Source organism: Mycobacterium sp. SMC-16 (assembly GCF_046250085.1).
Classification (GTDB): Bacteria; Actinomycetota; Actinomycetes; order Mycobacteriales; family Mycobacteriaceae; genus Mycobacterium; species Mycobacterium phocaicum.
In genome coordinates, this window is the sequence record NZ_CP176427.1 from 6,010,411 (window position 1) to 6,068,081 (window position 57,671).

Genomic DNA, 57,671 nt, shown 5'->3' on the forward strand with positions numbered 1-57,671 from the left:
GCCTGGTCGGGCGGAGCTTTCCGTATAACCCGTCTGGACGGTCGGCGATGTCGCGGTTGCGTTTCGTACTCAACCGGAAGGTCGGGTACCGCCTTTCTAGCTCGGCAAGAACACGAAATGCTGTTGCACGCGAAGGGACTTCAACGACCCCTTCGCCAAAACGAGCGACAATCCGCGCGTTGGTTCGCTTGATGACCATCGTTTGCGACGGCCGGGATTGGTCTGCGTGCTCGACCATCACCTCAACTGCCGTCTCAGTCCACCGAGAGTCGACGTTCGCACCCGGGCCAGCACCCGCGCGATCGTGCGTCGGCGCAAGTCCCGCCTCACCGCTCTTCTGGAATTGCTGCACCCAACGCTCGATCGAGCGCACCCCAGCACCAAGCTCACGCGCTTTGCTCGCGTAACGTCTCGACAGCGGGACATCGCCTCGGTACTCCGACCGCGGCTCCCCGGGGAGCGCCAATTCCTTACTACCCGAACGGAACCCAGTCAGCACCTCACGGACGTGCGCCGCTCGGTCGATCACCTCGTTACGCTCATCGCCGCTCAGCTGAGCAAGAACAACCCCGGCCGGCTCGAAGTCGTCATCACCTGTCGGCCCGTCCCGTTCGGGGATAACTCGCGTGGCCCCAGACGTGAGGAGTTCGTTGAAGCTCGCACGGATGAGGGCTTGCTTCGACGTACATTTCAACACGACGTCCATGCCCGTCCGGCCAGCGTGGATCTCAACGATCTCGACCAGCTCCCCGTCGTGCACAAGTCGTGTGCCTACACCGATCCGAACCGCAGCTGAACTCATGCTGGTCTCCTCAGTTCCGTTCGTCCGCTAAGCGGCGCGCTCAGATCGATCAGCAGCTCTTGGCGCCAAACAAGGTGCAGCAGGCTCGATTTGACGTGTTGGACCGGTTCATCCGGCAGACACTTGAGCGCGTCTGCGAGTGTCAGGCCGTCCAGATCCTTCCCCCGCACTCGTGTCAGGAGCTCAGACCGGAATAGCCAGTTGCGCCGGTATCCCGATAAGAAGCGGACATTCTGCAGTTCCGCAGCGATGGGCTCGGTCGCCACCTCGTAACGCCAGCCTTTCGCCTCAACCAGCTCGCGGGTCCACTCGAACGTGAAGGCCACCTCGGGATCGGCCAGACGACGGGCTGGCTTCACGTCCACGACAACAGGGCCGGTATTCGTGACCAATAGAAAGTCTGGGACGTGCTTGCGTAGCTTGCGGTCGACCGACGCTCGTAGCAGAAATGGTTGGGCGACGATGTTCTGCACACTCGTATCAAAGTCGGCAAATAGCAAGCGCGCCAACTCAAGTCGCGATTCGTAGATGACGTGGTTACCGATGGTGCTCGACCAGTAGGTACCCGAGTAGTGCTTCTGTCCGCGGTGCCACCGAAAGGTCCGCCACGGCGCCGCATTGGCAAGTTCGTCGATCCCTGCCGCAGTCCACTCTCGTGCCACTTCACTCAGGTCGTCTGCACGTCGGTATGAGACAGAGACACTCGACGCCTTGTCTCCACTGCGGCCCATGGCGATCACCTCGGCCCTGCAATCGGATCAGACTGCTTTGGTGACCTGATCGTGACATGGCTGTCGGCGCAGACATCGGATTGAACAACCCGCGTGTCTCACCAATTTGGCGGATCCGCCATCACTCCGCCATCATCCGTGAGATCCCGCCACGTTCCGTGAGAACCTACAGTGCGTGACCCTTACCGCGCCATATTCGTAAACCGCGAGAAGTGAAGCTGGTGTGCCACAGTGATATTCGCGGTCGGGCCGTTACGGTGCTTACCCAGGATGATGTCGGCTTCACCGCCGCGCGGGTCATCGCGGTCGATGGAGTCCGGGCGGTGCAGGAGCATGACCATGTCGGCGTCCTGCTCGAGACTATTATGCATAGTTATGCAGTTAGCTACAAAATTATGCGTCCCTGTCACGGTGCCGTCGTAGACATCATGCTTGCCAATGCTCGTGATCTCGACGATCTCGTCCCAGAACACATCGTTCGTGGCGAGGTCGTGCAGCTCACGATCATCCAAAGCTGCTGCGATGCGGTGAACTTTGTCCCGACCAGGCGAAGTCTTCCAACGATCTTCGCACGCAACGACATTCGTCGCGAGCTTGAGATCGCGATTCGTCCAGCCCTTCGCAGCCATCTTTGATCGCACGACATCCCACACCGCGGGCGGAAGGGTGTCACTTCCCGGCCGCCCAGTCCGCTTCTTCAACTCGAGAAAAACTTCACGAGCCTTATCCCCACGGGCGCCGTGCACCCCGATCTTCGTCACGAATGCGATCTGGTTGTCGGCGCGGTCGACGTAGACGTGCCAGCAGTCGCGATAGCCAGCTTTCTTGACCCGTGCGATCCGCCCAAGTACCCCCACGCGCAACAGCAACTGCACGACATCATCCGCCAGCTGCCTGCTTGTCGTCGCGTAGTAAATGCGACCAATTCCGACCTTCGCGTCCCAGCGCACCGAGCCATCCGTCGCCCACAGGTGCCGCAGGAACAGCGCGACCTGATCGTTGGGCAGCGCGAAAACCTCTTTGGGAACGAACTTTTCGTAACTGCGCTTCCCGAAGAGCCCCAGCTTGTCCAGCCACGCCGCAATTGGGTTCCGCTTGCCGTGCGTAAGCCGGTATGGCGCGGGCAGTCGAAGCGTTGTCACGCGAGCCACAGCGTATTCGTCGCGAATCGGCGTCACACCGAAGTGCCACGCAGCGACGGACACCGCGGCCAGGTTTTCCTCATCGATCGACGCGTAGCGGACCGGCTGGCGCTTCACGCACGAGCCGTCACCGATCATGTGCGCGAGCATGATGACCTCGGACTCGTCCATGCGCTCGGTGTGCACGGGCTCGGGCACCCGCCGCGGCACGGCAAGACGATCGCCGACAGCCAAGTCGCCCAAGGAAACCCAGCCGTCGAGCGTCATGAACGGGTGGTTGGCGGTGGCCTCGACCTGACGCCCGGAAGCCAGGCGCAGCACGAAGACTTCCTTGTGCCCGCTGTAGAACACATTGGTCATGGGCCGGGCGACCATGCGCTTGCGGTCATCGAGCGACCACACCAGCGGCCGCTCCCCGGTCGCCATCAGCTCACCGAAGGTGACCTCGGCGCCGGTGTCGGCGCGCAGGATGCGCGTCGAGGCCGTCAGGCAGCCGGACTCACGAAGGTCCGACACCTGCGGGCGCTTGTCGGTGCGCTGTTCGGGACCACGGTTGAGCTGAGAAATAGCGACCACGGGGACCTCGAGTTCCTTGGCCATCAGCTTCAGCGACCGCGAGAACTCCGAGACTTCCTGCTGCCGGGACTCGAACTTCTTGCCCGAGGTCATCAGCTGCATGTAGTCCACGACGATGAGCCGCAGGTTGGCCTTCTGGTGCAGACGGCGGGCCTTGGCCCGGATCTCCATCATGGTCAGGTTCGGTGAGTCGTCGATGTAGAGCGGCGCCTCGGAGATCTCGCTCATGCGGCGGGCCAGCTTGGTCCAGTCGTCGTCGCTCATGCGGCCCGAGCGCATGTCACCGAGCTTGATCTTCGCTTCGGCCGAGAGCAGTCGCATGACGATCTCGGTCTTGCTCATTTCCAGCGAGAAGATGACGCTGGCCTGCTGGTGCTTGATGGAGCAGGACCGCATGAAGTCCAGCCCGATCGTCGAGTTGTGCGTGGGCACCATCGAGCGGCCGGCCAGGTACAGGTGGGCCGGGTTGTCGACCTCGACACAGCGCACCGGCACCGAATCCACCCGGCGCACATCGGTGATCGTCACGGGGCGGGTGAGCACGGCCAACCCGCCGGCGGTCAGTGCCGGCTCGAGCCGGTCCGCTCCCGGCCGCAGAGTCGCGGTGGTGACGATGCCGCGGCCCGTCGGCCACTGGTGCGACGCATCGGCCACGATCGTGGTGCCGTCCGACAGGTCGATCTCGTAGCAGGGCCGCTCCTCCAGCACCGGAGTCGCGGCGATGACACGGGTGGCCCGGCCGTTGGCGTCGATCAGCTCGTCGCCGACCGAGACGTCACCCATCGTGGTCCAGCCGCCCGGCGTGGGCAGTGGGGTGTCGAGCGCCAGCGCCTTACCGACACCGGGGCGCGCGGCCACGATGATCATCTGGCCGGGGTGCAGACCGTTGGTGATCTCGTCGAGTTCGGTGAAGCCGGTCGGGATGCCACGCGAGATACCGCCCTGCGACGCGATGGCGTCGATCTCGTCCATGGTGGGCTGCAGCAGCTCCTCCAGGACGGTGAAATCCTCGCTGCTGCGGGTCTGGGTGACGTCGTAGATCTCGGCCTGGGCGCGATCCACGAGATCGGCCACATCGGCGCCCTCGGTGCCCGCGTAGCCGTACTGCACGACGCGCGTGCCGGCCTCGACGAGGCGGCGCAGCGTGGCCTTCTCGGCGACGATGCCGGCGTAGAAGCCGGCGTTGGCGGCGGTGGGCACGGTGGAGATCAGAGTGTGCAGATACGGCGCGCCGCCGATGCGCTTGAGCAGACCCCGGCGGTCGAGTTCCGCGGCCACGGTGACGGCGTCAGCGGGCTCCCCACGGCCGTACAGGTCGAGGATCGCGTCGTAGATGTTCTGGTGCGCCGGGCGGTAGAAGTCTCCGGGACGCAGGCGCTCCAGGACGTCGGCGACGGCGTCCTTGGACAGCAACATGCCACCCAGCACCGACTGCTCGGCAGCCATGTCCTGCGGCGGTTGACGGCCGAAATCCTCGCTGGGCGGCTCATCCATGTCGGAACGACCCAGGTCGTCAGCGACAGCCACGAAGCGCTCCCCCTCCCGAAAATCGATATGAAACGAATGTTCGAACGAGCTACTTGTGACCGTACTTCACCCCGCCGACAGACCGGGCTCGCAAGCCCGCTCACCTGCCGCGCGACGCATCACGTTAGGCGTTGCTGGAGCGTCCCGAAACCACCCCTGTTGATAACCCTGGGGATGAAATGTGGAAAGACGTGGACAACGATGTTGACGGGTTGGGGAGAACTTGTGGAATACCCGCGGGTAAATTCCCAACCTTGCTGGTCAAGGGCCTATATATCCCCTATGAGCCTGTGTATGGGAATTGGTGCGGCGTGTCGTGCCGGGTAGCCATCTCGGGCGTGTTGTGTTGCGTGCGCGTGGCAGAAAGGGGCCGCGCAGGTTAACAGCCGGCGTAGATCACTGTTTGCAGATTGGCCTAAAAAATTCGCCGGTTGTCAACAGAAAACGCCCGGGCGAAGTCAAAGATTGACTCCACCCGGGCGTTCTGCTGTTTGAGCTACCGCGTGCCTATCCGGCGACGACAGCCAGCGACACCGGCACGTTGACCGACGGGTGCAGACGCACCGCGATCTTGTGGGTGCCGACCGACTTGATGTGCGCCTTGGGCAGCTCGACGGTGCGCTTGTCGAGGTTCGGGCCACCGGCCTTCTTGATCGCGGCGACGACGTCGCCCGCGGTCACCGAACCGAACAGCTTGCCGCTGTCGGCACCGGCCTTGACGGCCAGCGACACGGGGCCGAGGGCCTCGATCGCCTGCTTCAGCTCGTTGGCGTGGTCCAGGTCGCGAACCGTCTTGGCGTCACGCGCGCGACGGATCTCGTTGGCCTGACGCTCGGCACCACGGCTGGCCACGATGGCCAGGCCGCGGGGCAGCAGGTAGTTACGGCCGTAGCCGTCGCGAACCTCGACGGTGTCGCCGGCCGAACCCAGGTGGTCGACCTCAGTGGTCAGAATGAGCTTCATGTTTCTCAGTCCTCCCTATCGAGTCGACGAGCTGAACGGGAGCAACGCAACCTCGCGGGCGTTCTTCACGGCGATGGCGATGTCGCGCTGGTGCTGCACGCAGTTACCGGTGACGCGACGGGCACGGATCTTGCCGCGCTCGCTGATGTAGGTCCGGAGCAGTCCGGTGTCCTTGTAATCGATGGTCTGCGCCTTCTTGGAGCAGAACACGCACTTGCGGGTCTTGACCGGCTTTTCCGGCGCCGGACGCCGCTTGGTGGCCTTGGCCATGTCTTTCTCTTTCTGGGTCTAGCTGGTTGCCCAGCCAATTACGTGGATCAGAAGGGCGGCTCGTCGTCGGCGCCGCCGAACGAACCCGAAGCCGGGGCGCTGCCCCACGGGTCGTCGGCCGGAGCGCCGCCACCAGCGGACTGACGGGAACCCCCGCCGCCTCCGCCGAAGCCGCCACCGCCTCCGCCACTGCGGTTGGCCTTGTTCACCTTCGCCGTCGCGTACCGCAGGGACGGGCCGATCTCGTCGACCTCGACCTCCATCACGGTGCGCTTCTCACCCTCGCGGGTCTCGAACGAGCGCTGCTTCAGCCGGCCGGTCACGATGACACGCGACCCCCGGGTCAGGCTCTCGGCGACGTTCTCGGCCGCCTCGCGCCAGATGTTGCAGCGGAGGAACAGCGCCTCCCCGTCCTTCCACTCATTGCTCTGCCGGTCGAACATCCGCGGCGTCGAGGCCACGGTGAAGTTCGCAACAGCAGCACCGGACGGCGTGAAACGCAGCTCCGGGTCAGCGGTCAGGTTTCCGATAACGGTGATGGTGGTGTCACCAGCCACGAGATCCTCCTGGGACGGATTGGGTGAATTAGGCGCGAGCCTACGCAAGGCCCGCGACAAATCCGCAGAGCTTCGGTGCTTCTAGTGCTTGTCGGTCCGCAGGACCTTGGTACGCAACACCGACTCGTTCAGGTTCAGCTGACGGTCGAGCTCGTTGACCGTGGCCGGTTCGGCCTTCAGGTCGACAACCGCGTAGATGCCTTCACCGTGCTTGGCGATCTCGTAAGCCAGCCGGCGACGGCCCCAGATGTCCACCTTTTCGACGCTGCCCCCGTCTTTGCGGACGACGTTCAGGAACGTCTCCAGCGACGGAGCTACGGTGCGCTCGTCAAGTGTGGGGTCGAGAATGACCATGATTTCGTATGGACGCATGTGGAACCCATCACCTCCTATGGTCGTATCGGCCACGGCGTGTTCCGTGGCAGGAGGGTCGCCTGCGTCGGCAACCGGGTTAGGCTACCCGAAGAGCCCCTGAGCTGCGAAATCGGCGCCCAGAAGAGCCGACCTGACGGGGCCGTCAAGATCGCTAGGCTGGGTCCAAGATCATTGTCGGCGAGGGGGACGCATGACGTATCCGCAGGGGCCTTACGGCCAGGGTTTCCCGGGGCAGCCCGGTTACCCGCAGCAGCCGGGGTATCCACAGGGCTACCCGTCCCAGCCCGGCTACCAGCAGGGATACCCGCAGGCGGGCGGTTTTCCGGGTGCCTCTCCGAGCGGTTTTCCGCCCGCACCCGTGCCGCCCGCGTCGACCGGCGGGGTCGGTGGGGTCATCGCGGGCGTGCTGGCGATCATGGGCGGACTGCTGCATGGCTGCCTCGGTGCCATGGCTTTGGTGGAGTCCCTCACGAAAGAACCGGGCCCCTTCGCAACCCGCTCTCCGGCACACGTCGGCCACCTGTTCCTTGGGATCTCGGTCATCGGCGGTCTGCTCATCCTGGTCGGCGGCTTCATGCTGCTGTCGCGCAAGCCGGCCAGTCGCTGGCTCATCGGCGTCGGATGCGTGCCGATCTTCGCGTTCGGGCTGGGAGCCTTCTTGGGCGCAAATGCGGACGGGGATAGCACTGTAGGGGCGGTGATCACCGTCCCGATCGTGATCTTCTCAGTGGCGACCGTCGTGTTGACCTTCCTGCCCTCGACCACCCGATGGATTCAGGCGAAGCGCGCTCCCGTTGCGCCGCAATACTTTCCGCAATACCCGCCGCCATATCAGCGCTGAGGTGGGCGGCCGGTGTGGACTGCGAATCCACGCGCACGGCTACTCGAACTTTCGCGGCGTCAGTTCACAGTCGATGCAAAAGCCTTCTGCGACCCCGGTATACGCGACCCGCCGATAGGCTGGCTTCACCGTTTGTCAGCGAGGGGGACGCATGACGTATCCGCAGGGGCCGTACGGCCAAGGGATTCCGGGGCAGCCCGGGTACCCCCAGCATCCGGGGTATCCGCAGGGGTATCCGGCCCAGCCGGTCTACCCACAGCCGGGCGGCTATCCGGGTGGGTTTCCGCCCATGCCAGCCGCGGCGCCCGGCGGCGGCACGGCAATCACCGCGGGTGTGCTGGCACTGCTCGGCGGGTTGACGCACTTCTTCGGCGGGGTCGCCCAGGCGCTCGGACTGTCCGCCATGATGCACGACTCGGCTGCCGACGTCGGCTGGGGAAGCCTGATAACCATCGTGACGCTCAACATCATCGCTGGGGCGCTGATGTTGCCGGGAGCGCTGACGCTGCTGCTGCGCAAGCAGGTCGGCCGCTGGCTGATCGCCGCAGGTAGCGGCATTTCCATTCTCAGCGCCCTGATCAACATCACGTCGACGCCCGATTCGTTCGGCGAGTATTCCTATAGCCGCGGTATCGGCGGCGACGTCGTGGGCATTTTCTTCGCTATCGCGACCATCGCGCTGGCCCTGGTGCCGTCGACCACGACGTGGCTGGCTGCCAAGAAGAACCCCATTGCACCCCAGTACTTTCCGCCGTACCCGCCGTACCAGGGCTGAGTGGACGGGCCCGGCGCCAGAGGGAAAACATGACGTATCCGCAGTACCCGCAGCCAGGCGCCTACCCCGTCCCGCCGGCGGCACCAGCCCAGCCGAGGGGCGGCACCGCGATCACCGCCGGCGTGCTGGCGGCGCTGGGCGGATTGCTCAGCCTCGGCATCACCGCGGTCTCGCTGTTCTTCCTGATCGTCATCGCATCGATCGGCAGCAACTTCGACCGCTCTGATGTCGAATTCCTCGACAGCATCTTCGGCGTTCTGGCCATCGGACTGGTCGCCGTGGTGATCATCGCGCTCGTGCTGGGCACGCTGCTGAGCGTGTTGCTCATCGCCGGCGCAGTGCTGCTCTTCCGGCGCAAGATGCTCGGCCGGTGGCTCGTGGTCAGTGGCTGCGCGGTGGCCATCGTGAGCAACCTGATGACCTCCGTCTTCACCACCGCCGTGACGTCGGACGACTGGTACTCGCCCGAAGGTGTCGTCAGCGCCCTTCTGGGCCTGGCATTCCCGATCATCACGATGGTCCTGGCATTGCTGCCGTCGACCACCGCGTGGATCAGGGCGGAGCAGGGTCGGGCTGTGCCGCAGCACTTTCCGCAGTACCCGCCGTCGTACCAGGGCTGAGTTCGAGAGAGCTCTCCTCTGGACATGTTCGATCCCGAGCCGTCAACTTTCATTGACCGTCAAGGCAAGTTGACGGCTCCAGATCGAAGTTGCCAAGGGAGAGAGCGACGTACGCCGCGAAACCTAGGCCTCGGCCGTCTTCTTGATCGCCGCCAGCGTCAGCGGGATGCCTTCTTTCGCGTACTTCGTCCGGAGCGCGATCTGCGCGTCGGCGTCGTCGGACCAGCGCTCGTGGAAGCCCGCGATGCCGGCCGGCAGGAACTCCCACGACTGCGTCAGTCGCGTGCCACCGTCGGCGGGATCCAGCGTGAAGCCCCAGCGCACCCAACCGCCGTTGACCTCCCAGAAGAACTCGCGGCCGGGCTCGGCGACGACCACCTGGCTGCGGGTCTCCCAGGTTCGGTCACCGGTTTCGTTGCGGCCCTTGAACCAGGCGCCGGCCACCGGGCCGCCGTCCTCGTCCTCCCACCAGCACTCTTTGCACTGCGGGCTCCACTGCCCCATCTTGGTCACATCGGACACCAGGGCGTAGAGGGTCTCGGGGTCGGTATCGATGACAACGGAATCGGAGAACGTCAGGTCGGTCACGCCCTCGACCCTGCCACCACGCGCGACGGAACGCAGCCCATTTATGCCGTGGGCGCAAGCTCCGGTTCCGGGTCGGGATCGGGTTCGGCGACGGCGATCGGGCGGGGCCGGAGCCGGGCGGGCAACCAGCGCGGCGGATCGTCGTCGGCCTCGTCGAACACGCCGCCGGACGGATCGTCCACGCGGCCACCCCAGCGGACCAGATCCAGCTCTGGCCGGTAGATGGCACGAATCACCAACGCGCACAGGCCGATCACCGCGATGTCGCGCAGCAGCACCGTGGTGGTGAAGAACTGCTCGGGCAGCCCGAGCTTGGGATCGCCGTACAGGTACAGCATTCGGGGAATCCAGATCAGCGCATCGATGGTCATCCACGCCAACAGGATTCGGCGATGCGGCAGCGCCAGCGCGGCCAGCGGCACCAGCCACAGCGAGTACTGCGGGCTCCACACCTTGTTGGTCAGCAGGAACGCCGCGACGACCAGGAATGCCAGCTGCGCCAGCCGCGGCCGCTGCGGCGCCGTCCACGCGACGTAAGCGATTGCCGCACAACACAAGACGAACAGCAACGCGGTGACGGTGTTGAGGACCGTCGGCGGTTCCCAGAACCCGAGATTGGTGTCGAACCCGCCCCAGCCGGTGAACGACTTCACGACGTTGTAGAGCGAGTCCATGTCGTCGCCGCGGCGGGTGTTGAGCCGGAAGAACTCCGACCACCCGCGCGGGAACATCACCATGATCGGCAGGTTCACCGCGATCCACGTGACCAGCGCGGTGATCGCCGTCTTGGCCACCGGCCGCCACTTGCCGGTCCGCACCGCGAGCATCGCCAGCGGGATCAGCAACAGCAGCGGATACAGCTTCAGGGCCACCCCGACCCCGATGAGCACACCGGCCACCACCGGTTTCCGGCGCGACCAGGCGAGCATGGCGCCGGCCGCACATGCCGTCGCGAGCGCGTCGAAGTTGGTGAACGCCTGGAAGATCAGGATCGGCGACCCGGCCACCACGGCGGCGTCCCACGGCCGCCGGCCGGACATTCGCATGGTTGCCCAGACGGTGGCCATCCAGGCCAGCGCGAGCCCGAACGCCGAGATGTTGAAGAACATGATCACCTCGGCGACCACCGGCATCCGGACCAGCTTGGACAGTGCCGTGTAGGTCTTGGCCACCGACATCGCCGCGTACTGGTACATGCCGGTCAGCACCGGATACTCCATGTAGCGGATCGCGCGGGTGCCGTCGTACTGGACGCGCGGCTTCTGGGTGCTGTCGGTCTCGATCCAGCTGGACTTGTACGGGAACTTGCCAAGGTTCAGCAGCTCCGCCGTGTACAGCGGCACGGTGTCCGAGTAGCAGAACTCGTAATAGGCGCGTTGGTTCTGCCAGTTGGCAACCCGCTGATCGGCGGTCCCGGTGCCGGTCGTCACCAGGCACGGCGCCTTGGTGGTGTAGCCCAGCCCGAGGAAGACCAGCGCGATGATCAGCATCACCCGGAACGGCGTGAGGAACGGCGCCCGGCCGATCATGGCGTGCCGGCCCACCGGTCCGCCGACGACCCCGGACAGCGCCGCACCCATGACGTCGGTCCGGCTGGGCAGGTCGCGATCGTCGGCGCTGCGCAGGTCCCGGGCCAAGCGGGCCGGCGAGACCGTCGGGACGCCGGACTCGTCTGGTTCGTCGACCGTCACGGCGGCGGCGGGGGGCCAGGCTGGTTCGGGTCACCACCGGCCGGAGGCGGGGGCGCATCCTGGTGCGGGGCAACCTGCATCGTGGTCGGCGGCCCGAACGGGATCGTGATGCCCGGCGCGATGACGAGCGTCGGCTGGACCACGGTCTCCGATGGCGCGCCCGGCATGGGCGCCTGCGGGTCATCGGGCGCCGGCGGCTTGATCACCGGTGCCTGCGGCACACCCGCGTAGCCGCCGATGGCCGTCGGCTTCGGGAACGACTCGTTGTCGGTGCCCTTCAGCGCACCGTCCATCGTGGATTTCCAGATGTCCGACGGCAGGCCCGAGCCGTACACCGGCCCGCCGCCCTTGTTGACCAGCGGCTGCGTCCCGGCCGTCGTACCGACCCACACCGCGGTGGACAGCGACGGCGTGTAGCCGACCATCCACGCGTCGCGGTTGGCGCCCGTGTCACCGAGCTGCACGGTGCCCGTCTTCGACGCGGACGGACGCCCACCGGCCAGGTTATGCCCGCGCGAGTAGCCGGCGATGGGCTGCATCGCCGAGGTCACGTTGTCGGCGACGGCCTTCGGGATCCGCTGCTCGCCCGAGTTGTCCTGGGATGTCGCGTCGAACAGCACCTGCCCGTCGCCGTTGACGACCTTCTGCACGAAGTGCGGCTTGTGGTACTCGCCGGACGCCGCCAGCGTCGCGTACGCGGACGCCATGTCCAGCGCACGGCTCTGGTACTGACCCAGCACGACGCCGTTGTTGGGCGGGCCGCCCTTGCCGTCCTCGGACAGCGTGTGCTCGACGCCCGGGAAGCTGTCGGCGACACCGGCCTTGTGCGCGGCGTCGGCGACATCCTGCGCGCCGTGCTTGAGCTTGAGCATCAACCGGTAATAGCTGGTGTTGAGCGACCGCTTGAGCGCCTCGGCGATGCTGCAGGTGCCGCAGCCCTCGCCCTCGACGTTGGTGATGTTGATGCCGTTGACCGTCACCGGCGAGCTGTCGATCTGGTAACCCAGCCCGATGCCCTGCTCGAGGGCCGCCACCAACGCGAAGACCTTGAACGACGAACCTGTCGGCAGACCGGCCTGCGCGAAGTCGAAGCCGTTGGCGTCGGAGCCGCCGTAGTAGGCCTTGATGCCACCGGTGTGCGGGTCGACCGACACCACCGCCGCGCGCATGTCATCGGCCTGGCCGTCCAGGTACTTCGATACCGCGTCCTCGGCCGCCGATTGCGCCTTCGGGTCGATGGTCGTGGTGACCTGCAGCCCCTCGGTGTTCAGCGCCTGCTCGTTGATGTTGAAGATGCTCTGCAGCTCCTTCATCACCTGCCGCTGGATGAGACCGTTGGGTCCCTCGGTCTGGTTCGCCTGCCGCGCCTGCTCCGGCGGCACCGTGGCCGGGAACTTCTGCTGGGCGCGGTCCTCCTTCGACAACGCGCCCATGGTCACCATGCCGTCGAGCACCCAGTTCCAGCGCTCGGCGGCGCCCTCCGGGTCGACGGCCGGGTCCAGGGTCGACGGCCGCTGGATCAGTGCCGCGAGCAGTGCGCCCTCGGCCACGTCGAGTTGCTCGACCGGTTTGCCGAAGTACGCCTTCGACGCCGCGCCGATGCCATAGGTGCCGCGGCCGAAATAGATGATGTTCAGGTACGACTGCAGCACTTCGTCTTTCGACCACTGCCGCGACATCTTGGTGGCGATCACCAGCTCCTTGGCCTTACGGACCAAGCCGCCCACGCCGGAGCGGGCGTCACCGACCAACGCGTTCTTCACGTACTGCTGCGTGATGGTCGACCCGCCCTGCAGGTCACCACCGAAGATGTTGTTCTTGAACGCCCGCGCGAAGCCGGAGAACGAGAAGCCCGGGTTGGTGTAGAAGTCCCGGTCCTCGGCGGCCATCACCGCGTTGCGGACGTGCACCGGGATCTGGTCGATGTTGACATCGACGCGGTTGCCTTCCGGCGGCACGAACTTCGCGAGCTCGCTACCGTCGCTGGCCAGGATGGTCGACACCTGGTTGGTCCGGATGTCGCCCGGCTTGGGGATGTCGACGATGAGGTACGCCATCGCGAACGTGACGATCGGCAGCACCAACAACACCACGGCGCCCGCGTAACAGAGCCGGCGGAACACCTTCCAGTTCCACTTGAACTGCGGCAACTTCGGACCGCCGGAGTTACCACCACTTCCGCCGCCGGTCCGCGGGGGCGGCGGAGGCGGCGACTTCGGTGGCGGGTTCATGCCCGCGCCCATGCCGACCGGAGCCTGGCCCGGCCGCTTGGTGCCGTCGAGCGCTGCCTTCACGGCGTCGATCGGATCCCGCAGCCGCGCATCGTCGGCCTTGCCGACGGGCGGCAGGATCATGGTGCGCCGGTCGTCCGGCGGCACGGGTCCGGGGCGTCCTTGCGGAGCGCCGGCGCCCGGTCCTCTGGTCGCGTCGTTGTCCGATCGGCTGTGGCGCCCAGCCCCACTCATTCCGTCACTCACTGGCGGTGCGCGCTTTCGAGCGCGCCGCGCGGGTGCCACGAGGCTTCGCCGCCTTCGGGGGACTCGGCGTCCCTAATACATATGACTTGACCAAATGATTCCAACTGCAAGTGCGGCATACCTCCACCACGTGAACCGCGAATTCGTCGAATTTGGCCGCCAGCAGGACGAGCTCTTCGGTGCTGCGGGCCGAACCCGACACCGCTCCGAGATGATCACCGAAGACCCACGACACCAATGTCAGCGGTTCTTTCCGGCAGATCGGGCACATCACCGAACTGGTACGACCATGAAATTTTGCTGCGCGCAGCAGGTAGGGGTTGGCGTCACACACCTCGGTGACGCCGGTACGGCCCGAGTAGACCTCGGCCAGCAGCGACCTGCGCCGGAGCGCATAGTCGACCACCTGCCGCTGCAATCGCACGTTGACCAGAGTACGTCGGGCACCTGAGCGCCGACGCGTGATGGCGCGCATGTAGCCGGGTTGTAGCCGGCTCGATAGGTGCAGCGGTAAACGGCTTGTGGCCGGGCTCACGCGCGCGCACCACCTGACCTTTACGCTTTCCCGGTGGCCACCGCAGCGACCCGGGCGAAAGACAGCGACCGCAACGACACCTGCCAGATCCTGGACACGGCACTGGCCGACGGCCAGCTGTCCGCCGAGGAGCACCGGCAGCGCGTCGCGGCGGCGACCCGGGCCGTCACGCTCGGCGAACTGCGCTCGCTGGTAACCGATCTGCAGACCGCGAACTCGTCGGTCAAACTGCCGCCGTTGAAGACCGGCGCGGGCCGCGCGGTGCGGTCGACCGGCTGGGGCATCCTGGCCGCCGGCGCCGCGGTGATGCTCGTGGTCGGTATCGCCATCGGCTGGGGCTTCTACGCCGCGCCCGGCCAGTCCCCGCTGACTGCCGCCGAAGACCCGGGTGCCAAGCCCGACGGCGTCGCTCCCGTGGTGCTCACCCCGCCGCGCCAGCTGCAGTCGCTCGGCGGGCTGACCGGACTGTTCACCCAGATGAAGAAGAAGTTCGGCGATACCACCGGCTACGAGCTGACCATCTACCCGGACTACGCGATCCTCGAGCGCCCCGACCCGGGCGAACCCCGCCGGGTGCTGCGGTACGACTACCGCGGCGGCTGGGACGACCCCGACACCACGACGGTGAGCAGTGACGAACGCGTCGTCGACCTCGGGAAGTTCAACTTCGAGAAGATCACCGGAATCCTGCACGGCGCGCCCGAGACGCTGGGCATCAAGCGTAACGAGATCAACACCGTCTACCTGATCTTCAAGGCCAGCAAGGACACCACCGCCCCGCCGGACACCGTCGCGATCTCGATCTATGTATCCGGGAAGTTCAACAACAGCGGCTACATCGAGATGGATCCCGAAGGCAATACCAAGCGCATCAACTACCCCGGCTGATTCGCCCCCTGTTCGGCCGGTGTTGACGGCCGCATCCAGCGCCGTTCATCTCCGTATGCGGCGTCGATTGGCCGCGTATATATCGGCGCGATACTATGGCGCGAGGTGTTGAAGCGTCCTAGCGCTCAATATGCGAGTCCGTCAATTCATGTCGGGAGGTGACACTGTGCTGGAGCTGGCCATCCTGGGGCTTCTGCTGGAGTCCCCCATGCACGGCTATGAGCTGCGCAAACGGCTGACCGGACTGCTCGGCGCGTTCCGGGCGTTCTCGTACGGCTCGCTGTACCCGGCGCTGCGTCGCATGCAGGCCGACGGCCTGATCGTCGAAGACGCGGCACCGCTCGGTGCGACGAAGGTGCGTCGCGCCCGTCGCGTCTACCAACTCACCGACGCCGGCAAGCAACGGTTCACCGAACTCGTCGCCGACACCGGCCCCCAGAACTACACCGATGACGGATTCGGTGTGCACTTGGCGTTCTTCAACCGGACTCCCGCCGAGGCCAGGATGCGAATCCTGGAAGGTCGGCGGCGTCAGGTCGAGGAACGTCGCGAAGGTCTGCGCGAGGCGATCGCACGGGCCAGCAGTTCACTCGACCGCTACACCCGGCAGCTGCATCAGCTCGGGCTCGAGTCCAGTGAGCGCGAAGTGAAATGGCTCAACGAGCTGATTGCTGCCGAACGCGTGGCAACTGCCGGACCGACGGTGCCGCCGTCACAAGGCCACGCCGACCAAACCTGAGCGCACGCGCCCCCGGGTGAATGCACTGAAAGAGTAGGAAAAGGAGACCGTCACATGTCTGAGTCGAACGAGGTTCGCGTCGCAATCGTCGGCGTAGGCAACTGCGCGGCGTCGCTCGTCCAGGGCGTGCAGTACTACCAGGACGCCGACGAGAGTTCGACCGTCCCGGGCCTGATGCACGTCAAGTTCGGGCAGTACCACGTGCGCGACGTGAAGTTCGTCGCCGCGTTCGACGTGGACGCCAAGAAGGTCGGCTTCGACCTCTCCGAGGCCATCGGCGCCTCCGAGAACAACACCATCAAGATCGCCGACGTGCCGCCGACCGACGTCATCGTGCAGCGCGGCCCGACCCTGGACGGCATCGGCAAGTACTACGCCGACACCATCGAGGTCTCCGACGCCGAGCCCGTCGACGTGGTCAAGGCCCTCAAGGACGCGAAGGTCGACGTCCTGGTCTCCTACCTGCCCGTCGGTTCCGAAGAGGCCGACAAGTTCTACGCCCAGTGCGCCATCGACGCCAAGGTCGCGTTCGTCAACGCCCTGCCCGTGTTCATCGCTTCGGACCCGGTGTGGGCCAAGAAGTTCGAGGACGCCGGCGTGCCGATCGTCGGTGACGACATCAAGAGCCAGGTCGGCGCCACCATCACCCACCGCGTGATGGCCAAGCTGTTCGAGGACCGCGGCGTCACGCTGGACCGCACCTACCAGCTGAACGTCGGCGGCAACATGGACTTCAAGAACATGCTCGAGCGCGAGCGCCTGGAGTCCAAGAAGGTCTCGAAGACGCAGGCCGTCACCTCGAACCTGACCGGCTCGCTGGCCGACAAGGTCTACGACAAGAACGTGCACATCGGCCCGTCGGACTACGTCGCGTGGCTCGACGACCGCAAGTGGGCGTACGTGCGCCTCGAGGGCCGCGCCTTCGGTGACGTGCCGCTGAACCTGGAGTACAAGCTCGAGGTGTGGGACTCCCCCAACTCGGCCGGCATCATCATCGACGCCGTGCGCGCCGCCAAGATCGCCAAGGACCGCGGCCTCGGTGGCCCGATCCTGCCGGCCTCGGCCTACCTGATGAAGAGCCCGCCGGTGCAGGTCGCCGACGACCTCGCCCGCCAGCAGCTGGAAACCTTCATCGAGGGGTAAATATCGACGTCAGAGTGGGCGGCCAGGTGAAACCTGGTCGCCCACTTGGCGTTTGGGGCATCGGAACCGCCGGCCCGGGTTTGTGAGACTGACCACAACTCGCCTTCAAACTGGATCGAGTCCAGAAAAAGCGACTAGTGTGGGGACTCGTAACAGACATCCGATAAACCCGAAGAGAGGTTCTCGTGGCCCTGATCAACAAGCAGATCAAGCCGTTCACCGCGACCGCATACAAGAACGGCACCTTCATCCCCGTGTCGGACGCCGACATCAAGGGCAAGTGGGCCATCTTCTTCTTCTACCCGGCCGACTTCACCTTCGTGTGCCCGACCGAGCTCGGCGACCTCGCCGACCACTACGAGGAGCTGCAGCGCCTCGGTGTCGAGGTGTTCTCGGTGTCCACCGACACCCACTTCACCCACAAGGCGTGGCACGACTCGTCCGACACCATCGGCAAGATCCAGTACGCCATGATCGGCGACCCGACCCTGCAGATCAGCACCAACTTCGAGGTGCTGCGTGAGGACCAGGGCCTGGCCGACCGCGGCACGTTCCTGGTCGACCCCGACGGCGTCGTCCAGTTCACCGAGGTCACCGCCGAGGGCATCGGCCGCAACGCCGCCGAACTGGTCCGCAAGGTCAAGGCCGCCCAGTACGTGCGCAACCACCCGGGCGAGGTCTGCCCGGCCAAGTGGGAAGAGGGCGAAGAGACCCTGGCCCCGTCGCTGGAACTCGTCGGCAAGATCTAGTTCCGCACTGCTGATGACGGTACGGGCCTGGTCCACCCGGGCCCGTACCGCTCACCAGAACTGCTTCACCCCAACATCTTTCGGGCCGCAACGGCCCAGCCATTCCTATCCTCGATGGAGTTGATCCGCATGCTCGACACCTCACTCGCCGGCCAATTGAAGTCCCTGCTGGAGCGGCTGACCGTGCCGATCGAGCTGGTGTCCTCCCTCGATGACGGTCCCAAGTCCGCCGAGCTCGCCGAACTGCTCACCGAGATCGCGGCGATGTCGGACAAGATCACCTACACGCGCACCGACGACGACGCCCGCCGGCCGTCGTTCGCCATCCGCCGCACCGGCACCGACGTCGAGGTGCGGTTCGCCGGCATCCCCCTCGGCCACGAGTTCTCCTCGCTGGCCCTGGCGCTGCTGCAGGTCGGTGGCTACCCCTCGAAGGAAGCCCCCGAGCTGCTCGAGCAGGTGCGCAACCTCGATGCCGACCTGCACTTCGAGACCTACTTCTCGCTGTCCTGCCAGAACTGCCCCGACGTGGTGCAGGCCCTGAACCTGATGGCGATCCTCAACCCGCGCATCAGCCACGTCGCCATCGACGGTGCGCTGTTCAAGGACGAGGTCGAACAGCGCAAGGTGCTCGCCGTTCCCACCGTCTTCCTGGGCGGTGAGGTGTTCGACTCGGGCCGCATGACGCTCGAGCAGATCATCGGCAAGGTCGACACCGGCGCAGCGCAGCGCACCGCCGAGGCCATCGCCGAGAAGGACCCCTTCGACGTGCTGGTGGTCGGCGGCGGTCCTGCCGGCGCCGCGGCCGCGATCTACGCCGCCCGCAAGGGAATTCGCACCGGTGTGGTCGCCGAGCGCTTCGGCGGTCAGGTGCTCGACACCATGGCCATCGAGAACTACATCTCCGTCCCGCACACCGAGGGACCGAAGTACGCCGCGGCGCTGGAAGCCCATGTCGGTGAGTACGACGTCGACGTCATGAAGACGCAGCGCGGCGCCAAGCTGCTGCCCGCGCTCGACGAGGGCGGCCTCGTCGAGATCGCGCTGGAGAGCGGCGCCTCGCTGACCGCGCGCACCGTCATCCTCGCGACCGGCGCCCGCTGGCGCGCGATGGACGTGCCGGGTGAGGCCGAGTACCGCAACAAGGGCGTCACCTACTGCCCGCACTGCGACGGACCGCTGTTCAAGGGCAAGCGTGTCGCAGTCGTCGGCGGCGGCAACTCCGGCGTGGAGGCCGCGATCGACCTCGCCGGCGTCGTCTCCCACGTGACGCTCATCGAGTTCGACTCGGTGCTGCGCGCCGACGAGGTGCTGCAGCGCAAGCTGCGCAGCCTGCCGAACGTCGACATCCTGCTGAGCACGCTGACCACCGAGGTCCTCGGCGACGGGGACCAGGTCACCGGCCTGACCTACCAGGACCGCACCACCGGCGAGGCGCACACCCTCGAGCTGCAGGGCGTCTTCGTCCAGATCGGCCTGCTGCCCAACACCGAGTGGCTCGAAGGCAGCGTCGAACTGTCCAAGCGCGGCGAGATCGTCATCGACGAACGCGGCCAGACGTCGGTCCCCGGCGTGTTCGCCGCCGGCGACTGCACGACGGTGCCGTTCAAGCAGATCGTCATCGCGGCGGGAGCCGGTGCGACAGCGGCACTGTCGGCGTTCGATCACCTGATCCGGACCTCCGCCCCGGTCGGCAGCTGAGCGCTCCCCGGCGCCGGGGGTAGTGTCCGAAACGTGGCCCTCGAGATTTCCGACGACGACCTGCTGGTGCTCGACGAGTTCGCGCTGCTGCCCGAGAACGCCGAGCAGATCGGCGCGACCGGTCCGCTGCCGGCGGTGTCCCGGATCGACGACGGGCCGATCAGCCTGCTGAAGTGGGGCACCTCGGAACCAGAGGTGGTGTTCCTGCACGGCGGCGGGCAGAACGCGCACACCTGGGACTCCGTGATCCTCGGTCTCGGGGTGCCGGCGCTGGCGATCGACCTGCCCGGGCACGGGCGGTCGGCCTGGCGTGAGGACGGCGACTACGGGCCCAAGCTCAACGCGGAAACCCTGCGGCCGGTGCTGCGCGCGCACGCGCCGTCGGCCCGGCTGGTGGTCGGGATGTCGTTGGGTGGGCTGACCGCGCTGCGCATCGCCGCGACCGACGCTGTCCTGGTGCCCTCGCTGGTCCTGGTGGACGTCACCCCGTCGGCACCGGAGCGGCACGAACAGATGACCCAGGCCCAGCTGGGCGCGGTCGCACTGGTGAAGGGCGACCGCAGCTTCCCCAGTTTCGCCGCGATGCTCGACGTCACAGTGGCGGCGTCGCCGCATCGCAGCCGGGACTCGTTGCGCCGCGGCGTCTTTCACAACGCCAAGCAACTCGATGACGGCACCTGGACCTGGCGGTACGACGCGCTCCGCGTCGGCGACGGCTTTGTCGGGCTGTGGGACGACGTCCCGTCGATCACCATGCCGACGACGCTGGTGCGCGGTGCCAAGTCGTACTTCGTCCACGACGACGATGCCGCCGCCTTCGCCGCCGGTGCGCCAGGTTTCCAGCGGACCCACGTGGTCCCGGATTCCGGGCATTCCGTGCAGGGCGACCAGCCCGCCGCGCTCGTCGATATCCTGCGGGGCGTGCTCGGCGGTTAGCGTGGGGGCATGACCCTTCCCATTCGCATCGGGGTTCAGCTGCAGCCCCAACACTCCCCCACCTACGGCCTGATGCGCGACGCCGTCCGCCGCGCCGAGGACCTCGGCGTCGACGTCGCCTTCAACTGGGACCACTTCTTCCCGCTGTACGGCGACCCCGACGGCGCGCACTACGAATGCTGGACCATGCTGGGCGCCTGGGCCGAGCAGACGTCGCGCATCGAGATCGGCGCGCTGGTCACCTGTAACTCGTACCGCAACCCGGAACTGCTGGCCGACATGGCGCGGACCGTCGACAACATCTCCGACGGACGGCTGATCCTGGGCATCGGATCGGGCTGGAAAGAGAAGGACTACGACGAGTACGGCTACGAATTCGGCACGGCCGGAAGCCGACTCGACGACCTGGCGGCGGCCATGCCGCGCATCATCGCGCGGCTGGGCAAGCTGAACCCTCAGCCCGTGCGCGACATCCCGATCCTGATCGGCGGGCAGGGCGAGCGCAAGACGCTCAAGCTCGTCGCGCAGTACGCGCAGATGTGGCACAGCTTCACCACGGCGTCGACCTACCCGGAGAAGGCCGCCGTCCTGGACCGGCATTGCGCCGACGTCGGCCGCGACCCGAGCACCATCGTCCGGTCGGCCGGCGTCGACAACAGCGGCGACGGCCTCATCGCCAACGCCGAAGCGCTTACCGCGCTGGGTGTTTCGTTGCTGACGGTGGGCGTCAACGGGCCCGACTACGACCTGGGCGACGCCGAGAAGCTGTGCCGGTGGCGCGACAGCCAGTAGCGGTGACTGTCCGGCCGGATGAATTCCCGGCGAGCTGAAGCCGGGGCATTCGGCCGGGTACCGGCTAGGTTGACCTGCGTGACCTCTTTCCTGCGTGCGACGGTAGCGATACTGGTGGCACTCCTGGTCGGCTCGCTGAGCGTGGGCGTACCGGCCCGCGCCACCACGGATCAGTGCGCGCCACCCGGCGAGCAGAGCGCCAGCGCCCTGCCCACCAACCTGTCCACCGCCGCCAAAGGCGACGGCACCGACAAGTACACGACACCTGGTACCCAACCACTTTCGACGGTGCGCCCGGAGTCCTTGGGGCTGGGCACGCCGGGTGTGCTGACTGTCGGCACGCTGTCGGACGCCCCGCCGAGCATCTGTATCAACTCCAGCGGCCAGTTCACCGGGTTCGACAACGAGCTGCTGCGGGCGATCGCCGCGAAGATCGGCCTACGCGTCAACTTCGTCGGCACCGATTTCGCGGGCCTGCTGGCCCAGGTCGCCTCCCGGCGCTTCGACGTCGGGTCGTCATCGATCACCACCACCGACGCCCGGCGGCGCACCGTCGGGTTCACCAACGGCTATGACTTCGGCTACTTTTCGCTCGTCGTGCCGACCGGATCGGCCATCAACGGATTCGGTGCACTGAAGGCGGGGCAGCGCATCGGCGTCGTGCAGGGCACCGTGCAGGAGGCCTACGTCGTCGACACCCTGCACCTGGAACCGGTGAAGTTCCCGGACTACGCCACGGTGTACGCCAACATCAAGACCCGGCAGATCGACGCCTGGGTGGCGCCGTCGCAGCAGGCCTCCGGCACCGTGCAACCGGGCGATCCGGCACGCATCGTCGAAAACACCTTCAGTCTGGACAACTTCGTGGCCTACGCGGTCGCCAAGGAGAACAAGCCGCTGATCGACGCGCTCAACGCCGGGCTGGACGCGGTGATCGCCGACGGCACCTGGGCGCGGCTCTATGCCGACTGGGTCCCCCGGGCGCTGCCGCCGGGCTGGAAGCCCGGATCCAAGGCCGCACCCGTGCCGCAGCTGCCCGACTTCAACGCCATCGCCGCGTCGCACGCGTCGGCGGCCCCGTCGGCCGGTCCCGCACCCAAATCGACGCTGTCCCAACTGAAAGACGCGTTCCTGGACTGGCATCTGTACCGGCAGGCCATCCCCGACCTGTTCAAGACCGGCCTGCCGAACACGCTGATCCTGACCGTAAGCGCCAGCGTCATCGGTCTGATCATCGGCATGGCGCTGGCCATCGCCGGTATCTCCCGGTCACGCTGGCTGCGCTGGCCGGCCCGGGTGTACACCGACATCTTCCGCGGCCTGCCCGAAGTGGTGATCATCCTGGTCATCGGGTTGGGTATCGGGCCGGTCGTCGGCTCGCTGACGGGAAACAACCCGTACCCCTTGGGAATTGCCGCGCTGGGCCTGATGGCGGGCGCCTACATCGGTGAGATTCTGCGCTCCGGTATCCAGAGTGTCGACGCCGGCCAACTCGAGGCCTCACGCGCGCTGGGCTTCGGCTATCCGGCGTCGATGCGCCTGGTGGTGGTGCCGCAGGGCGTACGACGGGTGCTGCCGGCGCTGATGAACCAGTTCATCTCGCTGCTGAAGGCGTCGTCGCTGGTGTACTTCCTCGGGTTGATCGCCAGCCAACGCGAGCTGTTCCAGGTCGGCCGCGACCTCAACGCGCAGACGGGGAACCTGTCGCCCCTGGTCGCCGCCGGGCTGTTCTATCTGGCCCTGACCGTTCCGCTGACCCATCTGGTCAACTACATCGACCGGCGACTCAGCAAGGGCAAGCCCGTCGCAGCCGAGATCGCGACCCAGGAGATCATATGACCACGCCGCAGGCAGTTTCCTTGGCCGCCAACGATATTCACCTGTCGTTCGATGCCAACACGGTGTTGCGCGGCGTCGACCTGGACGTCCCGGCCGGCACCACGACAGCGGTCATCGGGCCGTCGGGCTCGGGCAAGTCGACGCTGCTGCGCACCCTGAACCGGTTGTACGAGCCGGATCGTGGCGACATCCTGCTCGACGGGCGGTCGGTGCTGAAGGACAACCCCGATCAGCTGCGTCAGCGGATCGGGATGGTCTTCCAGCATTTCAATCTGTTCCCGCACCGGACGGTGCTGGAGAACGTCACGCTGGGGCCCCGGAAACTGAAGGGCCTGGACGGCGCTGCGGCCCGCGAACTCGGGCTGCAACTGCTGGACCGCGTGGGGCTCAAACACAAGGCCGACGTGCGCCCGGCAACCCTTTCCGGCGGGCAACAGCAACGTGTCGCGATCGCCCGCGCCCTGGCCATGAGCCCCCAGGTGATGTTCTTCGACGAGGCCACCTCGGCGCTGGATCCCGAACTGGTCAAGGGCATCCTGGCGCTCATCAGCGAACTCGGAGCGGACGGCATGACCATGGTGGTGGTGACCCACGAGATGGGTTTCGCCCGGTCAGCGGCAGATTCCGTGGTGTTCATGGATGGCGGCCGGGTGATCGAGACCGGAACGCCCGAACACATCTTCGAATCCGCCGAAACTCAACGTTTACGTCAATTTCTGGCGCAGGTTGTCTAATACCGACCAGTATCCGGCATACACGTTAGACTATCGAACTATGTCGTCGACGGAGCCGCAGGTGGCGGACCTTGCAGGAGACCTGCAACAGGTCCTCTCCAAGCTGTTCAACGTGATGCGCCGACGCGTCGAGATCCCCAAGGACGCCGAAGCCGGTGCCGATCTGACGTTGGCGCAGCTGTCCATCCTGCTGACCCTGCTGGACCGCGGCCCCATCCGGATGACGGAGTTGGCCGCGCACGAACGGGTCCGCACGCCCACCACCACGGTGGCGATCCGCCGGTTGGAGAAGCTGGGACTGGTCAAGCGGTCGCGTGACCCTTCCGATCTGCGCGCCGTCCTGGTGAACGTCACGCCGCGCGGACTGGTGCAGCACCGTGAGGCCCTCGAGGCCCGTCGTCAGGTGCTCATCGCGATGATGGCCAAGCTGACCCCCGAGGACATCGACAACATCTCCAAGGCCCTTGCGCCGCTGGAGAAGCTGGCCACCAGCAACGACGACTAGGTCTGTCGGGTCAGCCCAGCCAGTCGAGTACGGCAGCGGCGGTCCACGACTGCTGCATGCTGCCGAGCGGTTCCCCGGTGAAGGGTTCGTAGTATTCGGCGAATGTGCCGTCGCTGGCCTGCCGCAAGCCTTCCCGGCGCAGAATCGACGCGCGCTCGGACCAGCCGCGGCGGGCGAAACACCACGAGAACAACCACGTCATCACCGGCCACACCGGGCCGCGCCAGTATTCGCGCGGCCGGAAGTCACGGGACACCGGTGACGTCGACGGGATCAGCGGGTACTTGAGGTCCGGGTGGGCGCAGAACCGCGGTCCCTCCAGCAGGCGCAGCAGCGCCCGTTCGCGGTCGTGCGGCAGACCGCCGCAGAGCAGCGGCGCGAACTGCGCCACGGTCTCACTCGGAATCCACTTGCCGGCCCGCAGATCGAAGTCCCGCGCCGCGCCGGTGCGCTCGTCGGTGGTCGCCACCACGCCTTGCCGGAACCGCTCGGCCCACGAATAGAGTTCGCGCACATCTGAATTGGGCCGCTTGTAGTCTTCGCCGATCTCGGCCAGGACCGTGCACGCCACCGACAGGATGGCCGAGACGAACACGTCCTCGACCTGGAAGCTCAGCACCTTCGGCAGCAGCGCATCGTCGTACCGGACGGACTTCATCTCCTCCAGCAGCCACAGGTAGCGGTCGTACTCGACATCGGACGGCCGCTGGCTGGTGTCGGTGATGATCGCGTTGTCCTCGCGCTGGTACTCGGGCACCGCACCCGGAACCACGTTGGCGTACGCGCTGTCCCACCGCGGTGAGTTGTCCATGCCGGACTCCCAGCCGTGGTACAGCGTCACCCGGCCGTGCTCCTGGGGGTCGCGGGCCTCGGCCAGCCAGCGGTGCCAGCGCACCAGGTCGTCCCACCGGCGGTCCAGGAAGGCCTCGGCGACCACCCGGGTCGAGCGCCCGCGGGTGCGGGCGTGGTCCAGAATCCGTTGCACCGCAATGGCATGCACTGGCGGCTGGGTGATACCGGAGGTGTCCCGGTTGCGCGGCGCGTTGACGGCCAGGCTCGAGGTCTCCCACCGGGCCGGCCCCGGGAAATAGCCGTCGACGCCGTTGGCGAACACGATGTGCGGGATCATGCCGTTGGCCCACTGCGCCGACAGGAGCGTATCCAGCTCGACCACGGCACGCTCGACCGTCAGCGACGCCAGGCCGATCGATACGAACGCGGCATCCCAGCTCCACATGTGCGGATACAGCAACGGCGCGGCCGTCGTCATGACGCCCAGGTCATTACCGCGCAGCAGGTAGGCGGCGCGGGCCGAGAGCTGGGTGGGCGCGAAGCTGTGGTCGGGTGGCATCGCTGTCTATTGTGCGTCGCCGCCCGGGGATTCGCTGATCGGTAGGCTCACGCCATGCCGACCGCAATGATCACCGGCGCGTCCCGGGGCCTCGGAATGGCCATCGCCGAAGCCCTCGCGCCGACCCACACGCTGTTCCTGGCCGGCCGGCCGACGGCCGAACTCGACGCCGTGGCCGAGCGACTGGGCGCGACGACGTGGCCCATGGACCTCACCGACTACGAGGGCGTCGAGGCGACGGTCGAGCCGATCGTGGAACTCGACGTACTGATCCACAATGCCGGCGTGGCATACCCGGGCCGGGTGGGCGAATCCTCCATCGAGGAGTGGCGGGCCACCATGGAAGTCAATGTGCTTGGCGCCGTGGGGCTTACCCTGCCGCTGCTGCCGGCCCTGCGGGCGGCCCGGGGTCAGGTGATCTTCGTCAACTCCGGTGCCGGCCGCAGCCCGTCCCCCGGGCTGGCGTCGTACACGGCCAGCAAGTTCGCGCTGCGGGGCTTCGCCGATGCCCTTCGCGCCGACGAACCGGCACTGCGGGTGACGACGGTCTACCCCGGCCGGATCGACACCGACATGCAGTGGAACCTGGTGGCCTATGAAGGCGGCGAATACAAGCCGGAGCGCTTCCTCAAGCCCTCGACCGTCGCCCAGGTGATCGCCCAGGTCGTGGCGACCCCCGACGACGCCCACCAGCACGAGGTGATCATCCGCCCCCGCTGATTCCCGAGGGATTTGTGCACGATTTTCCGCGGTCGGCGCGGAAAATCGTGCACAAATCCCAGGTCAGGCGACGATGTTGACCAGTCGGCCGGGCACCACGATGACCTTCTTGGGTGTGGCCCCGGCCAGGAAGGCCTGCACCTTCTCGTCGGCGAGGGCCGCGGCTTCCAGCGTGGCCTTGTCGGCATCGGCGGCGACGACGATCTTGCCGCGCACCTTGCCGTTGACCTGGACGGGGTACTCGACGGTGTCGTCGACCAGGTAGCGCTCGTCGGCGACCGGGAACGGGCCGTGGGCGAGCGACTTCTCGCTGCCCAGACGGCGCCACAACTCCTCGGCCAGGTGCGGCGCCAGCGGCGCGACCATCAGCACCAGCGGCTCGACCGCGGCGCGCGCGGTCACGCCCTCCTTGGTGAGGTGGTTGGTGTACTCGATGAGCTTGGCGGCCGCGGTGTTGTTGCGCAGCGCCGCGTAGTCCTCGTTCACGCCGGCGATGGTCTTGTGCAGCTGCTTGAGCGTCTCCTCGGACACCGCATCGTCGGAAACCCTTGGCTCACCCGTGGTTTCGTCGACGACGACGCGCCACACGCGCTGCAGGAACCGGTGCGCGCCGACGACGTCCTTGGTCGCCCACGGCCGCGACGCCTCCAGCGGGCCCATCGACATCTCGTAGACGCGCAGGGTGTCGGCGCCGTATTCCTCGCAGATCTCGTCGGGCGAGACGGAGTTCTTCAGGCTCTTGCCGATCTTGCCGAACTCCTGGTTGACCTCGATCTCGCCGTCCGGGCCGGTCCAGAAGAACTTGCCTTCGCGTTCAACGACTTCCGCCGCCGGCACGTAGCTACCGCGGGCGTCGGTGTAGGCGAACGCCTGGATGTAGCCCTGGTTCACCAGGCGGCGGTACGGCTCGCGCGACGACACGTGGCCGAGGTCGAACAGCACCTTGTGCCAGAACCGCGAGTACAGCAGGTGCAGCACCGCATGCTCGACGCCGCCGACGTAGAGGTCGACGCCACCCGGATCGCCGGCGCCGTGGATCTCGGGCCGCGGGCCCATCCAGTAGGCCTCGTTCTCCTTGGCGCAGAACGCTTCCGAGTTGTGCGGGTCGGCGTAGCGCAGCTCGTACCAGGAGCTGCCGGCCCACTGCGGCATGACGTTGGTGTCGCGGGTGTAGGACTTGAGCCCGTCACCGAGATCGAGGTCGACGTGCACCCACTCGGTGGCCTTGTTCAGCGGCGGCGACGGCTCGCTGTCGGCGTTGTCCGGGTCGAACAGCACCGGCGAGTAGTCGGGCACGTCCGGAAGTTCCACGGGCAGCGCTGAATCCGGCAGCGGGTGGGCCTGGCCGTCGGCGTCGTAGACGATCGGGAACGGCTCGCCCCAGTACCGCTGGCGCGCGAAAAGCCAGTCCCGCAGCTTGAATTCGACGCGGGCCTGGCCGCGGCCGTCCGCGACCAGTTTCTCGGTCACGGCGGCCTTGGCGTCGACGACGTTCAGCCCGTCGAGGTAGCCGGAGTTCACCAGCGCGCCGTCGCCCGTGTACGCCGACTCCGAAAGATCGCCACCGGCAATGACTTCCACGATGGGCAGACCGAACGCCGTCGCGAACTCCCAGTCACGCTGGTCGTGGCCGGGCACCGCCATGATGGCGCCGGTGCCGTAGCCGGCCAGCACGTAGTCGGCAATGAAGATCGGAACCTGCTGTCCGTTCACCGGATTGGTGGCGTAGGCGCCGGTGAAGACACCGGTCTTGGTCTTGTTCTCCTGGCGCTCCAGGTCGGACTTCGCGGCGATGGCGGCGCGGTAGGCGGCGACCGCCTCGGCCGGCGTGGCCGCACCGTAGGTCCACCGCTCGTCGACGCCGGCGGGCCACGAACCGGTCAGCAGCGAATCCACCAGGTCATGCTCGGGGGCCAGCACCAGATAGGTGGCTCCGAACAGAGTGTCGGGGCGGGTGGTGAAGACCTCGATGTCGGCGTCCCCGGCGGAGAACAGCACCTCGGCACCGACGGACCGGCCGATCCAGTTGCGCTGCATGGCCTTGACCTTGTCGGGCCAGTCCAGCACGTCCAGGTCCTCGAGCAGCCGGTCGGAGTACGCGGTGATGCGCATCATCCACTGCCGCAACCGCTTCCGGAACACCGGGAAGTTGCCGCGTTCGCTGCGGCCGTCGGAGGTGACCTCCTCGTTGGCCAGCACGGTGCCCAGACCCGGGCACCAGTTGACCATCGAGTCTGAGCGGTAGACCAGGCGATGCGCGTCGACGACCTCGGCCCGTTCGGCGGCCGTCAGCGCGGACCAGTCCCGTCCGTCGTCGAGAGTCCGTGCCCCGGAATCGAATTCGGCGATCAGTTCGGCGATGGGCCGGGCCTTCTGCTGCGCTACGTCGAACCAGGCGTTGTAGATCTGCAGGAAGATCCACTGCGTCCACTTGTAGAAGTCGGTGTCGGTGGTGGCGAAACTGCGGCGCGAGTCGTGGCCCAGTCCCAGCCGGCCCAGCTGCCGCCGGAAGTTGACGATGTTGGCCTCGGTCCGGGTGCGCGGGTGCGTGCCCGTCTGGACCGCGTACTGCTCGGCGGGCAGACCGAAGGCGTCGAAGCCCAGGGCGTGCAGGACGTTGCGGCCCGTCATGCGGAAGTAGCGGGCGTATACATCGGTCGCGATGTAGCCGAGCGGGTGCCCGACGTGCAGGCCGTCGCCCGAGGGGTACGGGAACATGTCCTGCACGAACATCTTGTCGGCCGGCACCGGCGAGCCGTCGGTGGGCGCGAGCGAGCCGACGGGGTTCGGCACGTTGAAGGTGCCGCGGTCCGTCCACGCCTGCTGCCAGTCGGCCTCGATGCGGCCGGCCAGTTCGGCCGTGTAACGGTGCTGCGGGCTGTCGGCGTCAACGGCCACGGCCGCCTCGGGACGCACGCCTGCCTGCGCATTCGGGGAATCGCTCACGTGCACAGGGTAGTCAACACCCCCGGCGCGACCTGCATCACGCCAGCCGATAGGCGTTGGTCTCGGTTCCGTTGCAGTGCGGTCAGAGCACGGTTGCAGGTGCGCGCCGGATCTGGTGGGCACTGCGCCCACCTACCTACAGTCGGCTCCAGTGCAACGCGTGAGACAGAAGTGAAGCGGAAGGACCGGCGCCACATGTTCGAGAACGCCCGCCACTGGCGGCTTCTGGCAGGAGGTGTCGCCGCGGGCCTGGCGGGCGTCGTCGGCTTCGCAGGCAACATCGCCTCCGCCGATCCCCTGCCGCCCCAGCCCGTGGTCCCGGCTCCCGCCACGGTGACCCAGACGGTCACCGTGCAGGCCGCGCCGGCGCCGGTGGCTGCCGCCCAGCCGGCCGGGCCCGCGTTCATCCCCGCCGGTCAGCCCGCCGGCGTGCCCCAGCCGGCCACCCTTCCCCAGCCCGCGGTGGCGCAGCCGGTCATCGCCCCGGCGCCGGCCCCGGTACCCGCCATCGCCCCGGCAGCTTCGGGCACCATCGCCGAGTTCTTCCGCGCCCACAACGTCGCCATGCAGCGGCAGACGGCCGCCGGCTTCACCGCGCTGAACATCGTCCTGCCGGTGCCCCCGGGCTGGGCCGCGGTGCCCGATCCGAACGTGCCCGACGCCTTCGCCGTCATCGCGGACCGCGTCGGTGGCGACGGCCTCTACACCTCGAACGCCGCGCTGCAGGTCTACAAGCTGGTCGGCGACTTCGACCCGCGCGAAGCCATCAGCCACGGCTTCATCGACAGCCAGCAGCAGGTCGCGTGGCGCTCGACCGACGGTTCGATGGCCGACTTCTACGGCATGCCGTCGTCGATCATCGAAGGCACCTACCGCGAGAACAACATGACGCTGAACACCTCGCGGCGGCACGTCATCGCGACGTCGGGCACAGACCGCTACTTGGTCACCCTGTCGGTGACCACAAGTGCCCAGGTGACCGTCGCGTCCGGCAACGCCACCGATGCCATCGTCAACGGGTTCAAGGTCAGCGCGCCGGGTGCACCGGCCGCCGTTCCCGCACCAGCCGCAGTGCCGGCGCCGGCCGCACCTGCTCCCGCCCCGGCTCCGGCCGCGCCGATGGTCCCGGCACCGGCCGCCGTCCTGCCGCACACCGCCGGCGCCGTGCCGCTAACCGCGTCGATCCCAGGCCTGGGCCGCTGACCGGTCGCCGGTTTGGAGCGGCCGCCCGGCCGCCCCTATCCTGAGACGCATGCTGATCGCCGCGGTGCTGTGCCTGTGCGCGGCCGTGGTGACCGCGGGCGTCGGCGCCTGGTCGCTGCGCCGCCCCCATTCGACCGACACCGTGCCGCGCGTGCTGCGCTCGGTGGCACCGATCCAGCTCGCGACGGCCGTCATGCTCGCCGCCGGTGGTGCCGCCGCGCTCGTCGCACCGCGCGGCACCGGGATGATGGTGCTGATGGTCTGCGTCATCGGGGCCGTCGGCACCTTCGCGGCCGGCTGCTACCAGGGCGCCAAGGCCGGGGTCGCCATGATGGCCCTCGACAATGCCCCCGCCGGGGACGGCTGTGCCGGCAGCTGCGCCAGTTGCACGCTGTCCTGCAGCTGATTTCGCCGGGTTAGTTCCGGCTCACATCTATCGGATGCGTCGCCAGCATCGCCATGGGCATCGGCTGACGCCGTAGCACCCGCGACCACAGATCCACCCGCGGTTCCACGAGGACGTCCGACGGCAGCGCCGACAGCACGATCCAGTCGTCGCGCTCGATCTCACCGTCGAGCTGACCCACCGACCACCCGGAGTAGCCGGCGTAGATCCGCACGCCCTCGACGGCGCCTTCGATGTCCTCGGGGTCGGCGTCCAGATCCACCATCGCGATGCGGCCCTGCACATGCCGCAGTCCGGGGACCGACGCGGCATCGACGCCGACCTTCATGGTCGCCAGGCACAGCGCGGAATCGCGTTTCACCGGACCGCCGATGAACATCGACTTGGGTTTCTTCGCGAGCTTCGCCCACTGCGGCAACACGTTGTAGACGGCCGTCTCGCTGGGCCGGTTCAGGACGACGCCAAGGGTGCCACCGGAGTTGTGCTCGACGATGTAGATGACGCTGCGCCGGAACGTCGGCTCCAGCAAATCGGTGTTGGCGAGCAGAAGCGTCCCCGCCCGAATCCGGTGCGTGGCAGGGGCAATGAAATCCTCCGGTTCCTCTGACTGCGCCACGCCCTCCATCATGGCACTTGAGGGCCGTCGCCGTGACCAACGAACACGGCCCGCCGGGATATTTGTACTGTGGAGCGGGTCGCTTCAATCACGCCCGGCACTCTCAAATCAGGACACGAATATCCCAGTGACCGACCGCCGTCCCCACCACGTCGTCCTGCATGCGGTGCAGGCCCTGCCGGACTTCCGCCGGCTGCTGGAACTGCGTGCGGTCAGCCAGTTCGCCGACGGACTTTTCCAGGCCGGTCTGGTGGGCGGACTGCTGTTCAGCCCGGAACGGCAGGCCACCCCCCTGGCCATCGCCGGGGCCTTCGCCGCGCTCTACCTGCCGTACTCACTGCTGGGTCCGTTCGCCGGCGCGTTGCTCGACCGCTGGGACCGCCGGCAGGTGCTCATCGTCGCCAACCTCGGCCGGCTGCTGGTGATGATCTGCGTCGGCGCGCTGCTGGCCACCGCCGCGACCGACCAGCGGATCCTGTTCGGCGCGTTGATCGTCAACGGCTTCACCCGCTTCGTCTCCTCCGGGCTCTCGGCGGCACTGCCGCATGTCGTGCCCACCGAACAAGTCGTGTCGATGAACTCGGTGGCCACCGCGTGCGGAGCCGTCTCGGCCTTCGCCGGCGCCAATGTGATGCTGCTGCCGCGCTGGCTTCTGGGTGCGGGCGACACCAGCTCGGCCGTGGTGATCTGGTTGGCGGCGGTCGCCGTCGCCGTGGCGCTGTGGCTGTCGGTGCGCTTCCACCGCCACCTCCTGGGTCCCGACGACAGCGCCCGCGCGGTCCACGGTTCCGTCACCTACGCCGTCATCACCGGCTGGGTCTACGGACTCCGGTCGGTCGCGAACGTGCCGACCGTGATGGCCACCCTGACCGGGCTGGCGGCCCACCGCATGGTGTTCGGCATCAACACCCTCATGGTGCTGGTGATCGTCCGGCACGGCGGCGGCGAACACGTCGCGGGGTTCGCGGTGACCGTCGTGTTCGTGGCCGCCGCCGGCCTCGGATCGTTCCTGGGCAACGTCGTCATGCCGGCCGCGGTCCGGCGCTGGGGTCGCTACGCGACCGCGAACGGGGCCCTCGCCATCGCGGCGGCGGTTCAGCTCGCCGGCGTCGGCCTGCAGATACCGGTGCTGATCGCCTGCAGTCTGGTGCTGGGCACGGCCGGGCAGGTGGTCAAGCTGTGCGCGGACTCGGCGATGCAGCTCGACGTCGACGACGCCCTGCGCGGGCACGTGTTCGCGGTCCAGGATGCGCTGTTCTGGATGGCGTTCATCGTCGCGATCACGGCGTCGGCGGCGGTGATCCCCGCGGACGGCAAGTCGTCGGCGCTGATGGCCGCCGGCACCGTGGTCTATCTCGTGGGCCTGGCCCTGCACGCGACGCTGGGCAAGCGCGTCTAGCAGCTGCCCTGGGCGCTGATCGTCGTACCGCCGACAGCCTTGCCGCACTTGCTCGGAGCCACGGCCGCTGCGGCGGTGTGCCCTGAGACCGACACCGTGTGCGTGTGGTGATCCGATGCCGGGGCCCCGCTCAACCGGCGCAGGACCGACGCGTCCATGTCCGCCTCATCCGGCAGGTTCGCCCCGTTGGCCTGGGCGAAGTCGTACAGCTTCCCCGGGGTCCCGCCGAACACCTTGGGGCTGTTCAGCAACGTTTGATAGTCGCCATTGCTGCCGTGGGTCGGCGTCTCGTAGTTCGGCGTCCCGACGCGGTCGTGGTAGTACGTCCCCATCGCTGAGTTGTCGAGGGCCCGGTTCGCCGGCGTGCTCTGGTTGAAGACCCGGTCTCCCACCGCCTGTACCACCCGCAATTCGGGGGCCGGATTCTTCAGACCCGGTCGGCCAACCGCATCGCCGGATTCGGTGCTGTAACCGTGGGCGCCGGCCGAGCCCGCGGCCGGGGAGCCGACCACCAGTAACGCTCCGACCAAGGTGGCGCCGACAAGACCCGGCACTGAGGCACCGCGGCTGACTACTGACATTGTTCTGCCTTTCTCTACTACATCGACGGCATGGCGAAATCCGTGTGGAATCAAGGGAATACGTGCCGGTGACGCCGCTACCGGGCACGGGCATCGCGTTGGCGCAGGAGCGCTACTCAGCGACCTGCCGACGAACAGACGTTGGACGTCGGTCGCGGTACGCCCCCCGGACACAGGGATCGGGAGCGGTTGTTCTTGCCACCACCGCCGCCTTTCGCCGACCCGCCGGCACCCCCGCTGTCCGACGAACCACCGCTGTCGCTCGAACCACCGTGGTCATGTCCGGGATGCGCACCGGCCAGACCCATGGGCGCGGCGGCAAAAAAGCACACCGCCGCCAGACAACCACCGACGGCCACCCTGGCCTGCTTTGCCAGCCCGGTCGATCGCTTCATCACACTCCTGCACATCGATTCCTGCCTGCACGTCGAGGTGTTCGGTAAACCGCCTCGACGCCAGTACCTTTCGGCTCGGATAGTCGCGGCGGAACTCCAAAAAGTTCCCGAAACTGAGAAGTTCCTCTGTGGTCACTGTGCGAATGCTGTTTTGCCGGGCCGCATCCGCCGCCGGCCGACGAACCGTCACCGGCACATGCCCGCAGCAGAACCAGCGGTACCGTCTAGGGTGCTGCCATGGCCCCCAATGCTGCTGCCGGTGTGATCGCCGATCTGCGTGCCGAGAGTGACGACCTGGACCGGCTGGTCGCCGAGCTGCCCGCCGCCGGATGGGCCACTGCGACGCCGGCCGAGGGCTGGACGATCGCCCATCAGATCGCGCATCTGTGGTGGACCGACAAGGTGTCGGTGCTCGCGGTGACCGACGAGGAGGCCTTCGCCGCGACGCTCGCCGAGGCGTGGAAGAACCCGCTCGGCTTCGTCGACGTGGCGGCCGAAGAACTCGCGCAGACACCGCCGGCGGAGATGCTGGCACAGTGGCGCGCCACCCGGAACACGCTGCACGACGCGCTGGAGGGTGTCGCCGACGGCCGCAAGCTGCCGTGGTTCGGCCCGCCGATGAGCGCCGCATCCATGGCGAGCGCCCGGCTGATGGAGACCTGGGCGCACGGCGCGGACGTCGCCGACGCGCTCGGTGTCCGGCGCGAGCCGACGGTCCGGCTCAAGTCGATCGCGCACATCGGGGTCCGGACAAGGGATTTCGCGTTCACGCTGCACGAGCTCACGCCGCCGGCCGACGTGTTTCACGTGGAACTTGCCGCGCCCGACGGGTCCGTGTGGACCTGGGGTCCGGACGACGCCGCGCAGCGGGTCACCGGCTCGGCCGAGGACTTCTGTCTGCTGGTCACCCAGCGGCGGCCGCTGCGCGAACTCGACGTCAAGGCCGTCGGCGACGACGCCCAGAAATGGTTGACCATCGCGCAGGCCTTCGCCGGACCGCCCGGGGCGGGCCGGGACTAACCGCCCGCCGGTCCGGCCGAGTCGGCGGTGCCGTCACCATCAGAGTCGGACAGCCGCACATCCCACCGCCCGTCGCCGTCGGTGTCCGCGTAGGCCACCGGCCCGGCCAGCACCCGGTCGGCGAGTCCGTTGCCATCGGTGTCGATCAGCCGGTCATCGGCCGCGCCGTCGCCGTCGAAGTCGACGACCGCTCCCCCGCTCTGCTCGGTGCCGTCGAGCCCGAACCACCGCAGCCCCGAGCCCACCGCCCAGGTGCCCGAGCCGTCATCGGTGAACGTGTGCCGAGCACCCTCAACATCGACCACGGCATGGTCGGCACGGCCGTCCCCGTCGAAGTCGGCGAGCGCGTCGTCGAACAATCCGTCGCCGTCCACATCGAGCCGCACACCGTCCAGCGTGCCGTCACCGTCGGCATCCACCGCCGGCTCCCCCGGCCACCACGACGCCGACCCGTCCCCGTCACTCAGGCAATAGTCCATACCTGAATGGACGGCTGATCAGCCTCTGGCGTTCCACCATTTCTGCAATTCGGCGACGGCCTCGTCGTGCGACAGCGGCCCACGGTCCAGCCGGAGCTCCTTGAGGAACCGCCACGCCTCGCCGACCTGCGGCCCGGCCGGGATGCCCAGCAGCGTCATGATCTCGTTGCCGTCCAGGTCCGGGCGCACCCGCGCCAGATCCTCCTGCGCGGCCAGCTCCTCGATGCGCCGCTCGAGACCGTCGTAGTTGGCCTGCAACCGCGCCGCGCGCCGGCGGTTGCGGGTGGTGCAGTCGGCGCGCACCAGCTTGTGCAGCCGGCTCAGCAGGGGCCCGGCGTCGGTGACATACCGCCGCACCGCCGAGTCGGTCCACATGCCGGTGCCCTTGTCGTCGGCGTAGCCGTGGAACCGCAGGTGCAGGTACACCAGCTGCGACACGTCGTCGACCATCTGCTTCGAGTACTTCAGGGCGCGCATGCGCTTGCGCGTCATCTTGGCGCCGACCACCTCGTGGTGGTGGAAGCTGACGCCGCCGTCGGGCTCGTGGCGGCGGGTGTCGGGCTTGCCGATGTCGTGCAGCAGCGCGGCCCAGCGGAGGACCAGATCCGGGCCCTCGTCCTCGAGGTCGATCGCCTGCCGCAGCACCGTCAGCGAGTGGTGGTAGACGTCCTTGTGCTGGTGATGTTCGTCGATCGCCATCCGCATGGCGCCGACCTCGGGCAGCACGACGTCACCCAGCCCGGTCTGCACCATGAGATCCACGCCGGCCATGGGGTCGGCGCCCAGCATCAGCTTGTCCAGCTCCGCGGCCACGCGCTCGGCGGTGATCCGGCCGAGCTGCGGCGCCATCTCGATGAGGGCCTCGAGAACCCGGGGCGCCACCGCGAACCCCAGCTGTGAGACGAAGCGGGCGGCCCGCAACATCCGCAGCGGATCGTCACCGAACGACACCTGCGGCGCCGACGGGGTGTCGAGCACCCGGTCGGCGAGCGCGGTCAGCCCGCCCAGCGGATCGTGGAACTCACCGATGCCACCGGGCAGGTCCGGGTTGATCCGGACCGCCATCGCGTTCACGGTGAAGTCCCGGCGCACCAGGTCGTCCTCGAGCCGGTCGCCGAACACCACCTCGGGGTTGCGGGACACCTGGTCGTAGCTGTCGGCGCGGAACGTGGTGATCTCGATGCGCTGGCCGTACTTGGCCGCCCCGATGGTCCCGAACTCGATCCCGGTGTCCCACAACGCTTCTGCCCAGCCGCGCAGCATCTTCTGCAACTCGGCCGGTCGGGCGTCGGTGGTGAAGTCCAGGTCGTTCAGCTCGCGGCCCAGCAGCGCATCGCGCACACTGCCACCCACCAGATACAGGTCATGACCCGCCGCCGCGAACACCCGGCCCAGGTCTACGAGCAAACCCGCATGCTTGTTCAGCGCGACCGCGGCAGCGGTCAGCAAAGTTGACGGGTCGCACGGCACGCTCTTGGGGCTCCGCTCCGACCCGACCTCGGCGCTAGCTTCGTTCGACACGTCCGATGAGCCTAATGCGCCCACCCCGCGGTTTGGTACCGACCATCGCGGCACGGTCACAACTGGGCCACTGACCGGCGAGTGGGGACAGAGCGCCCAACCTGAGCAGCTACTATCGCTTGGGTGTCGGAAGGCGAGCGTGCCAAACCACGACGACGCCGCGGGCGACGTCGCGGTCGACGCTCGGCAGGTCCGCCCAGCGACAGCACCCAGGCCACCGACACCGATTCGGCGGCGCCCCCGCGCAACAACACCACTCAAGCGGCTCCGGCCGCCGCTCCCACCACCCCGGCTGCCCGCAAGTCGAACAACGACCGGCTGCGCACCGTCCACGAGACCTCGGCCGGCGGGCTGGTGATCGACGGGCTCGACGGCCCCAAAGACACCCAGAAGGCCGCGCTCATCGGCCGCATCGACCGCCGCGGCCGCATGCTGTGGTCACTGCCCAAGGGGCACATCGAACTCGGCGAGACGGCCGAACAGACCGCCATCCGTGAGGTCGCCGAGGAGACGGGACTGCAGGGCAGTGTGCTGGCCGCGCTCGGCAGCATCGACTACTGGTTCGTGACCGAGGGCCGGCGCGTGCACAAGACAGTGCACCATTACCTGATGCGATTCCTGGGCGGCGAACTCTCCGACGACGACGTCGAGGTCACCGAAGTGGCGTGGGTGCCGCTGCGGGAGCTGCCGTCCCGCCTCGCCTACGCCGACGAGCGCAAGCTCGCCGAGGTGGCCGGCGAACTCATCGACAAACTGCACACCGATGGTCCGGGCGCCCTGCCGCCGCTGCCGCGCACCGCGCCGCGCCGCCGGCCACAGACCCATTCCCGTACGCGGAACCATCGCACCGACGACTCCGCCCATACCCAGCCCGGCCGCCGCGCGAACGGCTGCGGACCCGGGACGTGAGCGTCAGCCGAGTGCTGTCGGGGCCGGCCACGACAGCACTCCTGCGCGTCCTCGCTGTCACCGTCCTGCTGCTACTGCTCACCGCCCCGGTGACGCCACTTTCGTCGGCCGGGGAACCCGGCGGGACGACGTTCCTGCAGCTGCGCATCGACCACGTCACCCCCGACGTCGTCACCACCACCAGTGAGCCGGTGGTGACCGTCACCGGCACCGTCACCAATGTCGGTGACCGGCCGGTGCACGACGTCATGGTGCGGCTCGAGCATGCGGCCGCGGTGACGTCGTCGTCCGCGCTGCGGACGACCCTGGCCGGCGAACCTGTGGACTTCTCGGCCGTCGGCGACTTCACCACGGTGTCGCAGGACCTCGCGCGCGGGCAGAGCGTGCCGTTCCGGCTCGCGTACCCGGTGCGCTCGACCGACCATCCCGCCATCGGCATCGACCGTCCGGGCGTGTACCCCCTGCTGGTCAACGTCAACGGGACGCCCGACTACGGGTCGGCCGCGCGGCTGGACGACGCCCGCTTCCTGCTGCCGGTACTCGGCGTGCCCGCCACCCCGGCCACCGCCGGCGGCAGCGGTGGTCAGCAGCCGATCGACGCCGTCGTGCCACCCGACACGGCGCACCCCGTCGCGCTGACGCTGCTGTGGCCACTGGCCGACCGTCCACACCTGGCGGCCGGCGTCCCCGGACGCACCGAACCGGCACGCCTCGCCGACGACGATCTCGCGGCCTCCCTGGCCAACGGCGGCCGCCTGGACACCCTGCTGGCCGCGGCGGACTTCGCCACCAACGACCAGGTGGATCCCGGCGGCCTCATGCGCGGCGCGATGTGTCTGGCCGTCGACCCCGACCTGCTGATCACCGTCAACGCGATGAGCGGCGGCTACGTCGTGTCCGACGACCCGGCGGCCGGTCTGAACTCGCCCACCCACCCCGGCACCGGACAGCAGGCCGCGACCGAATGGCTGAACCGGCTGCGCGAGCTGGCCCAGCGGGTGTGCGTCACCCCGACCGTGTACGCCCAGGCCGACCTGCGGGCGCTGCAACGCGTCGGCGACGGCGTGCTGAGCGCCACCGCGACCACCGACGCGGGACCGATCGTCAACCAACTGCTCGGCGTCCAGTCCCTGCGCGGCGCCACCGTCGTGGGTGACGGGCCGCTCACCGGCCCGGCGGTGCGGCTGCTGTCCGCGCAGCCCGAACCGACCGTCGCTATCGCGGCCGCCCCCATCACCGCCGACGAGGCCGCGAATCCCGCCGACACCGCGCCCCGCCGCTACAGCGACAAGGTCACCGTGGCGCCGTTCGACCCATGCGTCGCCGCGGCCCTGGCCGGCGCCGGCCGGACCCCGATCTCGCCCGGGTACCTGGACACCTCGCTGCATGTGCCGCTCAACCACGACTCCCCGGTGGCACGCCGACAGGACGCCATCGCCTCGGTGCTGTGGCGTGGCCTGCAACCCGACGCACAACCGCGCAACCAGATCCTGATGCCGCCGCTGGCGTGGGACGTGACACCCGACGATGCCCAGGCGATCCTGACGTCGGTGGCCACGGCCGTACATTCCGGGCTGGCCGTCGCCCGCCCGATGCCCGCGGTGATCGCCGACGCGCAGGCACTGCCGCCGACGCCGTCGGCCACCCCGCCGGACAACGGCACCGGCAACCCCAAGGCCCGCTACGGCGACGGCATCACCAGTCAGATCTCGACCACCATGGAGCGCATCTGGGGCCTGACCGCCGCCCTGACCGTCAACACCCAGACGGGACTGACCGGCGATCAGTACACGGCGCCGCTGCGGGAGGACATGCTGCGGGCGCTGACCCAGTCGGTGCCGCCGAGTGTCCGCGAGGCCCTGGCCCAACAGCGCATCACCACCACGCAGCGCACCATGACCGACCTGTTCCACGGCGTGACCGTCGTCAACCCCGGCGGTTCGTACACGCTGGCCACCGAGCGCAGTCCCCTCCCCCTGGCCCTGCGCAACGACCTGCCCGTGCCGATCCGGGTGCGGCTGGTCATCGACGCGCCACCCGGCATGACCGTGACCGACATGGGTGAGATCGAACTGCCGCCGGGTTACCTACCGCTGCGGGTGCCGATCGAGGTGCACTTCACCCAGCGCGTCGCGGTCGATGTCGCCCTGCGCACCGCAAACGGGCTGACGCTCGGGGAACCGGTGCGGTTGTCGGTGCACTCCAACGCGTACGGCAAGGTGCTGTTCTTCATCACGCTGTCCGCCGGCGCGGTCCTGTTCCTGCTGGCCGGCCGACGGCTGTGGCACCGGTTCCGCGGTCAGCCCGACCGTGCCGATCTGGACCGCCCGCACCACACCCGGCCCATCCGGCCCGATCCGCTCGACACCGCCATCGCCCACGCCCCGGAGGACTCATGAGCGAGGCTCGCCGAGCGAATCAACCGGCACAGGGCGCCCCACTGCTCTCGAACCCCGCGACGACGGCACCGCCCCGGCGGGCCGAACTGTCCGACGCCGCCGTCGTCTCCCGGTCCTGGGGCATGGCGCTGGCGACCCTGGTCAGCCGCATCACCGGATTTCTGCGGATCGTGCTGCTCGCCGCGATTCTCGGTGCGGCCCTGTCGAGTTCGTTCACCGTCGCCAACCAGCTGCCGAACATGGTGGCCGCCCTGGTTCTCGAAGCGACCTTCACCGCGATCTTCGTGCCGGTGCTCGCCCGGGCCGAACGCGACGACCCCGACGGTGGCGCCGCGTTCGTGCGCCGGCTGGTCACGCTCGCCACCGCGCTGCTGCTGCTGACGACGGTGCTGTCGGTCGCGGCGGCACCGCTGCTGGTGCGGCTGATGCTCGGCAGCGACCCGCAGGTCAACGAGCCGCTCACCACCGCCTTCGCGTATCTGCTGCTGCCGCAGATCATCTTCTACGGGTTGACGTCGGTCTACATGGCAATCCTGAACAACCGCAACGTGTTCGGGCCGCCGGCGTGGGCGCCGGTGCTCAACAACGTGGTGGCGATCATCACGCTCTGCGTGTATGTGCTTGTGCCGGGCGAACTCTCGATCGATCCGGTCGAGATGGGCAACGCCAAACTGCTCGTGCTCGGCATCGGCACCACCCTCGGCGTCGTGGCGCAGGCCGCCGTCCTGCTGTACTCCCTGCAGCGGCACCGCGTCGACCTGCGTCCGCTGTGGGGCATCGACGACCGGCTCAAGAAGTTCGGCACCATGGCCGTCGCGATGATGCTGTACGTCCTGATCAGCCAGATCGGCCTGATCGTCGGCAACGAGATCGCCAGCCACGCAGCCGCATCCGGTCCCGCGATCTACAACTACGCCTGGCTGCTGCTGCAGCTGCCGTTCGGCATGATCGGCGTCACGGTACTGACCGTGGTCATGCCCCGGCTGTCGCGCAACGCCGCCGCGAACGACAACCCCGCCGTGCTCGCCGACTTCTCGCTGGCCACCCGGCTGACCATGGTGACGCTGATCCCGATCGTCGCATTCATGACCGTCGCCGGCCCCGCCATCGGCAGTGCTCTGTTCGCGTACGGCAACTTCGGCGCCACCGACGCCGGCTATCTCGGCATGGCCATCACGCTGTCGGCGTTCACCCTGATCCCGTATTCGATGGTGCTGCTGGAACTTCGGGTGTTCTACGCCCGCGAACAACCGTGGATCCCGATCGTCCTGATCGTCGTGATCACCGTGGTGAAGATCGTCGGCTCGCTCATCGCGCCCCACCTGACCGACGATCGCGAACTCGTGGCCGGCTACCTGGGCCTCGCCAACGGGCTGGGCTTCCTGGCCGGCGCGACGGTCGGCTATGTGCTGCTGCGGTCGGCGTTGCGGCCACCGCGCGGCCGGATGATCGAGCTGCCGGTTATCCGGACCATCCTCGTGACCATCTGCGCCTCCCTCGGTTCGGGATTGCTGGCCTATGTCGCCGACCGCCTGCTGGGGTTCGACCGGCTGACCGAGCACGGCGGCGCCGGCGGATCGTTGCTGCGGCTGGTTCTGCTCGGCCTGATCATGCTCCCGGTGATCGTGGCCGTCCTCGTGGCCGCCAAGGTGCCCGATGCCCTGGCCGCAGTGGCTTTCGTGAAACTCCGGCTGGGTCGCGGCACACCGGCACCGACCCCCGCTGTCCAGGTCAGCTCGGCTGTACCGGGCTCCCGACGGACCTCGGTCCCGTACCCTGGACACGGCAATTCATCACCGGTACCACCGCGGCCCGGCGCGTCCGCCACTGGCGGGGCAAGCCGGGACAGTGGTACCACGGGCGGGCTTCGGAAAGGATTTGCGGTGACCGACGCACCTGCGGAGCAGGGATCCGCCCACATCCCGGATACGTCCGGCGGCGACGACGTCGCGTTACGGGCCGGCGCAGTCGTCGCCGACGGCCGCTACCGGCTGCTCGTCTTCCACGGCGGTCCCCCGGATCTGCAGTTCTGGCACGCCCTCGACATCGCGCTCGATCGCCAGGTCGCGCTGACGTTCGTCGACCCCGACGGCGAGCTGCCGGAGTCGATGGTCCAGGAAATCCTCACCCGGACAAGCAAACTGAGCCACATCGAAGGCCCCGGCCTGGCCCGCATCCTGGACGTCACCCGGCTCGGCCACGGTGGTCTGGTGGTCAGCGAATGGATCCGCGGCGGTTCGCTCGCCGAGGTGGCCGCGACGGAACCGTCCCCGATGGGCGGCGCCCGCGCCATCCAGTCCCTGGCTTCGACGGCCGAATCCGCGCACCGCGCCGGCGTCGCGCTGTCGGTCGACCACCCCGGCCGGATCCGGGTCAGCATCGAGGGCGACGTGGTGCTCGCCTTCCCCGGCACGCTGCCGTCGGCCACCCCCGAGGACGACATCCGCGGCGTCGGTGCCACGCTGTACGCGCTGCTGGTCAACCGGTGGCCGCTGCCCGAGGGCGGTGCGCTCAGCGGCATGCTGCCCGCGACGCAGAACAGCGCGGGCCAGCCCGTCGAACCCCGCGCCATCGACCCGACCATCCCGTTCCAAATCTCCGCCGCGGCCGCCCGGGCCGTGCAGGAAGGCGGCGGAATCCGTTCGGCCCCAACGCTGTTGAATCTGCTCCAGCAGGCCACCACCGTCGCCGACACCACCGAGCTGCTCGAGCCCGTCGACAGCTCGCAGGGCCCCGAGTCCGAGGACGCGGCGGAACTCGAAGCGGCCGCCAAGCGGCGCAAGGCACTGCTCATCGGGGTGGGTGTCGGTGGAGCCATCCTGCTCGTGGCACTGCTGGTGCTGGCGTCGGTGCTCAAGGGCATCTTCGGCGACGTCGGCGGCGGCCTGGACAAGCAGCAGCTCGGCCTCAACAGCCAGCGCCCCACCACGAGCGGTGCCCCGACCCCCGGCAATGTGGTGAAACCCGTTGGTGTGACGGTCTTTTCGCCCGGCGGCGGCGCGGACTCCCCCGAAACCGCCGGCAAGGCCATCACCGGCGCGCCCGGTGACGCATGGTCGACGGACGTCTACACCGATCCCACGCCGTTCCCCGGGTTCAAGAGCGGCGTCGGCCTCATGCTGAACCTGCCCCAGGCGACCACGGTCGCGTCGGTCAGCCTGAACCTGACCAGCACCGGCACCGCGATCCAGATCCGGTCGGCGCAAACCGCCAACCCGTCCTCACTGGACGCCACGACCGTGCTGACGCAACCGGCGACCATGAAGACCGGCTCCAACACGATCACGATCAGCAACGCGCAGCCGACGCAGCATCTGCTGATCTGGATCTCCACGCTGGGGACCGTCGACGGCAAGAGCAAGACCGACATCTCCAACGTGGTCGTGAAGGCTGCCGCGTAAGTTATCCACAGGGTCCACGGGCCATCTGTGCAGGTCGGGACGGTTCCGGTCAATTCGCGTCGGGTGCGTTCCCGGACCCGATTTATGGTTCGGAAGTGGGGAGTTTCGGGGCGCCACAGTCGGACGCATCAGACGCAGAGTTGCTCGCGGCGCACATCGCCGGTGAGCGGTACGCGTTCGAGGAACTGTTCTACCGACACCGGCACCAGCTGTACCGGCTCGCCCGCCTGACGAGCCACGACCCGCAGGATGCGCTGGACGCCCTGCAGGACGCGCTGTTCAAGGCCCACCGGCACGCGCCGCGGTTCCGGCACGACAGTTCGGTGCGCAGCTGGCTGTGCCGCATTGTCGTGAACTCGTGCCTGGACCGGTTGCGGCACAACAAGTTTCACCGTGCCGAAGAGCTCAGCGACGCCACCTGCCGAACCGCGGACCCCGCGCACCGGATCGAGACCACCATCGTCATCGAACGGGCGCTGCTGCGGCTGCCGGTCGAACAGCGGGCGGCGGTGGTCGCCGTCGACATGCAGGGCTACTCGGTCGCCGAGACCGCGGCGATGCTGGGTATCGCGGAGGGCACCGTGAAGAGCCGCTGCTCGCGGGCGCGCGCGAAACTCGCGCAGTCGCTCGCCCACCTCGCCGACTGACGGGTGCCGGTCACGTGACGTTTTCGCCCCGATCACCGGCGACGGTGTACCGCGGGTCTCTGCGGCGACCGGATTAGGCTTCGGCAGGTGGACGACGAACAGGCCGATCAGTCCGTCTCCCTCGAGCTCCTGGCCGACCTGCAGGCCGGACTGCTCGACGACGCCACCGCGGCCCGACTGCGCCGCCGCATCCGCGACGATCCGGCGCTCGCCCGTCGGTACGCCGCACTCGAACAGGTCCGGCGCGACGTCCACGACCTGGCGGACGACCCCACCGCCACCGACCTGCCCGCAGACGCGACCGCCCGCATCGGCTCGGCCCTGCGCGACCCCGGCTCGAAGCCGCGCCACACCGTCGTCCCCGGTCGGCCCGCCGGCCACGGCGCGCGCACGGCACGTCCCGCCGTCGTCGCCGCGGCCGTCGCTGGGCTGCTCGCCGTCGGCATCGGCGCCGTCGTGGTGTTCGGCGGACCCGACGAGCCGGCCCGCGTCTCCGCCGGTCCCAGGGCGGCGTCACTGACGGTGCAGCGCCAGGCCGGGATGCCGTGGCCGGACCGGCAGATCCTGGACCTGCGGAGCCGGCCACCCGAGTTGGGCGCGCTCGCCGCACCGGATCGCCTGCGGTCCTGCCTGACGGGGCTCGGCTACTCGCCCACCACCGCGGTCCTCGGCGCGGCCACCCTGACGATGCACGACCGTGCCCAAGTGCTCCTGCTGCTCCCGAAAGCCGACGACGGCGCTCTGATGGCCCTGGTGGTGTCTCCGGGCTGCAATTCGAGCGACGCCGGCCTGGCCGCCGACGCCGTCATTCCCGACGCTCCGGGCCCGCCGGCGCAATCGCGCCGCTGACCGCCCCGGAGCCCGCCAAACGGCCGGGAACACCGGCACTTACCCTGGTGTTATAGGCGTACCGACTCTGGCAGCAGGCCGACCAGGTATGAGCCTGACCAGAGCCAGATGAAAGGCGGCCATGACCACCCAAGACACCGTGCACGACGTGATCATCATCGGCTCCGGGCCGGCCGGCTACACCGCTGCGGTGTACACGGCCCGCGCCCAGCTCAAGCCGCTGGTTTTCGAAGGTGTCCAGTTCGGTGGTGCGTTGATGACCACCACTGAGGTGGAGAACTACCCGGGCTTCAAGGAGGGCATCACCGGCCCCGAGCTCATGGAGGAGATGCGCGAGCAGGCGCTGCGGTTCGGCGCCGACCTGCGCATGGAGGACGTCGAGGCGGTGTCCCTCGACGGACCCGTCAAGACCGTCACGGTCGACGGCGAGACCCATCAGGCCCGCGCCGTCATCCTCGCGATGGGCGCCGCCGCCCGCCACCTCGGCGTGCCGGGCGAGCAGGAGCTGATCGGCCAGGGTGTCAGCACGTGCGCCACCTGTGACGGTTTCTTCTTCCGCGATCAGGACATCGCCGTCATCGGCGGCGGCGACTCCGCCATGGAGGAGGCGACGTTCCTGACGCGCTTCGCCCGCTCGGTGACGCTGATTCACCGCCGCGACGAGTTCCGCGCCTCGCGGATCATGCTGGAGCGCGCGCAGGCCAACGAGAAGATCACCTTCGTCACCAACACCGAAGTTGTTGCGGTGGAAGGTGATTCGAAGGTCAGCGGGCTGCTGCTGCGCAACACCGTCACCGGCGAGGAGAGCAAGCTCCCGGTCACCGGCGTGTTCGTCGCTATCGGCCACGACCCGCGGTCGGAGCTGGTGCGCGGCCTCGTCGACCTCGACGACGAGGGCTACGTTCAGGTCAAGGGCCGCACCACCAGCACGTCGCTGGACGGCGTGTTCGCCGCGGGCGATCTGGTCGACCACACCTACCGGCAGGCCATCACCGCGGCCGGCAGCGGCTGCGCGGCGGCCATCGACGCCGAGCGCTGGCTCGCCGAGCACCACGGCTGATCGTCCTTCCCCCACAGAGTTCACCCGAGAGGAGCAGTACATGAGCGAGGGCAGCGCAACGCTGACCGTCACCGACGGTTCGTTCGACAGCGACGTCATCAAGAGCGGCACCCCGGTGCTGGTCGACTTCTGGGCGACCTGGTGCGGACCGTGCAAGATGATCGCCCCGGTGCTCGAGGAACTGGCCGGCGAGAAGGCCGGGGAGCTGACGATCGCCAAGCTCGACGTCGACGCCAACCCCGAGACCGCCCGTAGCTTCAACGTCGTCTCGATCCCGACCCTGATCCTGTTCAAGGACGGCGAGCCGGTGAAGCGCATCGTCGGCGCCAAGGGCAAGGCCGCCCTGCTGCGCGAAATCGCCGACGAACTCTGATCCCATCAGCGGCTGCGCACCCGCCGGTTTCGGCGGGGCGCACCGCTGCTGCCTGTGAAGTTGCGGAATCCTGAGGAGCGTCTGCGACAATGGGTCCAGGCGTCCCGCCAGTGCGCAGCTGTCCGCCCGCCTGGCGTCCGTGATTGAAAGGCCAGGAATGTCGATACTGCGTCGCGGTGACCGGGGAGGTTCGGTCACCGAGATTCGGGCCGCACTGGCCGCCCTGGGGCTGCTGGACAGTCCCGACGCGGATCTCACCACCGGCAAGCACGTCGCGCTCGACCTCTTCGACGAGGAACTCGACCAGGCCGTGCGTGCCTTCCAGCAGCAGCGTGGCCTGCTCGTCGACGGCATGGTCGGCGAAGCGACGTACCGCGCGCTGAAAGAGGCCTCGTACCGCCTGGGGGCGCGCACGCTCTCGCACCAGTTCGGTGCCCCGATGTACGGCGACGACGTCGCCACCCTGCAGGCCCGGCTGCAGGATCTCGGCTTCTACACCGGTCTCGTCGATGGTCATTTCGGCTTGCAGACCCACAACGGCCTGATGTCGTACCAGCGCGAGTACGGCATGTTCCCCGACGGCATCTGCGGTCCGGAGACGTTGCGCTCGCTGTACTTCCTGGGTTCGCGGGTCACCGGCGGTTCGCCGCACGCCATCCGCGAAGAGGAACTCGTCCGGCGCAGTGGCCCCCGTCTGACCGGAAAGCGGATCATCATCGATCCGGGCCGCGGCGGCGACGACCGCGGGCTCATCATGACCAGCCCGTCCGGCCCGGTCAGTGAAGCCGACGTCCTGTGGGACCTCGCCAGCCGGCTGGAAGGCCGCATGACGGCCATCGGCATGGACACGTTCCTGTCGCGCCCTGTCAGCGGCAGCCCGGCCGACGCCGAGCGGGCCGCAACGGCCAACGCGGTCGGTGCCGATCTGATGATCAGCCTGCGGTGCGCCAGCCTGCCCAGCCCGGCAGCCAACGGCGTCGCCTCGTTCTACTTCGGCAACTCGCACGGTTCGGTGTCCACCATCGGCCGCAACCTCGCCGACTTCATACAGCGGGAAGTCGTGGCGCGCAGCGGTTTACGTGACTGCCGCACCCACGGCCGCACCTGGGACCTGCTGCGGCTCACCCGGATGCCCACGGTGCAGGTCGACATCGGCTACGTGAGCAACCCGCACGACCGGGAGCTGCTCACCTCCCCCGGCCACCGCGACTCCATCGCCGAAGGCATCCTGGCCGCCGTGAAGCGGCTGTACCTGCTGGGTAAGAACGACCGTCCCACAGGCACTTTCACGTTCGCCGAGCTGCTGGCTCACGAGATGTCGGTCGAGCAGGCCGGCCAGGCCGGCGCCTAGCCCTGCTGCCCTCAGGGTTTTCGTCATGCACGCCACCGCATTTCGGTGCGCGGGCTGGTTGAATCGGTCGGTATGAGTGGCCACGCCACGGTTCTCGTGACCGGCATGTCCGGAGTCGGCAAGTCGACGACGCTGGCCGGCCTCGCCGAACGGGGTTACGCCACAGTCGATACCGACGACGGGGAGTGGATCGACGTCGTCGACGGCGAGCCGCTCTGGCGCGAACCTCTCATCGACGAGCTGCTGCAGCAACCGCGCGACGGGCCCTTGTTCGTGCAGGGCACCGTGGCCAACCAGTGGCGCTTCTACGGCCGGTTCGATGCGGTCGTACTCCTCACCGCCCCAACCGATGTCGTGTTGGATCGGCTGCGACGCCGGACCAACAATCCGTACGGCAAGAGTGCCGACGAGCGCGCCCGGATCCTGGCCGACATCGCAGAGATCGAACCGCTGCTGCGGCAGTCGGCCACCCACGAGATCGACACGACCCGCCCGCTGCCGGAGGTGGTCGACGCTCTGGTCGCCATCGCCGCGAAGGCGGTCTAGCGGGCTCCGGTCACTCGTGCCGGCCCGAACCCCGTCTCCCCCAGCGTCGTCCCGCAGGGGCCGCCACTGAGGCCTCATGGCCCGCCTGGCGGACCGGGAAGCGCCGGACGCCCAGACGTCCCCGGATCGCCGGCCGCGCCCCCGATTTCGACCGCGAGGCGGTTGCGACATGAGCGTCACGTGACGCTTGTTCCGGTTGGTCCTGGGTCATCGTGATTCAGGCCCCATCGGCGGGTGTTCCGGCTTGGAGTCCCCATGTCGCTGACCGGATTGGGTTCTCCCGATCACAACCACCGTCGGGCCAACAGCGCCACCGGTGACGCGCACCCGACACCGATGAGCGCGAGCACCGTCAGCGATGCTGCCGCATCTGAGGCCACGAGCTGCGACCCCGCCCAGGCGCCGGAGAAGATCCCGACTTGAAACGCCAGCACGTACAGATAGGACGCGAAGGCAGCGTTGGGGCAACGCTTGATGAGGATCGTCTGCATGGTCGGCGCCCAACACGCAAAGGCCGCTCCCCACAACAGAACTGCCGCGACGAACAACCCGCGCGAGCCAACCAGGCTCAGCGTCGCGAACGCAATCAGCAGACCCGTCAGGGCCGCGACCACGACGGCGTAACGGTGACGATCGAGCACCCGTCCGGCGACGACGACCGCCGCCAGCGCGGCGCCGCCATAGCCCAGGAGCAGAACCGGGAGCCCGGCGGCCGGGATCCCGATGTCGCCGGCCAACACCGTGATGAACGAATACGGGGCATAGGCGGCGGTCACCACCAGTAGCGTCAGTACGCAGACCGCCGCGACGGTGTGCGGCTCACCGGCTCGGCCTGCGGTCGGCGCCGTCACGGTACGACCGATATGGCGGGGAATCAGCACGGCAATGGCCGCCGCCAAGATCAGGGCAAGCACCGCCAGCACCAGCGACGCGGCTCTCCACCCGATGAGTAGGGAAAGCTGCGTCGTCAGTGGGGATCCCCCGGCCAACCCCAGTGCCGCCCCGACGAACACCAGCGCGGTCGCCTGCCCCGCACGGCCGGCGGGTGCGAGAGCACTGGCCAGCACCGGAGCCAGGGACCACACCGAACCATGCAAGATCGCGCCGACGACCCGGGCGAAGACTGCCCACCCGGGCGTCGGTGCGACGGCCAGCAGCAGTTGCGACAACGACAGTGAAGCCAAGGCGGCAGTCAGCATGACGCGATGCTCGACGCGACGAGTCGCCAGAGCCACCGGGATGATTGCCACACCAGCAGCCACCGCGTACACGCCCACCAACAGCCCCGCAGCGGGCACTGTCGTGTGCAGTCCGTCGGCCATCTGCGGGACGACGCCGACCGGAAACATCTCCGCGGCGAGATAAACGAAGGCGGCGGCAGACAGCACGGCCACCCGCCAGTGCCACCTGTCGGTCACAGCTGGTGCGCCAGCAGAAACTTCCGGATATCGGAGATCCATGTCCGCCCCTCGTCCGGTGTGAAGATGTGACCGGCGTCTGGATATTCCATCAGGACTGCGCCAGGTATGCCCGCTGCCAGAGCGCGCGTCGAGGACGGCTGCACGATGCGGTCCACACCCGCCGCCACGACCAACGTCGGGATCGCGACTTCCGCGAGGCGGTCGCGGAGGTCGATTTCGGCGGCCAGGGCAGCCTGCTGCGGACTGCCGGGCGGGATGCTCGCGCGGACGTCCGCCACAATCTCGTCGAGATTGCCGGCCTCGTCGAACGCCGACGGCGACGACACTGCTGTCAGGAACCGCGCCAGGACGTCACGGTCGTGCGCGGCCAGATAGCGCCAGACATCGACAACCAACCGCAACTGCGGATCGGCGTGCGCGAAGCCCACCGTCAGGACCAAGGCGCTGACGGCCTCGGGATGACGGAGTGCCGCGGTGATGGCAACCGCCGAGCCCAGAGATAGGCCGACGATGGGGAATCGCTCGAAGCCGGCCGCTCGCCCGGCGTCGACGATCGCGTCAGCCAGATCGTCGACGCGATACGAACCCGCGGTCAACGGACTGGCTCCCGAGCCCGGATAGTCCACGCCGATCAGCGTTCGCTCGCCGGCCATCTCGTCCATGAGTTGGCCGAAATTCAGTGCGACACCGCCACCTGCTCCGTGCGCGAGAAGCAGGGCGGGACCGGAGCCGACGCGGGTGACCGTCAACGTGGAAAGTAGGGAATCGTTGGGCATGCGGCGAAGTTAAACCCTGACATCAGCGTCAAGGTCAACCCAAGAGGAGCTCGCGTGCGCATCGGTGAAGTAGCGGCGGCAACCGGCAGCTCGGTCAGGTCGCTGCGCTACTACGAGGCGCAGGGTCTGATCGCACCGCAACGCCGGTCCAACGGCTACCGCGACTACCCCGCCGACACCGTGGAAGATGTGCGCCGCATCCGGATGCTGATCGACACCGGTTTCGGCGTACGCACCATTCGACAACTACTGCCCTGCATCGACGGCAGCGCGGTCGACATGTGCCCGGCCATCGCCGCCGCCATCAGACAGACACTGGCCGAGATGGACGCCCGCATCGGCGACCTGAATCTCCGCCGCGCACGCATCGTCCAACTGCTTGACGGCCAGTAGCCGACTCGCTGGGGGGGTGAAGGCGTCGGGTGCTGCATTCGGCTTCCCCCCTCCCCTGCCCGCACTGGCGCGCCATGTCGATCCCAGGCTGGGCAGCGCGCGCCGACGGTGCTCTTGGCGACTCCGCTTCGCCGCGCACGCCAACGGCGCCCCCAATCCCGCACCGCGCAATTGCGGCGCTGAGGTCGTTCGCGCCGAGGACGTGCGGGCGGCCTACGCGTACCCGACCAGACGTGTGGTCGCGGATCAATCGCAGCCGGGTGTCGGTTGGGGAACGGCCTAGTGGTTCGGTCAGTCGGGCCGGCGCTCGGGGGCTTCACCGGCGGCGCCGGAATGGACAGCCGATGTGCGACCGACGTACCCACCCACCGACCATCGCGACAGCCACGTGGACCGCTGGCCGTGTCTTGCCTGCGCCGCCGATTCCGACCAAGTCGGCTGGGCGTCAGGGCGCCGCGCACTTCCGGCATCTCGACTCGGTCGAGCGATGACGTTCGGCCGGCGGGACACAGGAGCCGCGCAGTGCTGCTCGGTTGGTCTGGCCGATACCGGTTCCGCGTCGGGCAGCCGTAGCGCGCCGGTGTGAATTCCGGGCGACGCCTACATGGCCGCGGCACCGGCGCGACTCCAGCGCGATCACCGCGACCCACGTGTGACCGCACGGATTCCGATGTGGGTGCCGAGGGTGCGGCGGCGGCCGGTACCGGCGTCGGGGGCCCCGCGGACTCTCATCGATTTGGCCGATGTTTCACGTGGAACGGCCGCGCTATCTCCGCGGTGGAGTGAACCGTTCGACAGCCTCTGCAATCGCCGCCGCCATCGCCGGGCTGCCCGTGTGGCCCGAGTCTTCGATGATCCTCAGATCCGCGTCGGGCCACGCCTGCGCGAGCTCCCACGCGGTCCGGACGGGCGCAGAGAGATCAAGGCGCCCGTGGATCAGGACGCCGGGAATGCCGCCCAGTCGATGCGCATCCCGCAGCAGTTGGCCGTCCTCCAGCCACGCCGTGTGCGCGAAGTAGTGCGTGCAGATCCGGACGAAGGCCATGCGGTCGGCGTCGATCTTCGCCGAGTACTGGCCGGGCTTCCCCGACGTCTCGTGGGCGATCGCAGCGTCTTCCCACGCACACCAGTCCCGCGCCGCCTGCTCGCGCACGGCGGCATCGGGGTGCTCCATCAGCCGGCGGTAGGCCTCGACGAGATTCTTGTCCCGATCCGCTTCGGGCACGCCGTCACGGAACCGCTGCCACTCGGCGGGGCGGACGAGCCGGAGCCCGCGGTACAGCCAGTCGACCTCCTGCGGCCGCGTCATCGTCACGCCGATCAGCACGACTCCGGTCACGCGATCCGGATGCCGCTGGGCGTAGGCGAGGATCAACGTGGACGCCCACGAGCCGCCGTACAGCAGCCACCGATCGATCCCCAGATGACAGCGCAGCGCTTCCATGTCGGCGAGCAGATGCTCGGTCGTATTGCACGACATGTCGGTCGACGGATCCGCGGCGCTCGGCACGCTGTCGCCGCATCCGCGTTGATCGAAGAGCACGATGCGAAACAGGTCAGGATCGAACTGATTGTGAGCGCGGCGCGACCTGCCGGCGCCCGGGCCGCCGTGAACGATGAGGACCGGTGCCCCCGCGGGGTTGCCGTGGGTCTCCCAGTACATCCGGTTGCCGTCGCCGACGTCGAGCAGCCCGCAGTCGCCGGGCGTCGGCGGGACGTCAGCCACGCGTGTTCACCGTGGAGGCCCGCTCCCCTATCGACCGGAGTGCGGCGTCCACAGCACGGGGCTGGACACCGCACCGACGGGCTGCTGCAACGCGCTGCTCTCCAGCAGTCGCTCCAGCGCCGCTTCGACGTCCGCCTTCCAGCCGAGCCCCTGCTCGAGTTCCAGCCGCAGTCGTGGGAAGTACGGATGCGGCGCGACGATCTCGAAGCCGTTGTCCTGAAGGAAGTCGGCCTCGATCACGCACTGCTCCACAGCGCACTCCCCAAACGCCTCGACGGTCGCCGCCAGCTCCGCCGGGCAGGCCTGCGGGCCACCGAGTTGAGCGACCTCATTGGTGCGACCGAACGCCTCCAGCGCGCGCACACCACGACGAACCAGATCGGCTACGACGGCGGCGATCAGGTGACGCGACAGTCCGTCACCGTCGTCAGGGCAGTCGACACCGATCGACGTGAGCAGGACCGCGTCGGGGCTGACCGGTCCGGTGGGAAAGCGCCCTGCCCGGGGCACGGCGCGCGGCGGTGCGTAGAACGCGTAGCCCAGACAGGGCGCGTCATCGTTGGGGTCCTCGGCGCGGTCCGGGTCGCAGGCGACCGCCAGCTGTCCGCACGATCCCCACTCGAGCATGACCATCGACAGCCATGCTTCCTTCTCGAACTCGGGGTCGCTGAGGTGGTCGCTGTCTCCGAGTGCCGACGGATCGACTTCCCAGAAGACACAGCGCCGCGCATGCTTCGGCAGCCGCTCGAACGATTCGAGGCGCAGCGGCGTGATTCGTGAACTCACCAGACTCCCGTCGTCCACCCGATCGGATCAGGCTGCTCTTCCAGGATAAGAGACGCCGGCGCCGTCGACTCGATTTGTTCAGTAGGGATCGACGGCGGGCGGACAACGAACTGTTCCACGTGAAACATCGCGGTTCCCCTCCTCGTCCGGCGGCCCACAAATGTCACCGTCACAGTGACGTAACGAGGCCTTGTCCCCGTTCGGGGGTCACCGGCCAAAAAATGAACCCGTCAGCCCTGTTCGGTCTTCATCAATTCGACGATGCGCTGGAGGTCGTCGACCGAGCCGAACTCGACAACGATCTTGCCTTTGCGCTTACCCAGACTCACGGTGACCTTGGTGTCGAACGCCGTCGACAGCTGCTCGGCCACATCCTGCAGCCCGGGCATCTGGATCGGCTTCCGCTTCGGCGCCGGCGCCGGCTTGTCGCCGTCGCGGTTGGCCAGGGTGACCGCTTCCTCCGTCGCACGGACGGACAACCCCTCCGCCACGATGCGGGCGGCGAGCTCCTCCTGCTTCTCCGGTCCCCCTTCGAGCGCCAGGAGGGCACGGGCGTGGCCTGCCGACAGCACGCCTGCGGCAACGCGACGCTGCACCGCGATGGGCAGCTTCAGCAGCCGGATCATGTTGGTGATCACCGGACGCGAGCGGCCGATGCGCGTTGCGAGTTCCTCGTGGGTGACGTCGAACTCCTCCAGCAACTGCTGATAGGCCGACGCCTCTTCGAGCGGGTTCAGCTGGACCCGGTGGATGTTCTCGAGCAGCGCATCGCGCAGCATGTTGTCGTCGGCGGTCTCGCGGACAATCGCCGGGATGGCCGTCAGGCCGGCTTCCTGCGAGGCGCGCCACCGGCGCTCGCCCATGATCAGCTGGTAGCGATGCGGCCCGGACGGCTGGCTCAGCTCGCGGACCACGATGGGCTGCATGAGCCCGAACTCACGGATGGAATGCACCAGTTCCGCGAGCGCGTCAGCGTCGAAGACGCTGCGGGGCTGGCGCGGGTTCGGCTGGATGGCCGACGGCTCGATCTCGCGGTACACCGCGCCGATCGCCTCGGCTTCGGCCCTGGCGGCCGCGGCCGACTCTGCCGCGGCGGCACCGTTAACCGGTGCGACCGGGCCGCCGCCGATCAACACGTCGGCAGCCGCAGACCCCATTCGCAGCGACGTGTCCTGCTGCCCGTCCTCGGGTGCACCGGTCGGGATGAGCGCCGCCAGCCCCCGACCGAGTCCGCTGCGCTTCTTCGGCTGCGACATCGTTACTTCCTCACTCCCGACTCGCCGCGTTGGGCGAGTTCACGGCTGGCGTCCAGATAGCTCATTGCTCCACGTGATCCCGGGTCGTAATCCAGGATCGTCATGCCGTACCCCGGTGCCTCGGAAACCTTGACGCTGCGTGGGATGACGGTCCGCAAAACCTTATCGCCAAAGTGGTCCCGAACGTCCATCGCGACCTGGTCGGCGAGTTTGGTGCGGCCGTCGTACATCGTGAGGACGACGGTCGTGACGTCCAGCTGGGGATTGAGGTGCGCCTTGACCATTTCGATGTTGCGCAGCAGCTGGCCCACGCCCTCCAGTGCGTAGTACTCACACTGGATGGGGATCAGCACCTCCGGCGCCGCCACGAGCGCGTTGATGGTCAGCAGACCCAACGACGGCGGGCAGTCGATGAAGACGTAGTCGAAGTTGTGGTCCTTGAGCGTCGCGAGCGCGTTCCGCAGCCGGGTTTCACGTGCCACCATGCTGACCAATTCGATCTCGGCGCCGGCCAGGTCGATGGTCGCCGGGACGCAGTACAGCCGCTCGTTGTGCGGACTGCGCTGCAGCGCGCTCTCGAGGGTGATCTCACCGATCAGCACCTCGTACGACGACGCGGTGCCCGGTCGGTGCTCGATGCCCAGCGCGGTGCTCGCGTTGCCCTGAGGATCGAGATCGATGACCAGAACATTGAGTCCCTGCAGGGCCAGAGCCGCGGCCATGTTGACCGCGGTGGTGGTCTTGCCGACGCCGCCCTTCTGGTTGGCGATGGTGAACACCCGCTGGTGCGTCGGGCGCGGCAGCTGCTGTCCCTTGGCGCCGTGAAGGATCTGGACCGCGCGTTCGGCTTCCGCCCCGATCGGCGTATCCATCGTCACGCTCGACCACGTTTCACGTGAAACATCAGTCTTCCCGTCGCTGTGCTCGCCCCTGGCATCGCTCACTGCCTTTCCTGATGTGGCGGCCGGGTCGACCGCTTTCAAAACCTCGGCGGACTTGTCGCTCCCCCGGGCCGACGATGTCATCGCCGGTTCTTGGCCGGCCGGCCGGGGGCCGCGCGCTTGGCTCCGCGCTTCGCCACGACCACGGTTGCGGGCGGAGTCAAATAGTTCACGCCACATTTCACCACCCTTACGTCCACAGCACCGAGTGAGTTGAGTGCCCGACGGTGTTCGACGATCTCATCGGCTGCCCGCTCCCCTTTGAGAGCCAGCATCCTGCCGTCGACTTTGAGGAGCGGCAGGCTCCACTTGGCGAGCTTGTCGAGAGCTGCCACCGCTCGCGAGGTGACGACGTCGAGCTCCCCCGCCTCGGCGCGCACCGTTCGCTCTTCGGCGCGACCCCGAATCACGGTCACGTCGATGCCGAGCTCGGTCACGACTTCACGGAGGAAGTCGGCCCGGCGCAGCAGCGGCTCGATCAACACCACGTGAACATCAGGCCGCGCGAGGGCCAGCGGAATGCCGGGCAGGCCGGCTCCACTGCCGATGTCGCCGATTCGCTCGCCACTGGAGACCAACTCACCTATAGCGGCACAATTCATCACGTGACGGTCCCACAACCGGCCGACTTCCGACGGTCCGATCAGTCCCCGCTCGATTCCGTCGCCGGCAAGGATCTCCGCGTAGCTGTGCGCCAGCTCGACTCGGTCCCCAAAGACGTCGACGACGGCGGCTGGTGGGGATGGGGCTTCACCATGTTTCACGTGAAACAGCCTCCACTTTCCCCGCCAGCTCGCCGCCGACGAACAACATCGATGTAATTAGGGTGCTCAATCGAGCAGAACAACCACCCGGCGCGACGGCTCGACGCCCTCGCTCTCGCTGTGGACGCCATCGACGGCCGCCACGGCGTCATGCACGATCTTGCGCTCGAACGGCGTCATCGGCGACAGCTCTTCGCGCTCACCCGACGCCAACACCCGCTCGGCCACCTTCTTGCCCAGCGCGGCCAGTTCGTCACGCCGCTGCCGGCGCCACCGGGCGATGTCCAGCATCAGCCGGCTGCGCTCGCCGGTCTTCTGGTGCACGGCCAGCCGGGTCAGCTCCTGGAGCGCATCCAGCACCTCACCCTTGCGGCCCACCAGCTTGCTCAGGTCGTTGCCGCCGTCGATGCTGACGACCGCGCGGTCGCCTTCCACATCCAGATCGATGTCACCATCGAAATCCAGCAGATCGAGGAGCTCCTCGAGGTAGTCGCCGGCGATCTCACCTTCGGCGACCAGGCGCTCTTCGAGATCGTCGCTCTTGCTTCCAGGAGCGGCCGGAGCCGTCGTCGCGGCCTCTGATTCCTGGGCCTCCGCCTGCGTTTCTGTGTCTGTCATATCCCTGCCTTCTCCCTCTTGCACCGGCCGTCGCTCAGGGTCTTTACCCTCTGACCGGTCAACGCTTCTTCTTGTTGGGCTTGGCGCCCGGGGCCGGCTTCGAGCCGGCGGCGCCGGGGTCCGTCGTGCCGTCGAGCTCCGTACCGGTCTGTTCGACGTCGGTTCCCGAACTCGCCGGGGCGGCCGGCGTATTGCCCTTCTTCGACCGGTTCGGCTTCACGCCGGGTGCCGGGGCGTTGGCGGAACGGCGTGCGATCGCCTGCTCCTTCTCCTCCGCCTCGCGCTTCTCGATCCGGTTGAACACCACGTGCTGCTGGCCGTA

General features: G+C 68.0%; 54 protein-coding genes (2 of these 54 only partly in view). 28 read left to right on the forward strand and 26 right to left on the reverse strand.

Annotation, left to right across the window (positions count from 1 at the left end; all coding sequences use genetic code 11):
* The 7 genes from ACJEIK_RS29165 to rpsF all read right to left on the reverse strand — a co-directional run.
* Positions 1-802, reverse strand: partial view of a Mu transposase C-terminal domain-containing protein gene (locus tag ACJEIK_RS29165; RefSeq protein WP_133428373.1) — the 5' portion only. It extends 1,346 nt beyond the left edge of the window; the window shows 802 of its 2,148 coding nt (coding positions 1-802); it begins with the start codon at positions 800-802; its stop codon lies beyond the left edge, outside the window.
* Positions 799-1,533, reverse strand: a complete 735-nt coding sequence (locus tag ACJEIK_RS29170; RefSeq protein ID WP_237163075.1) for a TnsA-like heteromeric transposase endonuclease subunit — start codon at positions 1,531-1,533, stop codon at positions 799-801. Before ACJEIK_RS29170 ends, ACJEIK_RS29165 begins: the two co-directional genes overlap by 4 nt.
* A gap of 182 nt (positions 1,534-1,715) precedes the next feature.
* Positions 1,716-4,778, reverse strand: a complete 3,063-nt coding sequence (locus ACJEIK_RS29175) for a replicative DNA helicase (RefSeq protein ID WP_409430800.1) — start codon at positions 4,776-4,778, stop codon at positions 1,716-1,718.
* Between the two features lie 507 nt (positions 4,779-5,285).
* The gene (rplI, locus tag ACJEIK_RS29180; RefSeq protein WP_061003395.1) at positions 5,286-5,741 is read right to left on the reverse strand and encodes a 50S ribosomal protein L9; all 456 of its coding nucleotides are present in this window, start codon (positions 5,739-5,741) and stop codon (positions 5,286-5,288) included.
* Positions 5,742-5,756: 15 nt separating this feature from the next.
* Positions 5,757-6,011, reverse strand: a complete 255-nt coding sequence (rpsR, locus tag ACJEIK_RS29185) for a 30S ribosomal protein S18 (RefSeq protein ID WP_020099841.1) — start codon at positions 6,009-6,011, stop codon at positions 5,757-5,759.
* Positions 6,012-6,058: 47 nt separating this feature from the next.
* Complete coding sequence (locus ACJEIK_RS29190) at positions 6,059-6,568, reverse strand: single-stranded DNA-binding protein (RefSeq protein WP_064857464.1); 510 nt, start codon at positions 6,566-6,568, stop codon at positions 6,059-6,061.
* Between the two features lie 81 nt (positions 6,569-6,649).
* Positions 6,650-6,940 (reverse strand): 30S ribosomal protein S6, encoded by a 291-nt coding sequence (gene rpsF / locus ACJEIK_RS29195; RefSeq protein ID WP_020099843.1) that lies wholly within the window; start codon positions 6,938-6,940, stop codon positions 6,650-6,652.
* Positions 6,941-7,133: 193 nt separating this feature from the next.
* On the opposite strand from rpsF, the gene ACJEIK_RS29200 reads away from it, so the two are divergent.
* From ACJEIK_RS29200 to ACJEIK_RS29210, 3 genes are all read left to right on the forward strand, one after another.
* Positions 7,134-7,784, forward strand: a complete 651-nt coding sequence (locus ACJEIK_RS29200) for a hypothetical protein (protein ID WP_205848915.1) — start codon at positions 7,134-7,136, stop codon at positions 7,782-7,784.
* Positions 7,785-7,935: 151 nt separating this feature from the next.
* Positions 7,936-8,559 carry a hypothetical protein gene (locus ACJEIK_RS29205; protein ID WP_082934499.1) on the forward strand — a complete coding sequence of 208 codons (624 nt, stop codon included), beginning with the start codon at positions 7,936-7,938 and terminating at the stop codon, positions 8,557-8,559.
* 29 nt (positions 8,560-8,588) lie between these two features.
* A complete protein-coding gene (locus tag ACJEIK_RS29210) occupies positions 8,589-9,179 on the forward strand; it encodes a hypothetical protein (protein WP_064857461.1) in 591 nt (196 codons plus the stop codon).
* Positions 9,180-9,302: 123 nt separating this feature from the next.
* Here ACJEIK_RS29210 and ACJEIK_RS29215 read toward each other — a convergent pair whose 3' ends face one another.
* From ACJEIK_RS29215 to ACJEIK_RS29230, 4 genes are read right to left on the reverse strand one after another with little or no spacing between them, the layout of a single operon-like run.
* Complete coding sequence (locus ACJEIK_RS29215) at positions 9,303-9,767, reverse strand: SRPBCC family protein (RefSeq protein ID WP_409430801.1); 465 nt, start codon at positions 9,765-9,767, stop codon at positions 9,303-9,305.
* 41 nt (positions 9,768-9,808) lie between these two features.
* Entirely contained in the window at positions 9,809-11,458 is a 1,650-nt protein-coding gene (locus ACJEIK_RS29220) for a glycosyltransferase family 87 protein (protein WP_409430802.1), read from the reverse strand.
* A complete protein-coding gene (locus ACJEIK_RS29225; RefSeq protein ID WP_409430803.1) occupies positions 11,455-13,923 on the reverse strand; it encodes a transglycosylase domain-containing protein in 2,469 nt (822 codons plus the stop codon). Before ACJEIK_RS29225 ends, ACJEIK_RS29220 begins: the two co-directional genes overlap by 4 nt.
* 4 nt (positions 13,924-13,927) lie before the next feature.
* Positions 13,928-14,359 carry a DUF5318 domain-containing protein gene (locus ACJEIK_RS29230; RefSeq protein ID WP_020099850.1) on the reverse strand — a complete coding sequence of 144 codons (432 nt, stop codon included), beginning with the start codon at positions 14,357-14,359 and terminating at the stop codon, positions 13,928-13,930.
* A 144-nt stretch (positions 14,360-14,503) separates the two neighbouring features.
* On the opposite strand from ACJEIK_RS29230, the gene ACJEIK_RS29235 reads away from it, so the two are divergent.
* The 10 genes from ACJEIK_RS29235 to ACJEIK_RS29280 all read left to right on the forward strand — a co-directional run bounded on the left by ACJEIK_RS29235 (position 14,504) and on the right by ACJEIK_RS29280 (position 24,496).
* Positions 14,504-15,358: a DUF1707 domain-containing protein gene (locus ACJEIK_RS29235; RefSeq protein WP_082934498.1), complete on the forward strand. Its 855-nt coding sequence runs from the start codon at positions 14,504-14,506 to the stop codon at positions 15,356-15,358.
* A 166-nt stretch (positions 15,359-15,524) separates the two neighbouring features.
* Positions 15,525-16,097 (forward strand): PadR family transcriptional regulator, encoded by a 573-nt coding sequence (locus ACJEIK_RS29240; RefSeq protein WP_064857478.1) that lies wholly within the window; start codon positions 15,525-15,527, stop codon positions 16,095-16,097.
* 54 nt (positions 16,098-16,151) lie between these two features.
* The gene (locus tag ACJEIK_RS29245; RefSeq protein ID WP_061006189.1) at positions 16,152-17,240 is read left to right on the forward strand and encodes an inositol-3-phosphate synthase; all 1,089 of its coding nucleotides are present in this window, start codon (positions 16,152-16,154) and stop codon (positions 17,238-17,240) included.
* 185 nt (positions 17,241-17,425) lie between these two features.
* A complete protein-coding gene (gene ahpC / locus ACJEIK_RS29250) occupies positions 17,426-17,989 on the forward strand; it encodes an alkyl hydroperoxide reductase subunit C (protein ID WP_061006190.1) in 564 nt (187 codons plus the stop codon).
* A gap of 129 nt (positions 17,990-18,118) precedes the next feature.
* The gene (ahpF, locus tag ACJEIK_RS29255; protein ID WP_409430804.1) at positions 18,119-19,690 is read left to right on the forward strand and encodes an alkyl hydroperoxide reductase subunit F; all 1,572 of its coding nucleotides are present in this window, start codon (positions 18,119-18,121) and stop codon (positions 19,688-19,690) included.
* A gap of 33 nt (positions 19,691-19,723) precedes the next feature.
* A complete protein-coding gene (locus tag ACJEIK_RS29260) occupies positions 19,724-20,626 on the forward strand; it encodes an alpha/beta fold hydrolase (protein ID WP_409430805.1) in 903 nt (300 codons plus the stop codon).
* 9 nt (positions 20,627-20,635) lie between these two features.
* A complete protein-coding gene (locus tag ACJEIK_RS29265) occupies positions 20,636-21,418 on the forward strand; it encodes an LLM class F420-dependent oxidoreductase (protein WP_406774435.1) in 783 nt (260 codons plus the stop codon).
* Positions 21,419-21,496: 78 nt separating this feature from the next.
* Positions 21,497-23,257, forward strand: a complete 1,761-nt coding sequence (locus ACJEIK_RS29270; RefSeq protein WP_406801756.1) for an ABC transporter substrate-binding protein/permease — start codon at positions 21,497-21,499, stop codon at positions 23,255-23,257.
* The gene (locus ACJEIK_RS29275) at positions 23,254-23,991 is read left to right on the forward strand and encodes an amino acid ABC transporter ATP-binding protein (protein ID WP_406801757.1); all 738 of its coding nucleotides are present in this window, start codon (positions 23,254-23,256) and stop codon (positions 23,989-23,991) included. Before ACJEIK_RS29270 ends, ACJEIK_RS29275 begins: the two co-directional genes overlap by 4 nt.
* A 40-nt stretch (positions 23,992-24,031) precedes the next feature.
* Positions 24,032-24,496, forward strand: a complete 465-nt coding sequence (locus ACJEIK_RS29280; RefSeq protein WP_061006194.1) for a MarR family winged helix-turn-helix transcriptional regulator — start codon at positions 24,032-24,034, stop codon at positions 24,494-24,496.
* Positions 24,497-24,506: 10 nt separating this feature from the next.
* Here ACJEIK_RS29280 and ACJEIK_RS29285 read toward each other — a convergent pair whose 3' ends face one another.
* On the reverse strand, positions 24,507-25,847 hold the full coding sequence (locus ACJEIK_RS29285; RefSeq protein ID WP_061006195.1) for an amylo-alpha-1,6-glucosidase: 1,341 nt from the start codon (positions 25,845-25,847) through the stop codon (positions 24,507-24,509).
* Positions 25,848-25,901: 54 nt separating this feature from the next.
* Here ACJEIK_RS29285 and ACJEIK_RS29290 point away from each other — a divergent pair, with 54 nt between their 5' ends.
* Positions 25,902-26,567: an SDR family oxidoreductase gene (locus tag ACJEIK_RS29290; RefSeq protein ID WP_138251313.1), complete on the forward strand. Its 666-nt coding sequence runs from the start codon at positions 25,902-25,904 to the stop codon at positions 26,565-26,567.
* Between the two features lie 63 nt (positions 26,568-26,630).
* Here ACJEIK_RS29290 and leuS read toward each other — a convergent pair whose 3' ends face one another.
* Complete coding sequence (gene leuS, locus ACJEIK_RS29295; protein ID WP_409430806.1) at positions 26,631-29,513, reverse strand: leucine--tRNA ligase; 2,883 nt, start codon at positions 29,511-29,513, stop codon at positions 26,631-26,633.
* A 195-nt stretch (positions 29,514-29,708) separates the two neighbouring features.
* Here leuS and ACJEIK_RS29300 point away from each other — a divergent pair, with 195 nt between their 5' ends.
* Together ACJEIK_RS29300 and ACJEIK_RS29305 are read left to right on the forward strand one after the other, a co-directional pair.
* A complete protein-coding gene (locus tag ACJEIK_RS29300; RefSeq protein WP_409430807.1) occupies positions 29,709-30,716 on the forward strand; it encodes an LpqN/LpqT family lipoprotein in 1,008 nt (335 codons plus the stop codon).
* Between the two features lie 49 nt (positions 30,717-30,765).
* Positions 30,766-31,122, forward strand: coding sequence for a hypothetical protein (locus ACJEIK_RS29305; RefSeq protein WP_133428083.1), 357 nt, complete (start codon positions 30,766-30,768; stop codon positions 31,120-31,122).
* 10 nt (positions 31,123-31,132) lie between these two features.
* On the opposite strand, the gene ACJEIK_RS29310 is transcribed toward ACJEIK_RS29305, so the two are convergent.
* Complete coding sequence (locus ACJEIK_RS29310; RefSeq protein WP_205848911.1) at positions 31,133-31,747, reverse strand: YqgE/AlgH family protein; 615 nt, start codon at positions 31,745-31,747, stop codon at positions 31,133-31,135.
* Positions 31,748-31,865: 118 nt separating this feature from the next.
* On the opposite strand from ACJEIK_RS29310, the gene ACJEIK_RS29315 reads away from it, so the two are divergent.
* Positions 31,866-33,137, forward strand: a complete 1,272-nt coding sequence (locus ACJEIK_RS29315; protein WP_267324387.1) for an MFS transporter — start codon at positions 31,866-31,868, stop codon at positions 33,135-33,137.
* Here ACJEIK_RS29315 and ACJEIK_RS29320 read toward each other — a convergent pair.
* A complete protein-coding gene (locus ACJEIK_RS29320; RefSeq protein WP_409430808.1) occupies positions 33,134-33,718 on the reverse strand; it encodes a hypothetical protein in 585 nt (194 codons plus the stop codon). The two genes, ACJEIK_RS29315 and ACJEIK_RS29320, sit on opposite strands and share 4 nt — an antisense overlap.
* A 632-nt stretch (positions 33,719-34,350) precedes the next feature.
* Here ACJEIK_RS29320 and ACJEIK_RS29325 point away from each other — a divergent pair.
* Positions 34,351-35,133, forward strand: a complete 783-nt coding sequence (locus tag ACJEIK_RS29325; RefSeq protein ID WP_138251317.1) for a TIGR03084 family metal-binding protein — start codon at positions 34,351-34,353, stop codon at positions 35,131-35,133.
* Here ACJEIK_RS29325 and ACJEIK_RS29330 read toward each other — a convergent pair.
* Complete coding sequence (locus tag ACJEIK_RS29330; RefSeq protein WP_061006400.1) at positions 35,130-35,612, reverse strand: hypothetical protein; 483 nt, start codon at positions 35,610-35,612, stop codon at positions 35,130-35,132. The genes ACJEIK_RS29325 and ACJEIK_RS29330 overlap by 4 nt on opposite strands.
* Before the next feature lie 18 nt (positions 35,613-35,630).
* A complete protein-coding gene (locus ACJEIK_RS29335) occupies positions 35,631-37,082 on the reverse strand; it encodes a CCA tRNA nucleotidyltransferase (protein WP_064857471.1) in 1,452 nt (483 codons plus the stop codon).
* Between the two features lie 174 nt (positions 37,083-37,256).
* On the opposite strand from ACJEIK_RS29335, the gene ACJEIK_RS29340 reads away from it, so the two are divergent.
* From ACJEIK_RS29340 to ACJEIK_RS29380, 9 genes are all read left to right on the forward strand, one after another.
* A complete protein-coding gene (locus tag ACJEIK_RS29340; protein ID WP_061006399.1) occupies positions 37,257-38,042 on the forward strand; it encodes an NUDIX hydrolase in 786 nt (261 codons plus the stop codon).
* Entirely contained in the window at positions 38,039-40,441 is a 2,403-nt protein-coding gene (locus tag ACJEIK_RS29345) for a hypothetical protein (protein WP_234880831.1), read from the forward strand. The genes ACJEIK_RS29340 and ACJEIK_RS29345 overlap by 4 nt, the downstream gene beginning before the upstream one ends.
* Positions 40,438-43,842: a murein biosynthesis integral membrane protein MurJ gene (murJ, locus tag ACJEIK_RS29350; RefSeq protein WP_409430809.1), complete on the forward strand. Its 3,405-nt coding sequence runs from the start codon at positions 40,438-40,440 to the stop codon at positions 43,840-43,842. Before ACJEIK_RS29345 ends, murJ begins: the two co-directional genes overlap by 4 nt.
* Positions 43,843-43,937: 95 nt before the next feature.
* Positions 43,938-44,489 (forward strand): RNA polymerase sigma factor SigM, encoded by a 552-nt coding sequence (gene sigM, locus ACJEIK_RS29355; protein WP_212807796.1) that lies wholly within the window; start codon positions 43,938-43,940, stop codon positions 44,487-44,489.
* 87 nt (positions 44,490-44,576) lie between these two features.
* Positions 44,577-45,338 carry a hypothetical protein gene (locus ACJEIK_RS29360; RefSeq protein WP_406774431.1) on the forward strand — a complete coding sequence of 254 codons (762 nt, stop codon included), beginning with the start codon at positions 44,577-44,579 and terminating at the stop codon, positions 45,336-45,338.
* A 121-nt stretch (positions 45,339-45,459) separates the two neighbouring features.
* Positions 45,460-46,398, forward strand: coding sequence for a thioredoxin-disulfide reductase (gene trxB / locus ACJEIK_RS29365; protein ID WP_212807798.1), 939 nt, complete (start codon positions 45,460-45,462; stop codon positions 46,396-46,398).
* 40 nt (positions 46,399-46,438) lie between these two features.
* Entirely contained in the window at positions 46,439-46,771 is a 333-nt protein-coding gene (gene trxA / locus ACJEIK_RS29370) for a thioredoxin (RefSeq protein ID WP_020099879.1), read from the forward strand.
* Between the two features lie 157 nt (positions 46,772-46,928).
* On the forward strand, positions 46,929-48,122 hold the full coding sequence (locus tag ACJEIK_RS29375; RefSeq protein ID WP_212807799.1) for an N-acetylmuramoyl-L-alanine amidase: 1,194 nt from the start codon (positions 46,929-46,931) through the stop codon (positions 48,120-48,122).
* A gap of 72 nt (positions 48,123-48,194) precedes the next feature.
* Complete coding sequence (locus ACJEIK_RS29380; protein WP_406774430.1) at positions 48,195-48,668, forward strand: AAA family ATPase; 474 nt, start codon at positions 48,195-48,197, stop codon at positions 48,666-48,668.
* Between the two features lie 284 nt (positions 48,669-48,952).
* Here the strand turns inward: ACJEIK_RS29380 and ACJEIK_RS29385 are convergent, their stop codons facing one another.
* Together ACJEIK_RS29385 and ACJEIK_RS29390 are read right to left on the reverse strand one after the other, a co-directional pair.
* Positions 48,953-50,086, reverse strand: coding sequence for an MFS transporter (locus tag ACJEIK_RS29385; protein ID WP_409430810.1), 1,134 nt, complete (start codon positions 50,084-50,086; stop codon positions 48,953-48,955).
* Positions 50,083-50,865 (reverse strand): alpha/beta fold hydrolase, encoded by a 783-nt coding sequence (locus ACJEIK_RS29390; RefSeq protein ID WP_409430811.1) that lies wholly within the window; start codon positions 50,863-50,865, stop codon positions 50,083-50,085. The genes ACJEIK_RS29385 and ACJEIK_RS29390 overlap by 4 nt, the downstream gene beginning before the upstream one ends.
* A gap of 54 nt (positions 50,866-50,919) precedes the next feature.
* On the opposite strand from ACJEIK_RS29390, the gene ACJEIK_RS29395 reads away from it, so the two are divergent.
* Entirely contained in the window at positions 50,920-51,258 is a 339-nt protein-coding gene (locus ACJEIK_RS29395) for a MerR family transcriptional regulator (protein ID WP_409430812.1), read from the forward strand.
* A 766-nt stretch (positions 51,259-52,024) separates the two neighbouring features.
* Here ACJEIK_RS29395 and pip read toward each other — a convergent pair.
* From pip to yidC, 7 genes are all read right to left on the reverse strand, one after another.
* The gene (gene pip / locus ACJEIK_RS29400) at positions 52,025-52,984 is read right to left on the reverse strand and encodes a prolyl aminopeptidase (RefSeq protein ID WP_409430813.1); all 960 of its coding nucleotides are present in this window, start codon (positions 52,982-52,984) and stop codon (positions 52,025-52,027) included.
* A 27-nt stretch (positions 52,985-53,011) separates the two neighbouring features.
* The gene (locus ACJEIK_RS29405; RefSeq protein ID WP_061006406.1) at positions 53,012-53,770 is read right to left on the reverse strand and encodes a hypothetical protein; all 759 of its coding nucleotides are present in this window, start codon (positions 53,768-53,770) and stop codon (positions 53,012-53,014) included.
* A gap of 230 nt (positions 53,771-54,000) precedes the next feature.
* Positions 54,001-55,026, reverse strand: coding sequence for a ParB/RepB/Spo0J family partition protein (locus ACJEIK_RS29410; RefSeq protein WP_409430814.1), 1,026 nt, complete (start codon positions 55,024-55,026; stop codon positions 54,001-54,003).
* Between the two features lie 2 nt (positions 55,027-55,028).
* Positions 55,029-55,898 carry a ParA family protein gene (locus ACJEIK_RS29415; RefSeq protein WP_020099888.1) on the reverse strand — a complete coding sequence of 290 codons (870 nt, stop codon included), beginning with the start codon at positions 55,896-55,898 and terminating at the stop codon, positions 55,029-55,031.
* 149 nt (positions 55,899-56,047) lie between these two features.
* Positions 56,048-56,731, reverse strand: coding sequence for a 16S rRNA (guanine(527)-N(7))-methyltransferase RsmG (rsmG, locus tag ACJEIK_RS29420; protein WP_409430815.1), 684 nt, complete (start codon positions 56,729-56,731; stop codon positions 56,048-56,050).
* A gap of 66 nt (positions 56,732-56,797) precedes the next feature.
* On the reverse strand, positions 56,798-57,349 hold the full coding sequence (locus tag ACJEIK_RS29425) for a protein jag (protein WP_064857440.1): 552 nt from the start codon (positions 57,347-57,349) through the stop codon (positions 56,798-56,800).
* 58 nt (positions 57,350-57,407) lie between these two features.
* On the reverse strand, positions 57,408-57,671 hold the 3' end of the coding sequence (gene yidC / locus ACJEIK_RS29430) for a membrane protein insertase YidC (RefSeq protein WP_064857439.1). The gene runs 750 nt beyond the window's last position; 264 of the gene's 1,014 nt are visible here — the last part of the coding sequence; its start codon lies off the right edge, out of view; it ends in the stop codon at positions 57,408-57,410.

Bases quoted from the DNA above. Each gene is read 5' to 3' on its own strand.
- ACJEIK_RS29170 (WP_237163075.1), bottom strand. From the start codon at position 1,533: ATGGGCCGCAGTGGAGACAAGGCGTCGAGTGTCTCTGTCTCATACCGA.
- rplI (WP_061003395.1), bottom strand. From the start codon at position 5,741: ATGAAGCTCATTCTGACCACTGAGGTCGACCACCTGGGTTCGGCCGGC.
- rpsR (WP_020099841.1), bottom strand. From the start codon at position 6,011: ATGGCCAAGGCCACCAAGCGGCGTCCGGCGCCGGAAAAGCCGGTCAAG.
- rpsF (WP_020099843.1), bottom strand. From the start codon at position 6,940: ATGCGTCCATACGAAATCATGGTCATTCTCGACCCCACACTTGACGAG.
- ACJEIK_RS29200 (WP_205848915.1), top strand. From the start codon at position 7,134: ATGACGTATCCGCAGGGGCCTTACGGCCAGGGTTTCCCGGGGCAGCCC.
- ACJEIK_RS29205 (WP_082934499.1), top strand. From the start codon at position 7,936: ATGACGTATCCGCAGGGGCCGTACGGCCAAGGGATTCCGGGGCAGCCC.
- ACJEIK_RS29210 (WP_064857461.1), top strand. From the start codon at position 8,589: ATGACGTATCCGCAGTACCCGCAGCCAGGCGCCTACCCCGTCCCGCCG.
- ACJEIK_RS29225 (WP_409430803.1), bottom strand. From the start codon at position 13,923: ATGAGTGGGGCTGGGCGCCACAGCCGATCGGACAACGACGCGACCAGA.
- ACJEIK_RS29245 (WP_061006189.1), top strand. From the start codon at position 16,152: ATGTCTGAGTCGAACGAGGTTCGCGTCGCAATCGTCGGCGTAGGCAAC.
- ahpF (WP_409430804.1), top strand. From the start codon at position 18,119: ATGCTCGACACCTCACTCGCCGGCCAATTGAAGTCCCTGCTGGAGCGG.
- ACJEIK_RS29265 (WP_406774435.1), top strand. From the start codon at position 20,636: ATGACCCTTCCCATTCGCATCGGGGTTCAGCTGCAGCCCCAACACTCC.
- ACJEIK_RS29275 (WP_406801757.1), top strand. From the start codon at position 23,254: ATGACCACGCCGCAGGCAGTTTCCTTGGCCGCCAACGATATTCACCTG.
- ACJEIK_RS29280 (WP_061006194.1), top strand. From the start codon at position 24,032: ATGTCGTCGACGGAGCCGCAGGTGGCGGACCTTGCAGGAGACCTGCAA.
- ACJEIK_RS29285 (WP_061006195.1), bottom strand. From the start codon at position 25,847: ATGCCACCCGACCACAGCTTCGCGCCCACCCAGCTCTCGGCCCGCGCC.
- ACJEIK_RS29290 (WP_138251313.1), top strand. From the start codon at position 25,902: ATGCCGACCGCAATGATCACCGGCGCGTCCCGGGGCCTCGGAATGGCC.
- ACJEIK_RS29300 (WP_409430807.1), top strand. From the start codon at position 29,709: ATGTTCGAGAACGCCCGCCACTGGCGGCTTCTGGCAGGAGGTGTCGCC.
- ACJEIK_RS29305 (WP_133428083.1), top strand. From the start codon at position 30,766: ATGCTGATCGCCGCGGTGCTGTGCCTGTGCGCGGCCGTGGTGACCGCG.
- ACJEIK_RS29310 (WP_205848911.1), bottom strand. From the start codon at position 31,747: ATGGAGGGCGTGGCGCAGTCAGAGGAACCGGAGGATTTCATTGCCCCT.
- ACJEIK_RS29320 (WP_409430808.1), bottom strand. From the start codon at position 33,718: ATGTCAGTAGTCAGCCGCGGTGCCTCAGTGCCGGGTCTTGTCGGCGCC.
- ACJEIK_RS29325 (WP_138251317.1), top strand. From the start codon at position 34,351: ATGGCCCCCAATGCTGCTGCCGGTGTGATCGCCGATCTGCGTGCCGAG.
- ACJEIK_RS29330 (WP_061006400.1), bottom strand. From the start codon at position 35,612: ATGGACTATTGCCTGAGTGACGGGGACGGGTCGGCGTCGTGGTGGCCG.
- murJ (WP_409430809.1), top strand. From the start codon at position 40,438: ATGAGCGAGGCTCGCCGAGCGAATCAACCGGCACAGGGCGCCCCACTG.
- trxB (WP_212807798.1), top strand. From the start codon at position 45,460: ATGACCACCCAAGACACCGTGCACGACGTGATCATCATCGGCTCCGGG.
- trxA (WP_020099879.1), top strand. From the start codon at position 46,439: ATGAGCGAGGGCAGCGCAACGCTGACCGTCACCGACGGTTCGTTCGAC.
- ACJEIK_RS29375 (WP_212807799.1), top strand. From the start codon at position 46,929: ATGTCGATACTGCGTCGCGGTGACCGGGGAGGTTCGGTCACCGAGATT.
- ACJEIK_RS29380 (WP_406774430.1), top strand. From the start codon at position 48,195: ATGAGTGGCCACGCCACGGTTCTCGTGACCGGCATGTCCGGAGTCGGC.
- ACJEIK_RS29390 (WP_409430811.1), bottom strand. From the start codon at position 50,865: ATGCCCAACGATTCCCTACTTTCCACGTTGACGGTCACCCGCGTCGGC.
- ACJEIK_RS29410 (WP_409430814.1), bottom strand. From the start codon at position 55,026: ATGTCGCAGCCGAAGAAGCGCAGCGGACTCGGTCGGGGGCTGGCGGCG.
- ACJEIK_RS29415 (WP_020099888.1), bottom strand. From the start codon at position 55,898: ATGGATACGCCGATCGGGGCGGAAGCCGAACGCGCGGTCCAGATCCTT.
- ACJEIK_RS29425 (WP_064857440.1), bottom strand. From the start codon at position 57,349: ATGACAGACACAGAAACGCAGGCGGAGGCCCAGGAATCAGAGGCCGCG.